At 45.8% G+C, this 55028-nt stretch carries 46 protein-coding genes and 1 rRNA gene; 20 read left to right on the top strand and 27 right to left on the bottom strand.

Translation table 11 applies throughout. From position 1 onward, the window contains the following. A 5S ribosomal RNA gene (gene rrf, locus NDI34_RS17380) occupies positions 1-112 on the top strand; the annotation flags it as partial. 190 nt (positions 113-302) lie between these two features. After that, positions 303-2150, top strand: a complete 1848-nt coding sequence (locus tag NDI34_RS17375) for a caspase family protein (RefSeq protein ID WP_348233289.1) — start codon at positions 303-305, stop codon at positions 2148-2150. A gap of 42 nt (positions 2151-2192) precedes the next feature. Here NDI34_RS17375 and NDI34_RS17370 read toward each other — a convergent pair whose 3' ends face one another. Genes NDI34_RS17370 through NDI34_RS17360 form a run of 3 tightly spaced genes read right to left on the bottom strand, consistent with a single transcriptional unit; the run spans position 2193 to position 4775 of the window. Beyond that, positions 2193-3278, bottom strand: a complete 1086-nt coding sequence (locus tag NDI34_RS17370; RefSeq protein ID WP_348233288.1) for a nucleotidyltransferase domain-containing protein — start codon at positions 3276-3278, stop codon at positions 2193-2195. 3 nt (positions 3279-3281) lie between these two features. Beyond that, complete coding sequence (locus tag NDI34_RS17365) at positions 3282-4430, bottom strand: acyl-CoA dehydrogenase family protein (RefSeq protein ID WP_348233287.1); 1149 nt, start codon at positions 4428-4430, stop codon at positions 3282-3284. Between the two features lie 24 nt (positions 4431-4454). Continuing rightward, positions 4455-4775 carry a nucleoside triphosphate pyrophosphohydrolase gene (locus NDI34_RS17360; protein ID WP_190433228.1) on the bottom strand — a complete coding sequence of 107 codons (321 nt, stop codon included), beginning with the start codon at positions 4773-4775 and terminating at the stop codon, positions 4455-4457. Positions 4776-4790: 15 nt separating this feature from the next. Between NDI34_RS17360 and NDI34_RS17355 the strand changes: the two genes are divergently transcribed. Beyond that, positions 4791-5363, top strand: a complete 573-nt coding sequence (locus tag NDI34_RS17355) for a hypothetical protein (protein WP_348233286.1) — start codon at positions 4791-4793, stop codon at positions 5361-5363. A 129-nt stretch (positions 5364-5492) separates the two neighbouring features. Here NDI34_RS17355 and NDI34_RS17350 read toward each other — a convergent pair whose 3' ends face one another. Then, the gene (locus NDI34_RS17350) at positions 5493-7784 is read right to left on the bottom strand and encodes a DNA phosphorothioation-associated putative methyltransferase (protein ID WP_348233285.1); all 2292 of its coding nucleotides are present in this window, start codon (positions 7782-7784) and stop codon (positions 5493-5495) included. 197 nt (positions 7785-7981) lie between these two features. Between NDI34_RS17350 and NDI34_RS17345 the strand changes: the two genes are divergently transcribed. Continuing rightward, on the top strand, positions 7982-8605 hold the full coding sequence (locus tag NDI34_RS17345; RefSeq protein WP_190684398.1) for a 2OG-Fe(II) oxygenase: 624 nt from the start codon (positions 7982-7984) through the stop codon (positions 8603-8605). Here the strand turns inward: NDI34_RS17345 and NDI34_RS17340 are convergent. After that, entirely contained in the window at positions 8602-9483 is an 882-nt protein-coding gene (locus tag NDI34_RS17340; RefSeq protein ID WP_348233284.1) for an alpha/beta hydrolase, read from the bottom strand. The two genes, NDI34_RS17345 and NDI34_RS17340, sit on opposite strands and share 4 nt — an antisense overlap. Positions 9484-9575: 92 nt before the next feature. Between NDI34_RS17340 and NDI34_RS17335 the strand changes: the two genes are divergently transcribed. Together NDI34_RS17335 and NDI34_RS17330 are read left to right on the top strand one after the other, a co-directional pair. Then, the gene (locus tag NDI34_RS17335; protein ID WP_190675075.1) at positions 9576-10433 is read left to right on the top strand and encodes a prohibitin family protein; all 858 of its coding nucleotides are present in this window, start codon (positions 9576-9578) and stop codon (positions 10431-10433) included. A gap of 255 nt (positions 10434-10688) precedes the next feature. Continuing rightward, positions 10689-12629 (top strand): ABC-F family ATP-binding cassette domain-containing protein, encoded by a 1941-nt coding sequence (locus NDI34_RS17330; RefSeq protein ID WP_190433239.1) that lies wholly within the window; start codon positions 10689-10691, stop codon positions 12627-12629. A gap of 52 nt (positions 12630-12681) precedes the next feature. Here NDI34_RS17330 and NDI34_RS17325 read toward each other — a convergent pair whose 3' ends face one another. Beyond that, a complete protein-coding gene (locus NDI34_RS17325; protein WP_190684410.1) occupies positions 12682-13806 on the bottom strand; it encodes a THUMP domain-containing protein in 1125 nt (374 codons plus the stop codon). Between the two features lie 42 nt (positions 13807-13848). Then, positions 13849-14406: a Uma2 family endonuclease gene (locus tag NDI34_RS17320; RefSeq protein WP_190411498.1), complete on the bottom strand. Its 558-nt coding sequence runs from the start codon at positions 14404-14406 to the stop codon at positions 13849-13851. A gap of 57 nt (positions 14407-14463) precedes the next feature. Here NDI34_RS17320 and NDI34_RS17315 point away from each other — a divergent pair, with 57 nt between their 5' ends. Both NDI34_RS17315 and NDI34_RS17310 read left to right on the top strand, forming a co-directional pair. Further along, the gene (locus NDI34_RS17315) at positions 14464-14589 is read left to right on the top strand and encodes a hypothetical protein (RefSeq protein ID WP_277878365.1); all 126 of its coding nucleotides are present in this window, start codon (positions 14464-14466) and stop codon (positions 14587-14589) included. A 30-nt stretch (positions 14590-14619) separates the two neighbouring features. Continuing rightward, positions 14620-14901 carry a hypothetical protein gene (locus tag NDI34_RS17310; protein WP_190429356.1) on the top strand — a complete coding sequence of 94 codons (282 nt, stop codon included), beginning with the start codon at positions 14620-14622 and terminating at the stop codon, positions 14899-14901. Between the two features lie 106 nt (positions 14902-15007). Here the strand turns inward: NDI34_RS17310 and NDI34_RS17305 are convergent, their stop codons facing one another. Further along, positions 15008-18154, bottom strand: coding sequence for an MFS transporter (locus NDI34_RS17305; RefSeq protein WP_348233283.1), 3147 nt, complete (start codon positions 18152-18154; stop codon positions 15008-15010). A 269-nt stretch (positions 18155-18423) separates the two neighbouring features. On the opposite strand from NDI34_RS17305, the gene NDI34_RS17300 reads away from it, so the two are divergent. Continuing rightward, positions 18424-19050 carry a TenA family transcriptional regulator gene (locus tag NDI34_RS17300; RefSeq protein WP_348233282.1) on the top strand — a complete coding sequence of 209 codons (627 nt, stop codon included), beginning with the start codon at positions 18424-18426 and terminating at the stop codon, positions 19048-19050. A 30-nt stretch (positions 19051-19080) separates the two neighbouring features. Here the strand turns inward: NDI34_RS17300 and NDI34_RS17295 are convergent, their stop codons facing one another. Continuing rightward, positions 19081-19533, bottom strand: a complete 453-nt coding sequence (locus tag NDI34_RS17295) for a hypothetical protein (RefSeq protein ID WP_348233281.1) — start codon at positions 19531-19533, stop codon at positions 19081-19083. 126 nt (positions 19534-19659) lie between these two features. On the opposite strand from NDI34_RS17295, the gene NDI34_RS17290 reads away from it, so the two are divergent. Further along, positions 19660-20619 carry a site-specific DNA-methyltransferase gene (locus tag NDI34_RS17290; RefSeq protein WP_190985706.1) on the top strand — a complete coding sequence of 320 codons (960 nt, stop codon included), beginning with the start codon at positions 19660-19662 and terminating at the stop codon, positions 20617-20619. A gap of 21 nt (positions 20620-20640) precedes the next feature. On the opposite strand, the gene NDI34_RS17285 is transcribed toward NDI34_RS17290, so the two are convergent. Then, the gene (locus NDI34_RS17285) at positions 20641-21198 is read right to left on the bottom strand and encodes a Uma2 family endonuclease (RefSeq protein WP_348233280.1); all 558 of its coding nucleotides are present in this window, start codon (positions 21196-21198) and stop codon (positions 20641-20643) included. A 267-nt stretch (positions 21199-21465) separates the two neighbouring features. On the opposite strand from NDI34_RS17285, the gene NDI34_RS17280 reads away from it, so the two are divergent. Next, positions 21466-21885, top strand: coding sequence for a peptidylprolyl isomerase (locus NDI34_RS17280; protein WP_190411505.1), 420 nt, complete (start codon positions 21466-21468; stop codon positions 21883-21885). A 52-nt stretch (positions 21886-21937) separates the two neighbouring features. Here NDI34_RS17280 and NDI34_RS17275 read toward each other — a convergent pair whose 3' ends face one another. Beyond that, positions 21938-22336: a DUF4112 domain-containing protein gene (locus tag NDI34_RS17275; protein WP_190411506.1), complete on the bottom strand. Its 399-nt coding sequence runs from the start codon at positions 22334-22336 to the stop codon at positions 21938-21940. 141 nt (positions 22337-22477) lie between these two features. Between NDI34_RS17275 and NDI34_RS17270 the strand changes: the two genes are divergently transcribed. Then, positions 22478-22960: a pentapeptide repeat-containing protein gene (locus NDI34_RS17270; protein WP_348233291.1), complete on the top strand. Its 483-nt coding sequence runs from the start codon at positions 22478-22480 to the stop codon at positions 22958-22960. A 116-nt stretch (positions 22961-23076) separates the two neighbouring features. On the opposite strand, the gene NDI34_RS17265 is transcribed toward NDI34_RS17270, so the two are convergent. From NDI34_RS17265 to NDI34_RS17255, 3 genes are all read right to left on the bottom strand, one after another. Beyond that, a complete protein-coding gene (locus tag NDI34_RS17265) occupies positions 23077-24891 on the bottom strand; it encodes an ABC transporter ATP-binding protein (RefSeq protein ID WP_348233279.1) in 1815 nt (604 codons plus the stop codon). A gap of 298 nt (positions 24892-25189) precedes the next feature. Then, positions 25190-25501: a hypothetical protein gene (locus NDI34_RS17260; RefSeq protein ID WP_348233278.1), complete on the bottom strand. Its 312-nt coding sequence runs from the start codon at positions 25499-25501 to the stop codon at positions 25190-25192. Positions 25502-25516: 15 nt separating this feature from the next. Continuing rightward, on the bottom strand, positions 25517-27214 hold the full coding sequence (locus NDI34_RS17255) for an RNase A-like domain-containing protein (RefSeq protein WP_348233277.1): 1698 nt from the start codon (positions 27212-27214) through the stop codon (positions 25517-25519). Between the two features lie 372 nt (positions 27215-27586). Between NDI34_RS17255 and NDI34_RS17250 the strand changes: the two genes are divergently transcribed. From NDI34_RS17250 to NDI34_RS17220, 7 genes are all read left to right on the top strand, one after another. Next, positions 27587-28324: a DVUA0089 family protein gene (locus tag NDI34_RS17250; RefSeq protein ID WP_348233276.1), complete on the top strand. Its 738-nt coding sequence runs from the start codon at positions 27587-27589 to the stop codon at positions 28322-28324. Positions 28325-28796: 472 nt separating this feature from the next. Further along, positions 28797-29966, top strand: a complete 1170-nt coding sequence (locus NDI34_RS17245) for a DUF4331 domain-containing protein (protein WP_348233290.1) — start codon at positions 28797-28799, stop codon at positions 29964-29966. Positions 29967-30158: 192 nt separating this feature from the next. Continuing rightward, positions 30159-31574, top strand: a complete 1416-nt coding sequence (locus tag NDI34_RS17240; RefSeq protein WP_348233275.1) for a tetratricopeptide repeat protein — start codon at positions 30159-30161, stop codon at positions 31572-31574. Continuing rightward, a complete protein-coding gene (locus NDI34_RS17235; protein ID WP_348233274.1) occupies positions 31571-33004 on the top strand; it encodes a sulfite exporter TauE/SafE family protein in 1434 nt (477 codons plus the stop codon). The genes NDI34_RS17240 and NDI34_RS17235 overlap by 4 nt, the downstream gene beginning before the upstream one ends. A 223-nt stretch (positions 33005-33227) precedes the next feature. Further along, on the top strand, positions 33228-33539 hold the full coding sequence (locus NDI34_RS17230; RefSeq protein ID WP_190985702.1) for a hypothetical protein: 312 nt from the start codon (positions 33228-33230) through the stop codon (positions 33537-33539). A 349-nt stretch (positions 33540-33888) separates the two neighbouring features. Then, complete coding sequence (locus NDI34_RS17225) at positions 33889-35223, top strand: hypothetical protein (protein ID WP_190985701.1); 1335 nt, start codon at positions 33889-33891, stop codon at positions 35221-35223. Positions 35224-35314: 91 nt separating this feature from the next. Next, entirely contained in the window at positions 35315-37093 is a 1779-nt protein-coding gene (locus NDI34_RS17220; protein ID WP_348233273.1) for a hypothetical protein, read from the top strand. A 111-nt stretch (positions 37094-37204) separates the two neighbouring features. On the opposite strand, the gene NDI34_RS17215 is transcribed toward NDI34_RS17220, so the two are convergent. Beyond that, complete coding sequence (locus tag NDI34_RS17215; RefSeq protein WP_190985700.1) at positions 37205-42130, bottom strand: CHAT domain-containing protein; 4926 nt, start codon at positions 42128-42130, stop codon at positions 37205-37207. A gap of 1006 nt (positions 42131-43136) precedes the next feature. Here NDI34_RS17215 and NDI34_RS17210 point away from each other — a divergent pair. Further along, the gene (locus NDI34_RS17210) at positions 43137-43841 is read left to right on the top strand and encodes a DUF547 domain-containing protein (RefSeq protein ID WP_190441448.1); all 705 of its coding nucleotides are present in this window, start codon (positions 43137-43139) and stop codon (positions 43839-43841) included. A gap of 178 nt (positions 43842-44019) precedes the next feature. Here the strand turns inward: NDI34_RS17210 and NDI34_RS17205 are convergent, their stop codons facing one another. The 12 genes from NDI34_RS17205 to NDI34_RS17150 all read right to left on the bottom strand — a co-directional run. Further along, a complete protein-coding gene (locus tag NDI34_RS17205; protein ID WP_190411518.1) occupies positions 44020-44775 on the bottom strand; it encodes a TIGR04283 family arsenosugar biosynthesis glycosyltransferase in 756 nt (251 codons plus the stop codon). 80 nt (positions 44776-44855) lie between these two features. After that, on the bottom strand, positions 44856-45746 hold the full coding sequence (locus NDI34_RS17200) for a M48 family metalloprotease (protein ID WP_190531990.1): 891 nt from the start codon (positions 45744-45746) through the stop codon (positions 44856-44858). Positions 45747-45968: 222 nt separating this feature from the next. Continuing rightward, positions 45969-47102 carry a nucleotidyltransferase family protein gene (locus tag NDI34_RS17195; RefSeq protein WP_348233272.1) on the bottom strand — a complete coding sequence of 378 codons (1134 nt, stop codon included), beginning with the start codon at positions 47100-47102 and terminating at the stop codon, positions 45969-45971. 36 nt (positions 47103-47138) lie between these two features. Continuing rightward, a complete protein-coding gene (locus NDI34_RS17190; protein ID WP_348233271.1) occupies positions 47139-47945 on the bottom strand; it encodes an SMP-30/gluconolactonase/LRE family protein in 807 nt (268 codons plus the stop codon). A 148-nt stretch (positions 47946-48093) separates the two neighbouring features. Next, entirely contained in the window at positions 48094-48972 is an 879-nt protein-coding gene (locus NDI34_RS17185; protein WP_190531997.1) for an SDR family oxidoreductase, read from the bottom strand. A 2-nt stretch (positions 48973-48974) separates the two neighbouring features. Beyond that, positions 48975-49694, bottom strand: a complete 720-nt coding sequence (locus tag NDI34_RS17180) for a glycosyltransferase family A protein (RefSeq protein ID WP_190688698.1) — start codon at positions 49692-49694, stop codon at positions 48975-48977. Positions 49695-49874: 180 nt separating this feature from the next. After that, positions 49875-50585, bottom strand: a complete 711-nt coding sequence (locus NDI34_RS17175; RefSeq protein WP_348233270.1) for a glycosyltransferase — start codon at positions 50583-50585, stop codon at positions 49875-49877. A gap of 20 nt (positions 50586-50605) precedes the next feature. After that, positions 50606-51376, bottom strand: a complete 771-nt coding sequence (locus NDI34_RS17170; RefSeq protein WP_348233269.1) for a glycosyltransferase family A protein — start codon at positions 51374-51376, stop codon at positions 50606-50608. Between the two features lie 3 nt (positions 51377-51379). Next, positions 51380-52462, bottom strand: coding sequence for a serine kinase (locus NDI34_RS17165; protein ID WP_348233268.1), 1083 nt, complete (start codon positions 52460-52462; stop codon positions 51380-51382). A 107-nt stretch (positions 52463-52569) separates the two neighbouring features. Beyond that, positions 52570-53031, bottom strand: a complete 462-nt coding sequence (locus tag NDI34_RS17160; RefSeq protein WP_190532007.1) for a PqqD family protein — start codon at positions 53029-53031, stop codon at positions 52570-52572. A gap of 309 nt (positions 53032-53340) precedes the next feature. Continuing rightward, positions 53341-54588, bottom strand: coding sequence for a nucleotidyltransferase family protein (locus NDI34_RS17155; RefSeq protein WP_190532009.1), 1248 nt, complete (start codon positions 54586-54588; stop codon positions 53341-53343). A 252-nt stretch (positions 54589-54840) separates the two neighbouring features. After that, on the bottom strand, positions 54841-55028 hold a 188-nt coding region (locus NDI34_RS17150), incomplete at its 5' end, for a transposase (RefSeq protein ID WP_348233267.1).

Genomic DNA, 55028 nt, shown 5'->3' with positions numbered 1-55028 from the left:
GCTACTAGCGTTGTGGAACCACACCGACTCCATCCCGAACTCGGAGGTGAAACGCAACTGCGGCGAAGATACTCGGTGGGTGACTGCCTGGGAAAATAGCTCAGTGCCAGGTTGATTTTTAGTTAGATTGACTATAATAAAGGGTCGCTCTTGAAGAGCGACCCTTTATTATAGGATTGAGCTAATGCAAACTGCTTTGTTTCCACTGTGCAATTGCCAAAAGAAGCCGTTTCCTGTAGTTTGCTTGTTAGTAAATGCTATTTTTGGGCTACCCTCTCTAATAGATATCTGGGGCATGGGTCATGGCAAATCACTGGGCGATCGCAATTGGCATCAATCAATATCAGTTTTTCCAGCCTCTTAGCTATGCCCAAGCGGATGCACAGACGCTGTGGCAGTTTCTGGTTGACGAAGCTGGATGGTCAGCAGACGAGTGTCTGCTGTTAACGGACACCTCACCGCCGATTAGCGAGCAGTCAACTTACCCTACTAAGGAAAACCTGCTGGATTGGTTTGATGAGTGGTGCCATGCGCCAGTAAACGTCGATGATTCTCTCTGGTTCTTTTTCAGTGGGTATGGAGTGACTCTCGACGGGGAGGATTACTTAATGCCCAGTCAAGGAAACCCAGATGAAATAGCGGAAACTGGAATATCAGTAAGATCGCTCTTTACCACTCTCAAAGAGTCGGCGGCTAAAAATATTTTGGTGCTGCTAGATATAAACCGCAGTCAGGGCGGTCAAGCAGGTGCAAAAGTAGGGGCACAAACTTTGGAATTAGCCCAAACAATGGGTATTGCCACAGTCCTGTCCTGCCAAGTTGATCAATTTTCTTACGAAGCGTCCTCACTGGGTCATGGATTATTTACAGCAGTATTGCTAGAAGGACTGCGATATAACCAAGGCAAGACTTTGGAGAGTCTGGAGCGTTATCTGCGATCGCACCTGCCTGAGTTGAGCGAACACCACTGGCGACCCGTTCAGATACCCTTGAGTGCAATACCCTCTTCGGCAAGTAACTACAAACTCCCAACGCTCCTCCCGAACGGAGTGATGAACTGGAATGCGACCTTAGCTTCAGATACACCTCCAGTAGCTTCCACTTCTGGTATGCACAACGTCGGAATGGATCGTCAGGAGGCTACTCCGGGTATGGTGGGGCATAATAACGTAGCTGGTGCAGCCGCCTTGACCCAGAAGCAGACTTCTAAAGGATCGGAGACAAACTATAACCCTTCCGGCATACGCTCAGGGATTGGTCAAGGTGCTATCGTCCCCCAGACAAGTGTGTCATCTACTACCCTTGTAGATGACACACCCTGGTGGCTGAATCTGCTTTTGTGGTGCGGTGGTATCGCACTGATAGTGGCATTGATCGGGGGGGTATTTCTCCGTAACCGAGCCGCATTTATCGGTCAGCAGGCAATAAATACTTCAACGGATGCGACTCCTGGTAGCACCACACCGACTGCTGTATCGTTACAGTCAGCTTCTTCAGGTTCTAAATCCCAGAATGCAGTGGGGGGCACCGAGACCCAAGCGGGGGCGAATCAAGCGGTGTTGGATAGAGCAAGAACTTTGATCGTCCCAAATCAAGCTTCTCAGTTTAGTCAGGCGATCGCAGAAGCCCAGAAAATAAAACCCGGCGAACCTCTCTACGAACAGGCACAGCAAGACATTGCACGCTGGAGCGGTGTGATTCTGGATTTAGCTAACGGGCGGGCAAAACAAGGGCAGTTTGATAAGGCGATCGCAGCGGCACGACTGGTTCCAGAGGATAATCAGTCCATTTATAAGGAAGCTCAAGGAGCGATCGCCAGATGGCGTGAAAAAGCACAGCAGCAGCGAACCAACAAAAGCCTTCTCCAATCTGCCCAAGGATTAATTCAACCCGGACAAGCTTCGTCTTACACTCGGGCGATCGCCGCTGTTCGCAAAGTACCCCCCGATCAGCCTGGATATACCGAGGCACAACAGTTAATTGCCCAGTGGAGCACAACGATTTATCAGACAGCGCAGACTCGCGCCTCTGATGGAAGGCTTAAAGAAGCCATTCAGACGGCGGCTTTAGTCCCGAAAGACACACCTACCTATACGACTGCCCAGAAGGCAATTGACCAGTGGCAAAAAAAGGTACAAGGTACAAAGTAAAAGCCAAATTTGCAAAAGACAAAACGTTGTCCGCTATTAGCCTTACCACCCTTGCATTGCCACTAAATCAATACAAAGTTGATTAATTGCTTCTCTATCTACACTTCTAGGCAGGGTAGATTTAGCGTAGGCTTCATCGAGTCCTTTGTACAAATTGTTAGCGATCGCCATGACTTCTTCATAGGGATACTCGCCGTTTTTAATGGCTAGCAATTCCCGTGCATCTCCGGTTTCCCGGCGATCGACTATTAAGGTTTGTGTCTCTAAAATTTCGATACCTGTTCTTAATAACCGGATAGCCTGCATCGCAAATTTAGAGTCATACCCCACTTTAGCTTCCATCACTGCCCGTGCGGGATTGCGATTTTTCTTCCATTGTTGGTAGTTATCGTATTCTCGTCGGGCATTTTGAAACTGCTGACTTTTTTGCAGCAGTTTAATAAATTCTTCCGAGCTGTTGGTAAGTTTCCGGGTGTACTCCAGCGGTTCTTCTGGTAAAGCGTATTGCTTCAATACTCCCTTAAAATCAATTTCGGCAGTTAGCAAATTATAAAGTTCCTGCGCTTCTTCCAAAAACTGAATTCGGTCTCTAATTAACAAGTAGAGATATTCTAGAAACGCATGGATTTCGCCCACCGTCAGCGCTTGGGCAGGCTCTAATCCAAAGTCTTCTGTCTCAGGTTGTCTGGTTGGAGGTTCGAGTAACCAGCGGCGGTGAGACTCTAATTTTTTAATTTGGGCATAACCGTATCCCGCATAAGTGTGCTTCACCTTTTTTGACAGAAACATTTGTTTATGGCGTCTCAAGGTATTACCGACTTCAGTTAAAAGAACATAATCTTTGAACCAGAGAAGCTCTAAAATATTTGGGTTGTTGTCGGCAGACAGTTCTAAAAATTTTTTCAGCTCATAAATACAAGTATCTTTAGTGAGATAAGAAATTTTCCCTGGCTCTTCTGTCCAACCTCTATCCTTTTGTTCAATTTGAGAAAATCCCAGGTAATAAGGCTTAGTTGCCACAAAAATACCGCGATAGTCATAGTCTGAGGTTTCAGTCGCTAAACCGTAGCCCCTGGAACCTGTCAAAGCAATCAGAATCGTTCTAGCTTCAACTTCTTGGCGATTCATAGATTAATCGGATGAGGAATAAGTTTCAAGTTGCTGTTTCTCATTCCCAGGCTGAGCCTCCTCAGTGCTGAGAAAAAGTGCGGATTCTGAACGCACCAACCTGTTGAGGGTCGCTTCCATTACAGCCGTAGTTTGACCGGAAACAGTAAACACCAGTGCCTCGCGGTAAACTCGCTGTGCTGCGTGGTGGCTGTAGTTGGCGGCACCACGGGAAACGGTAACGGCAGCATGGGCACACCGCACAGCTAAATCAATTGCCCAAGCTCGGATTTGCAGACGATCTGCAAAGGGTTTAGGGGGATGTCTGATGGCAGTGCTACAGGCGGTGAGTTCCCGGTCGAGTGACTTAAAAGCTTTGGAAATAAAGGCGTTTGGCTTGGTTAGAGCGGCAGCTTCCAGAATATCAAGTCCAGCTCTAGCGCATCCCAAAGCAAAAAAGCCTTGGTGAAGGACATTCTTCAAATCGTTTTCGTGAATCCAACCCGCAGGCTTGATAGAGACAACACGCTCTTGAGGCAAAAACCAACTGGTAAGATTTGCAGTGACAGTATTGGTTGAGGTCATTGCTGCCAGTTGCATTGGCTGGGTAAATGTAATTGCACCCCCCATCTCCTGATACTTGGTAACAAAGGGCACAATGCCAAAGACTGCGCCCCCATCGGGGAGTGTTGCGGCGACAATAAACTCTTGAAACAAGCCCCAGCCCGTAACCCAAGGCACTTGTCCCTCTAGATGATATCCCCCTTCTACCGGAAAGGCTTTCACAGTTGGGTCGCCCTGCCGCCGCAATTGAGAGAAGCCGACGCCGACTAAAATCTCCCCGTTGCTCATATGGGGAAGATACTGGCATTTAAGAGAAGAATTTTTGCTGGCAGCAAGCATCCCGCTAGCACTTTGATGTTGAGTCTGCAAGAATGCCAAAGCACCGGAATATCTTGCAATTAGCTCTTGAAAAGTCCGAAAAGTCTGTTCACTGACTTCGGAACCACCCCACTCTTGGGGAACTCGCAACGCCAGTAAAGAACGTTCGCCAAGTCCTTTAAGCGCCTCTCGTAGTGCTTCTGGGCTGCCATCTATCTCTGTAGCTAATGGTGCAACCGATTTTCTTAGATAAGACTCGGCGATGTCTAGCAGGTGTAGCGGGTTATCCATACCTCTACCGTATCGACTTCGCGGCTACTGAGTCCACAATAATCGAAAGCGCTGGTCAAAGCCACCTCGCTCTGAACGTCGTTTTTCTTGTTCTGCCAAAATTGAGGAACGCTCTATTTGACAAGCTGCACACAAGGCATCGATGACTTCGTATAGGTCAGCGAGTTCTTTCACTAAGTCTTGAGCAGTAGCTTCAGCGGCTTCTTGCGCTTCTTCGATGAGTTTATCTCGCAATGCTTGGTGATACTCTGCCTCTGACATTACCTGGACTTTGCACTCTCGTCCTGCTTGATGAATGATTTCGGGAATGCGATCGCGTACCAGCTTATTGTACTCTTGATGCACTATAGTTCCTCAACGATGAAAGAAGTTTCCCTAGGAAAATACCTTACTTTAGAGGATTTTTGCACCTGTACCCAGACTTATCAAAAGTACGCATCCAAAATTTATCCATTTCCCCAAAATCCAGAAGAAACGCTGCCTGCACTACAAAAGCTAAATCAACTTATCTTAGATCCAATAATTGACTATTTCGGCGTTAATGATTTTCACCTAACTTATGGCTTTTGTTCCAAGGACTTAAAAAGATACCTAGATAAAAAAGATTCGGCGACAGGTCATAAAAATGGTCGAGTTGCACCGGAACTAGACCAGCACATGGCGCATGAAATGAACAAGAATGGTAAATATTACTGTAAACGACTAGGCGCTGCCTGCGATTTTTTGATCGTTGGTTCAGATAGCGATCGCGTTATCGATTGGATATTAAGTCAAAAATTACCATTTGATTCTCTATACTTTTATGGAGTAGATAAATCAATTCATATCAGTTATGGTTTTCAACACAAGAGAGACATCAGAACCTTCACAGCATCGGGGCAACCAACACAAAAGGGAATTGAACATTGGATTCAGTTAGCAAAAGAATTGTGAAGCTACTTTGAATTGAATTTCATGAACTTTTTAGCTACAAAGTTATGCCTAGGAAACCGCAAAGGTACCCCCAGGAAAGAATACAAAAATCTTTGCGTACCTCAGAGTTAACCTTTGCGCTCTTTGCGTTTAAAAAGATATTACTTTTGTATTTTTCCTTTTTTCACGAACTGCTGTTAATTCTTGAACCCGAATCGGGTCAGAGTCTTTACGCCAGCAAAGACAGTAATCTTCTATTTCTAGGCAGTTTGCCTTTAAGCATCGTTGCCAATCTCTAAGGGTTTTAATAGTCCGTTCATCATTTAAAAGTCCCCAGTCTTCTTCCTGTTGAGTGAGCCGGGAAAACTTTTCATAATTCGGATAATCGGGGGTGATAACAGTTTCTTTTCGATGCAAGATTGGTGGATTAACATCATCTTCGTAATCCCGGTAGCTGACGCTCAAATCTCTCAGATCGATTTGCATACTGGTGTGCAGGACTGGATGAGGCTCAGTATCGAAATTGGGGTAGAACAAATATGAAATTTTTGGTTTATAGGTGTGAAATTTAATTAGCGTGGCTTCATCCATGCGTCCAATTGTACGGCTGGCACAGCCTTCGTAGAGGCGCAGCAACGGGTCGAGTTCGGAAAAAGCTGAGACATGAACCATGAAGGAGCTAGGATAGAGAGGCGCGTATTTAAAACCACTGGTACAGCCAACAAAGCTTTGTATACAGCACTGAGCAATCACACCAGGGTCGCCTAGACTAAATAGCATTTCCTCCGCTAATTCCCAGGCTTCTTCGTAGTTACCGAATAAAGATTTGATATCGTTACGGACTTCTGGGGATATTTGTTTGAGCTTCAAATGATTGAACTTGCCTAGCGCGAGATAAACTAAAAGGTCTAAGCGGCGTTTTTGAGCGATCGCATCCCACTCTTTTTGGTCAGTTGCTTGTAAAATGACCTGGAAGGCACGGCGAAACCCGCCAAATTCAGCCCTCAAATTCTCCAATTCTGGTTTTTCATTTTTGACAGGCAGACGACCGCGTTCGGTGACAAAAGCCATCAGCGGTGCCAGCATTTCCTGGTAATCTTCAAATCGCTTGATGTTGGCACGAATTCTGGGAGTTGTGGCGCGAGAACGAAAGCGAGAGGCGCGGTAAGCTTCGGCAAGGCTTTCATCTCGGAAAACAAAGTAAATGCCTAATGCAACTGGCACCGCATTAACATTAAGAACCTGGTCAATATAAATTTTCAGTTCTTCCTGTTCGTAGTATTTCTGAAAAGTATTGCGGCGAGTAATCACCCCATCGCCGTAGGCAACTTGACCCGTTCCTCGATCATCAATTAAAACCAGTGCAGCAACAATTAAGACTTTTTCTGTTAACTCCCAGGCGTTTAATAATGCTTCTCGACGCTCATCTGTGCGTTCAATAACATTGATGATATAACCGAGATTAACAATATCAGCGGTGGTGCGGGGGGTATCCGGAGAGTAATAAGGGTCCCATCCAGCGCTGGTGTAGCCCTTTTCCGCTATGTGCTGAATATCGCTTCCGTAGCCGCAACCATAGTCAAAGAAAGTGCTATCTTCACTAAATAAGCCAGCTTCTAAAGCGAGACGCACGGGGCGAGAAAGATTTTTACGAGCAATTGCAGCTTTGTGACGCTCTATTTTAGGCAGTGTCGAATGTAGAGAGGTTGGATGTAAGTTCTCTACAACTTGCCGCCGAATAACTTGATGACCCTGGATTTCGACACCATAATCTTGTAAGCATTCTAACCAACCCCGAAGCGTTCCAATGCCACGGGTTTTGTCTAAAAGCCGCAATTTCTCTTCTTGCCGAGTGAGGTTGGCGAATTTTTCGTAGTGGGGATAATCAGGGGTGACAAAAGTTTCTTTGCGGTGGAGAACCGGGGGATTGTCGCTGGTACTGTAGTCTCGATAAGTTGAACTCCCGTCCCGAACATCAATCTGGATGCTAGCTTGCAAGGCGGGATGCGGGTCGGGATCAAAGTCAGGATAGAACAAGTAAGAGATTTTAGGCTGCTCGATGTTGAATTTAATTAAGGTAGCGCCATCAATACGTCCTACCGTTCGTCTGGCATAGCCCTCGTATAGCCTCAAAAGAGGGTCGAGGTGAGAAAGTGCTGATACATGAACGTAGAGGGCACCCGGCAGCAATTTACCGATGGGGCTTTGTTGGCAGCAGTTGACAATGACACTCAGGTCATTCGTGCCCAATAAAATCGGCTTGTCTTTGTCAAACCAGCCGTGAAGATTATTTTGAACTTCGGCGGCTAAGTTTTCCAGGTGGGAACAATCATTGCTAACAGCAAGGTAGAGAAGAATGTCTTGACGGTGATGTGTTTTAGCGCAGCGGTTCAGAAACAGCTTGGCATCCCACTCTTCTACTTTGTATGTGTTCAGCATCATGGTCGCACCATTTCCCTGAAACAATGATGGATACAAAGTAGAGTAAACCTATTAATTCCTAAATTGCTGATTTGCTCATTTCTGTAAAAATAATTTACTTAATTTTGAAATAGTCGGGATGGGGCGGTGGAATATACACAACAAGGTGCAACAAGCGATACAACTAACAGAAGGACATTTCATTTTCTGAGAGTTTCTTGAGCTACTACCGCCTACAGCACCAAGTTTTTGAGCCTGACTACCTCAGCGAATTGCAGGGGCAGATTCTCGCGTGTCCCTATTTTGCGGTTAACAACTTGAACCGCGACTTTATCGGCACTAAGGGATTTTCGGTTGTATTCCAGCGTTCGGGCTTGAGCGAAGTTGAACGAAGTTTTCCCTTTTTCAAACCTTATCTCAACGTGGCTTTGCACCCGACGTGTAATGCTTTCTATCTCAATCCTTTGATGCTGAAGGAGGGTTCTCGCGTCGATCCCCACATTGACCGCAGTCTGCGCTCTTACTGCAAGAGTATCGAACCGCCAGCCTGGGTGAGTGTCCTCTATGTTCAAGTGCCACGGGATTTGATGGGAGGAGAGTTAGTGTTACGCTGCCAGAAGCGCAATGTAGGACAAATTCGCCCTCAAGCCAACACGCTGCTAGATTTTCAGGGCGATTTAACTCATTCAGTGAATCAAGTCACCAGTTCAGGGTTTCGCCTGAGTTTGGTTTGCGAGCAGTACAGCTTGTGTGAAGCCCAACTCCAAGAGATTCCAGAGTTTACGATTGAATCGAGGGCAATTAAGTCAAAGGGAAAGAAGAAGGAAAAGCTAAAAATTTAGCAAAATTCTAGAATATGCTGGGCGGTAATTTGGGACTGTTCCAAGTGAGGAACGTGACCGCAATTTTCGATCCAGATGAGTTGAGAAAGCGCGATCGCTCTTTTAAATTTCTCTGCGTCAGCCGTCCCTAAAATCCTGTCAAACTCTCCCCACAGAATCAGTGTCGGCTTGTCGATTTGAGCAATTTTATCGCTCAAAAAGTTGTACCCCCCGCTTTTAGTGAAGGCAATCAGGGCATCATGCCAATTGGGGAGATCGAGGTGCAACGCCGCACACCGTAAAGCATCGAGAGAGGCAAAGCTTTGATCGTGGTAAGCATTGCGTGAAATGCGATCGCGCACTTTCTGATTTCGCAAAAATGAAGTCGCCAGGTTACTGATGGGAGGAAACAACAACCTGCCGATGTTGGGGGGACTAACGAAACCAGCGCTATCAATCAACACCAACTTTTGCACCGCTTCCGGGTAGGTGAGGGTAAAATCAATTGCTGCTGCACCCCCCATTGAAGTTCCCACGAGAACGATTGGCTGGTTAATCAGCGTTTTCCAGAAGTAGTAGAGATGGGTTTTAATGGCTGTTGGGCTAAACGGGAGTCCAGCCGGTCGTTCGGTAAAGCCGAAACCCAACAAATCCACAACCCACGCTTCATTCTGGGTTGCCAGCAGTGGTAGGAGGCGACGGAACTCGAATATAGAGCTATCGAAGCCATGCAGCAACAGGATGGGCGTTCCGCCGCTACCCTGATGAACGTAGGTGGTAGCGATCGCCTGTGGCGACAGAGGAGTTGCGATCGCCGTCTGCTCGATACTCTCTGCAAGGGCAATCGAGGTGGATTCTGTCAGCGCTTGGGCTGCGGATGGTAGAAAACGGGTAAACATGAGTTTTAGTTTACCGTGGAGAAGGGTGATACAGAAGTAGAGGTAGCAGACCATAACCCCTGAGTCACACCAAAACAAAAGGAGATCGGCTCTTGAAAAATCAGTACGCGCAGAATTTACAATTATCAATTCTAGGGATTATCACTGCCTTAGTCCTCTTCATTAGTCTCAATTCTTTTGTAATTGTTAACCCAGGTCAGGCAGGAGTCATCAGCATCTTAGGGAAAGCGAGGGATGGAGCCGTGCTAGAGGGCATCCACCTCAAACCACCACTGATATCAGTCGTAGACATCTATGATTTGACCGTGCAAAAATTTGAAGTTCCGGCACAGAGTTCTACCAAGGATCTACAGGATCTCACTGCTAGATTTGCCATCAACTTTCGCCTCGATCCTACCCAAGTCGTTGAAGTGAGAAGGAAACAAGGAACCTTAGAAAATATCGTGTCAAAAATTATTGCACCGCAGACTCAGGAATCCTTTAAAGTAGCAGCGGCTAGACGAACTGTTGAAGAAGCAATTACTAAAAGAGAGGAACTGAAACAAGACTTTGATACTGCCTTGGGTCAACGGTTAGATAAGTACGGAATTATCGTGCTAGATACTAGTGTCGTTGACCTAACTTTCTCCCCAGAGTTTGCGAGAGCAGTTGAAGAAAAACAAATCGCCGAACAGCGGGCACAACGAGCAGTCTATGTGGCGCAAGAAGCTGAACAAGAAGCCCAAGCAGACATCAATCGTGCTAAAGGTAGAGCTGAGGCTCAACGACTCCTAGCTGAAACCTTAAAGCAACAAGGGGGTGGGCTAGTTCTTCAGAAAGAAGCGATCGAAGCGTGGAGACAAGGAGGTTCCCAAATGCCAAAAGTTCTCGTCACGGGTGGTGACTCTAATAGCAGTATCCCATTCCTCTTCAACCTGGGTAATCTTCAGGATGCAACTGCCCCTCAATAGTTTTAGGGGGTAGATTCGCCTCTTCAGAATTAAGAAGGCGAACCATGAGCGAATAAAATTAAGGGTTGCCAGCTAACACATCGTTACGCTCAGTTATGCTCATGCTTCGCCCCTACATAGATGGTTTTGTAGGGGCGAAGCATTCGGGGGATAAACCCAAACACACTCCAAGAAATTCCGCTCCCAAATGCTTCGCCCTCTATTTAGGCAACTCACGGGCAACACCTACTCCCTCCAAACAAAGTTGAGAATGATATGAGCATATTTACACTGCAATCAGTTAAAAAAGACTTTGGTATCAAAGAAATTTTAAAAGATGCCAACTTTAGCCTAGATCCCACAGATAAAGTCGGACTAATCGGCACCAACGGCTCTGGAAAATCAACGCTGTTGAAGATGATAGCCGGACTAGAACCGATTGATGGCGGTCAACTTTTAGTCAACTCAGGAGTACGGATTGTTTACTTACCTCAGCAACCCGACTTAGATGAAAATCTCACCGTTCTAGAGCAAGTCTTTGCCGATAGCGGGGAGCAAATGTCCCTTGTCCGCGAATATGAAGAACTGTCAGACAAACTGGCTCACAATCGAGAAGATAGCCAGCTCATGTCCCGCTTCTCTACGGTCATGCAACGCATGGATGCTACTGGTGCTTGGGAACTGGAGACAAATGCCAAAATCATCCTCACCAAGCTAGGAATTGAAGATTTTAACGCCAAAATTGCTACTCTATCCGGCGGCTATCGCAAGCGAATTGCTTTGGCAACCGCTTTGCTTTCAGAACCCGAAGTGTTGCTGATGGATGAACCAACTAACCATCTAGATGCCCTATCTGTTGAGTGGTTACAAAGCTATTTGAACCGCTATCGAGGAGCAATTCTGCTCATCACTCACGATCGCTATTTTCTCGATCGCGTCACCAACCGAATTCTTGAAATCGACCGAGGCGATCTCTACACTTACGCGGGTAACTATTCCTACTATTTAGAGAAAAAAGCCCTCGCTGAAGAGTCTGCTGTCAGCAGTCAGCGCAAACATCAGGGAGTACTTCGCCGAGAATTGGAATGGTTGAAGCGAGGGCCAAAAGCCCGGAGTACCAAGCAGAAAGCTCGGATCGATCGTGTCCACGAGATGCAAGCAACTGAGTTCAAACAGACTCAGGGCAAAGTCGATATTTCCACTCTGAGTCGTCGGATTGGCAAAAAAGTTATTGATTTAATGAATATCTCTAAAGCCTACGATGGACGCACCTTAATCAAAGATTTCACCTATGAATTTAGTCCCGAAGATCGTATCGGCATCATCGGTGGCAATGGTGCAGGCAAATCGACTTTGATGGATATTATCACTGGGCGCGTTCAACCGGATTCTGGAAGCGTTGAGATTGGCTCTACCATTCACATTGGCTATTTTAACCAACACTCTGAAGAATTACTCGTTGCATTGAATGAAAATTTGCGAGTGATTGACTACATTAAAGAAGTTGGAGAATATCTCAAAATTGCCGATGGCACTCAGATTACGGCTTCCCAAATGTTGGAGCGTTTTCTATTCCCTGGCAATCAACAATATGCCCCGATTCATAAACTTTCTGGTGGGGAAAAACGTCGCCTATTTCTGTTGCGCGTTTTGATGAGTGCGCCTAATGTTCTCATTCTTGATGAACCAACCAATGACTTAGATGTTCAAACCTTAGCGGTCTTAGAAGACTATCTAGAAGATTTCCCCGGCTGTATGATTTGTGTCTCCCACGATCGCTACTTCCTCGACCGCGCCGTAGACAAAATATTTTCCTTTGAAGAGGGTGGCAATCTGCGCCAATATCCAGGTAATTACTCAGTTTACTTAGACTACAAGAAAGCCGAAGAAGAAGCAGCATTGCGCGAAGCTGCCAATGCTAAGGATAGCTCAAAGTCAGTGCAGCCCCAAGTACGTCCAGCAGAGCCACAACCCTCTAGTAACAATAACAACAAACGGCGTAGGCTTTCAACTTGGGAAAAGCGCGAGTTTGAGAAACTTGAAAGCAAGATTGCTCAATTGGAAACCGAAAAAGCTGAGGCAGAGAAAGCGCTTTATAATGCGGCTCCTGGCAAAGTCGCCCAAGTTGGGGAACTCTATCAAAAGGTGGAAACTTTAACTCAGGCTATTGATGCTGCGACTGAACGCTGGATGGAACTCGCTGAGATTGAGTCTTAACAGAATCGGGGAGAAAGATGAATGCTTTCGATTCTTCCGCTGGCTTTAATTTCTAATACAATTCGTACTTGAGCAAGGTACACGCTAAAGAACCGTTATAAACAGGAATGCGACGAGATGTTTTGAGTCCTACTCTTTTTGATAACTCTTTGTTTCCGGTCAAAACAAAGGCAGTCCAACCTTTGAAGCGTTGTTTGAAAACATCACCGAGCATTTTGTAGAGTTCGCCCAATTCTCTCTCATCTCCCAGACGTTCTCCGTAGGGGGGATTACAGATGAGAACGCCGCTGTCTGCGGGTGCTTCCAATTGGGATAATTCGGTTTGCGTAAACGTTAGCTTATCTGCAATGCCGCACCGTTGGGCATTCGTGTGAGCTTGGCTTAGGATATCAGGGTCTTTGTCGCTCCCCCAAATTGGTGCTTTTAAGTCTGAGATTTCGCTGTTTTCGGCTTCCGCCCATATCTCGTCCCACAGCTGTTCGTCAAAGTCCAGCCAGCTGAAAAAGCCAAACTTTTCCCGAAACAATCCGGGGGCAATATTCAAAGCTTTTAAAGCCGCTTCTAAGGGGAGAGTTCCAGAGCCACAGAGCGGGTCTAAAAAGGGAAGATTCGCATCCCACTCTGCCATGTCGAGGATAGCAGCCGCTAGAGTCTCCTTAAGCGGAGCCAGCCCCATTGCGGGTCGATATCCCCGGCGGTGGAGACTGGTACCCGAACTGTCTAAACTTAAAATACAACGGTCTTGATGGATGTGGACATTAATCCGCACATCTGGATTTTCGGTATCAACGCTAGACCTGTGACCTGATTTGTCACGCTGTTGGTCTACGATGGCGTTTTTAACTTGTAAAGCCGTGAAGTGGGTGTGGTTAAGTTTTTGATTGCCTCCTGTACAGTCCACAGCTAGGGTGTTGTTGGGATGTAGATAGTCAAGCCAGGAGATTTTTTGCACCTCCCGGTAGAGCATCTGGGCGTCATAGCAGGCAAATTCATGGATGGGGACTAGGACTCGAAAAATTGTCCTTGCCCAGAGATTCACCCGGTATAGCATTGCTTTATCGCCAACAAAATGCACTCCAGTGAAATCAGGACGGACTTCCTTTGCCCCTAAACGTTCCAGTTCAGCAGCAGCAATAGGTTCTAGACCACGGGCAACTGTGGCAAAGTAGTGATTCATCATGAGAGCGATCGCATCTATACATCTGTAACAGTGGAACCATTAAATCAGTTCTGCTTGTTCAAAAATCTGTCTGGGTGTTAGTTCCAAACCTAGAAGCAGGGTATCCACAATGGGCATCGTATCTGTGTAGACTTGACTCGATCCATCTGGGAAAAATACCCGGATATTCATCGCTTCAGGATCTACAACCCAGACTCTTAAAATACCAGCGTCAAAGTAGTCTTTCGCTTTATTTTCAAATTCTTTCAGGGTTTGGTCTGGGGAAATAATCTCGATTACCAGTTCGGGAGGGACAGGACAGGCTTCGTTACGCTTCCAACTCGCGGGTAGGAGTTGGTAAGAAATGTAAGTCAAATCGGGTATAGGTGCCCAGTCTTGACCATGACGTTTCAACAGCACTGCCCATTCTTGAACAACTCGTCCTCGTCCTTTACACCAGGCACCAATGAGAACCCACAAAGCTGACTGTAGTACAGAATGAAAAAGCTTAGGAGACACTTTAGGCACTGCCTGACCATCTACAAACTCATAGGTTACATCTCCTTCAGGTAAAGCTAGAAATTCCTGTAATGTGAGTTTGGTTCCGGTGCCTACCATGACTATAAGTTATCCAAGTGGATGGGCTAATAAATCTATGGTACAAAAGCGCTCCCCTTGAGTTTAAATCTGGAAGTTGCCGGTTGGCTGGAGTCGGAGCAAGCCATGAATGAGATTTTAGAGAGCGATCGCTCTGAATTCACAACTTTCCTGAAAAAGCACCGAGTTGTGCGAACCTATTAGCAGTTCCATCACTCCTGTACTGGAGGAACAATGACGCCGATCGAGTTTCTGGTATTGTTGGTCATTGCTGCATTCTGCGGCGGCACTGGGCAAGCGTTAGTGGGTTACTCGGCAGGGGGCTGTCTACTCTCGATAATTGTCGGGATTATCGGTGCATACATTGGATTGTGGGTAGCCAAAGAGTTTAATCTTCCGGTGATATTTGCCCTCAATATTGGAGGGAAATCCTTCCCGATTATCTGGTCAATTATCGGCTCAGCTCTCTTGGCAGCCGCTCTCGGTTTGATCAATCGAACAAACCGGCGGCGATGACTTGGGAAATCTCAAGCTTTTCCAGAGAAAGTATTGAGCCGGATGCAAAATATAAGAAAAAGCCTCCTGAAAAGGAGGCTTAATTTGCTTGGAAATCGTTAAAGCTTTAGCTAAAGAAAGCGAAACCGGATACAGCGACGACTCCAGCGATCGCTGCGGTGGCGACAGAAGTTAGCGCGGTTCCAAAGAGCCACCAGGCAGCGGTTGCAGCAGATTTTCGGGTTTCCTCCGCTTGCTGCTTCGCTTTGCGCTTGAGGTCTTTGATGCGTCGTTTCGTTTCCTGCTGGAAGCGTTCAGCGCGTTGGATCGTACTCTCGCGCACCCCTTCAATCTGGTCGATGAGTCGGTTGGCATCCGCTTGGGAAATATCCTCGCGAGAACTCAACAGAGCCACCAAAGTGTCCCGGTCAAATTGCGAGAGGCGATCGCGCATCGCGTCAAATCCAGCTTGCGGATCGTCAAAGAGTTTCCGGAAGTCGCGCTTAATACCCTCGTAATTGAGTTCTGGACGCTCCAGGGAGTTGAAGTAATTGCGAATCTTGCCAAAAACTCCGTCAAGCACCGATTGCACTTTATGCTGGGCATTCTGCGCTTGTTCGACAAACTGATGGCGAACCGATTCAATTTGATCGACAATCCGGTTAGCTTCCTCCTCTGAGATATCCTCCCGTTGCGATAGGAGTGAAACAAAGGTGGAACGGTCGAAATGAGAGAAGCGATCGCGAATATTCTTCCACCCGGCTTGTGGATCGTTGAGCATTAATTGCAACTCGCGTTTGATGCCTTCCGGGTTGAGTTCTTCTTTGTCAGTGTTCCGCAGGTAATCTTCCAAATCGGTTTGGAAATTCCGAACCGTGTCTCTGGCACGGGTTGCCAAGCGGCGCGGGGCTTTGACAATGCTGTGAATCGCCTCTTGCACCCGATCGATTGCCCGATTGACTTGCTCTTCGCTCAAGTCTTCTCGTTGACTCAACAGCTTCACCAAGGTTTCCCGATCGACGTGAGACAGCCGTTCTCTCAGGGCCAAACTTCCCTCTTTCGGGTCATTCAGGAGTTTTGCCAAATCCTGCTGGATGCCTTGCGGATTGAGTTCTTCCAGGTTGGTGTTTCGCAGATACTCAGCAATCTGGTTCGTCACTTGGTCGTAGCGATCCTTCGCTTGACCGGCTAATTGTTGCGGTGCGTGCAGAATAGTCTCTCGCACTGATTCGATCTGATGGATTGTTCCATCGATCTGTTCTTCGCTCAAATCGCCCCGTCCCTTGAGCAATTGCACCAGCGTATCGCGGTCAAAGTGAGAAAGTCGCGTCCGGAGTGCGGCAAGTCCTGCCTGAGGGTCATTGAGAAGCGTTTGCAACTCTCGCTTGATGTCTTCAGGATTCAGTTCTTCTTTGTGAGTCTCGCGCAGATAGGATTCTACCCTTTGCCACAGCCCTTCCGCTTCAGATTTGGCGCGGTCTTGCAATTCTTGCGCTTGAGACAAGACGCGATCGCGCGTACTTTCCAACTGACCGATGAGTTGATCGGCTTCCTCTTGACTCAAGTCTTCCCGTTGAGAGAGGAGTTGTACTAAAGTATCGCGGTCAAATTGCGATAAGCGATCGCTTAAAGCATCAATTCCAGCATCCGGATCTTCTAGAAGTGCTTTGAAATCGCGCTCAATGCCTTCTGGGTTTAGTTCTTCCTTCCCCGTCGAGTGCAGATAATGTTCGACGCGATCGCGAAGGTCTTGCGACTGTTCTTGAGATTCCGCACCCTGGACGGTTTCAAAAACTTCCTGCCGAATACTATCCATCTGCTCGGCAATATCCGCGACTTGCTCCGAGGTGAAAGTACCCCGTGCTTCCAGCACCCTCACAAAATAGTCCCGATTCAATTGCTCGATCTGCTGCCGAACTTTTCCAGGAGCTGCGTCCGAATCGTAAATAACTTCTCTAAATTCCTGCTTAATCGTTTCTCGGTTCAAGTGCCAAGGTTTGGAATTTAGCAGGTAGTTTTCTACATCTGCCTTAATCGTGCTAAAAGATGGCGCAGGCACCTTATCGGCAACTTTTGTCCCAACCGTTTTAGCTTGTTCAGTTGCTTGCTCTTTCAAATGTTGCAACTGGCTGGAAATTTTTTCCACATCTAAATCGGAGAGATCCGTTCGCTTCATGACTTCTCCCAGTAACGCAGTTACACCCAACTGCATGGAGTGTTCCATCAAGCCATTGCCATGACTGCGCTCTGATTTGCCTTGTCCAACTCCAACAAGTTGAGAAAGCTTGGCAGAAAGCTCATTAGATTTCAACTCCTCTGGAGCGGCTTGTTTCAGAAAGTTGAGTAATTCAACCTGCGGATCTGTTTGTGTTGGCTGTTGTTGACCTAATACCTTCTGCCAAACAACTTCCAATTGCTCCGCAATCCGATTAACATCCTGCTTAGAGAAATCACTACGGCTACTCACTAAATCCACAAAAGTCTGGCGATTGACATTGTGTAAAACGTCATTCCCCGCAATAGATTTCACATCAACATCGCTAAGTAACTTTTCTACGTCGCTGCGAACCTTATTGATGTCTAGCTTTGGCAGTTGCAAATCTGTAAAGTAATCCTTAATTGTTTCTCGCAAGCTATCCGGATCGAGAGACGAACTCAATTCCCGGCGAACGGCGGCGGCGGATGCTTCAGCAGTAGAAACAATCTGCCTATTTATCGCACTCCCACCAAGCGCAGTGCTGGCTGTAGCCATCACCCCTTGCATCCCTGAACCCGCAGTGTTCACGACCGAACCAACTAAGGAACCCACCGCCGTAGAACTCACCCAAAGGAGCAGCAAAAAATAAGCTGACCAAATCACGACGCCAGTGATTGCACCCAAAATGACGCTGCTAATCAGAGTCAGCTTCACCGCCAGAAAACAAGCAATGAATATGGCAATATTGACCGTCAATAATGTCCAAATTCCTACCTTAGATTCAATGCTACGAACTTTTTCGCCCCAAGTCTCTGTATCATCATCATCCGCATCTAAGGGATTCTCTGCGGATGAAATCCCAGCAGCAATTGAGAAATTGGTTAACAAAAATTGGAAAGCAAACGCCATTAATACTCCGGCAATCAAGGCAACAAAAAACTGTGGGCTTGAAAAAACAAGTGTTGCCTCTTTTATGGGGGTATTCGCGGCTTGAATCCCACTCGGAGCCACTGGAACTTTGGCAAGACAAAATTGTGTGCTGGACAAATCCAGCATCATTTTTACACTTTGAAACATGGTATTTACGCCTTCAAAGTCGAAAGATTACCTCTATGAGAGGTTGCGTTGTAAGTACACTTTTGCTTATAGTTTTGTAACGTTGTATCGTTAACGCTCTATACTCAATGTGGATAAAAAACCGTGGAGAATAACTCTCTCTAAAGTCTGAAAATTAGCTCGGTCTAAAGTTAAGAAATTAAACAAAAAGGCGATCGCTAAAACCTACTAAAATTAAGTATTAATACTCAATATCTCAATAAACTGCGAATCCACAATCTAAAATAGAGATGACCTTAAGCTGTCAACAACTTCTTCAAAAACATACTCAAGTTTGGCACCAAGCAACGGTGCATCCTTTCCTAGTGCAGTGCAAATTAGGAACCATTCAGCCGCAGCAATTTAACACCTGGCTGGTACAAGATTATCTTTTTGTAGTAGAGTTCACACGGATGGTGGCACAAATTTTGGCAGTTGCGCCGCCCGCTCATTTTGATGTCATTCTGAGTGGATTAGTCGCACTGAAAGAGGAACTCAACTGGTTCAAAGCAAAAGCCTCTCAACGACAATTGAATCTCAATACCCAAAAACAACCAACTTGCACAAAATACTGTGATTATATGCACAGTCTTTCGGCAATGCCACACCCAGTTCAAGCGACAGCACTATGGGCAATTGAGCTTGCTTACAATCAAGGTTGGCAATTACCAGGAGTCATGCCAGATCCCTATGCTGAGTTTGCCGACCGCTGGGGAAATCCAGGTTTTACGGAATATGTAAAACTCTTGGAACAGCAAGCAGATGAAGTGCTGCAAACTGCGTCAGAAACCGTTCAGCATCAAGCCGAAGAAGCCTTTTTAAAGGTGGCTGAATTAGAGCAGGATTTCTGGCAGATGGCTTTTAATGCAGCACGGTAGATGAAAAGGGTAAAAAGAAGCCTATAAAGGCTAATCCATGTAATCGTTTGTAATATCAAGATCGTCCGGATTATTTGAAGCAACTGGGCGGTTTCCAGCTATATGCATTGTCTCATCAATCCGAAGATTGCTAGAGCCAATTGGACGGTGCCCATCTACGTCAACAGTGCCCTGAACTTGAAAATCATTTGAAGTAATTGGGCGCTTTCCATCAATGTCCACGGTTTCACGAACCTGAATATCGCTTGGATCAATCGGTCGGTGTCCATCTACGTCAAGGGTGTCCTCAAACTGAAGATTACTAGAGGTAATCGGTCGGTGTCCATCTACGTCAAGAGTGTCTTCAATCTGAATATTATCTGGCGCGATTGGACGCTTCCCATCTATATCAATCGTGTGAGGAACCTGTTTTGGTTCGCTAGGTGAAGGAGAGGCAATATTTTTCTCCTGATTATTTCCCTTTTTTGGATTATCTCTGTTCATATTGTGACCTCTTACTTTACGCCTATGTTATTTATAACGTAATACAAGCTATAAAGAGCTTGTATTTGCTGATAATTGATTTAATTATACAATTTGTTTTGAAAGTATTCGTGAAAAATGGCAGCGATGAATCTAAAGAAACCTTTGTACGCTACAAATTACGGCGCTGCCTATATTGGTGATTCGCTTGAATTGCTAGACTGCCTTGAATCTGACTCAATCGATCTAGTAATGACCTCTCCTCCATTTGCTTTGCTACGCGAAAAAAGTTATGGAAATGTTGAGCAAGAAGCCTATATCGATTGGCTATTTGCCTTCTGTCGAAAAGTGCATCGCGTATTATCACCGCAGGGAAGTTTTGTCATCGATCTGGGTGGTGCTTATCAAAGTAAACGTCCAGTGCGATCGCTCTACAATTACCGGATTTTAATTAAACTCTGCGATCAGCTAGATTTTCGCTTAGCTGAGGAGTTTTTTTGGCACAACCCTTCTAAGTTACCTTCGCCGATTGAATGGGTGAATAAACGTAAGATCCGCGCGAAGGATTCTGTCAATACTGTCTGGTGGTTGTCAAAAACTGACTATCCTAAAGCGAATGTGAGTAACGTACTTGTTCCTTATTCGGAACGAATGAAAAAGCTACACGAGAATCCTGAAAAATACTATAAACCCAAAGCACGTCCTTCAGGTCACGATATTGGATCGGGTTTTGCTACTAATAACGGCGGTGCCATTCCCTCCAACTTGTTGCAAATTCCTAATAGTGAAAGCAATTCTCGATACATTCAACTTTGCAAAGCCGTTGGAATTGCTGCACATCCGGCGCGGTTTCCGCAAAAACTGCCGAGGTTTTTTATTAACTTCCTCACCGATCCAGGAGATACAGTCCTCGATATTTTTGCTGGATCGAATACGACTGGCGCGGCGGCTGAGGCTTTGCGACGGCGTTGGATTGCTTTTGAGCAAAATCCGTCTTATTTAGCTGCTTCTGCTTTCAGATTTTTAGAGGATAACCAAAGTATTGAGGCAGCTTCAGCGCTATTTAAAAAACTGGTGGCAAAGCCCGAAATAAGCAATATTTCTTAGTTTAGCGATCGCTACTTAAAATTAAAGTACTTCTGCTTCTTCAAAAACCTGTTTTGGTGTGATTTCCAATCCAGGAAATAATGAATCTATAATTGGTGCGCTATCAGTGTAGAGTTGACTTGTTTTATCTGGAGAAAAGACTCTAATACTTATGGCTTCAGGATCTACAATCCAAACTCGTAACACACCAGTATCAAAGTAGTCCTTAGCCTTGTCTTCAAATTCTTTTAAAGTTTGGTCTGGGGAAATAATCTCAATTGCCAGTTCAGGAGCCACAGGACAGGCTTCGTTACGCTTCCCACTAGCGGGTAGCCGTTCATAAGAGATGTACGTTACATCAGGTACAGGTGCCCAATCCTGACCATTCCGTTTCAACAGCACCGCCCACTCTTGAACAACTCGTCCACGCCCTTTGCACCAGGCACGAATCAGAACCATCAAAGCAAACTGTACAGTTGAATGAAAGTATTTTGGAGACACTTTAGGCACTACCTGACCATCTATAAATTCATAGATTACATCCCCTTCTGGCAAAGCCAGAAAGTCTTGTAGTGTGAGCTTGGTTCCAGTGCCTACCATGACCCTAAGCTACCTAAGCAGGTGATAAATAAACTTATTATACAAAAGCTTTTGATGGCTAGGTGACGCTCGCATAGAGCGTACCACTTGTGCTATATGCTTCGAGCTAGATGCGTCAGAACAGTAAATCTGTAGCAGCGTCAAAGGATTACAGTTTTAAAATTAGATAAAGTAAAGATAGAGTGTTTTTGTTCTACTATAGTTTGTTTGTGGCATATTCCTAGCCACATCAATCAATCATCCGAAGGGATTAGAAAAGGAGAAACTATGACTCGCGCGATTATGGAAACCGACAAAGGCACAATCAATTTGGAGCTGTTTGACAAAGATGCACCGAACACGGTGAAAAATTTTGTTGACTTATCTGAAAAAGGGTTTTACGACGGTCTTAATTTCCACCGAGTCATCCCTAACTTTATGATTCAGGGCGGCTGTCCGCAGGGAACGGGAACAGGTGGTCCAGGTTACAAAATCAACTGTGAAATTAACCCCAATAAGCATCAGGCAGGAAGTTTATCAATGGCTCATGCGGGGCGCAATACGGGTGGAAGTCAATTCTTTATCTGTCACGCTCCTCAACCCCATTTAGACGGACAACACACAGTTTTTGGTAAAACTGAAGACATGAATGTAGTCAATGCGATTCGTCAGGGAGACAAAATTCTTTCTGTCAAGATTGAACGATAGTCTAAATGGCTTTTTAGCCGGAAGGAAGCGCTTCCTTCCGGCTTCGTTACTATCAATTGATGCTCGTTACAGTCTGAAGAGGGGTAACTTCATTCAGTTCGGGTTCAGCTACCTGAAGATGTTGCTCTAAAAGCGCCAAGTTACGGATATTTGACTTGTAGTATGCATCGAACAAGTCTCCCACCAAAGGCACCGAGCCGACTGTGGCTTCTAAGGCAATATTAAATATCATCTTTTGTAGGATTTCACGCGGTAAGCCGAAGCGGGCGGCTAAATAGATGATGTAAGCCGAAAACCCGGTGCTGATGATATCTCCGGCACCTGGAATCAGACCAATAATTGGGTCTAAACCAATACGAAAGCCGATGCCTGGGATTCGGATTGCATTATCCATCAGGCGGCTAAGTCTGCGGATGTGGTTGAGATTTTCGAGACGTTCAAGTGTGTTCATATTTCTAATTTTTGCACGAGGAATCCGCTGCATCTTATACCGTGAGAAGGAAAATTTCTTTTCTGGAATCATCCTAAAGTTAGTGGAACTGTCTGCCTAAAGTCAGAGATGTTTAATTTTAAGATTCCTTTATCTGAAGCCATGCTGAACTCCCCAACGCAAGACCTTCTTTTTATTTGCACTCAATTTCTGGCACAAAATCCCCAAAAACGTTTGCAGAGTCTCAAAGACTTGGGGATAGCGCGTTATGCTGATTTTTTAACTAAAATGCCATTAACAGAAGCAAATGTAGCTTGCGTAATGCATTTTTTTAGAGATACAAGTCGCGTGAAGTTCCCGAATCTTAGGGGAGCGGATTTATCTAACTTGAAGTTAGATGGCGTTAACTTTATCCGGGGTAATTTATTGGGGGCAAATTTGAGGGGAAGCAGTTTATTAGAAGCCGACCTTTTATTTGCCAATTTCACTGGAGCAGATTTGAGAAATGCGGATTTGAGGGGTGCAACTCTTAATGAGACAATATGGTCAGGTGCGGTGGTAGAAGATTGCAATTTTGGAAAAGGAATTGGGTTAACGGAGCAGCAGCGCAGAAACCTAAAAAGTCTCGGTGCTAGGTTTAATTAGCACCGGCGGCTCATCCGAGTTTTGGATGTTTAGCAACCGCTGTAGAGCGTTGGGTTGAACGATAGTGAAACCCAGCAGACAGCTTAATTTAGTGCCATTTATTTTAAATCTAATTGCTAATTTTTGCCGTTTTTGATCCCTGTCTGCACTTTCCAAAGGCTGGCATAAATTCCTTGGTCTTCTAATAGTTGTTCGTGTCGTCCTTGCTCTACTAAGAAGCCTTGTTCCATCACATAGATACAATCAGCATTCCGGACGGTGGAGAGGCGATGAGCGATCGCTATCGTGGTGCGATTGACGGTAATTCGTTCTAGCGATCGCTGAATGGCTGCTTCTGTCTCATTGTCTACGGCGGAGGTGGCTTCATCCAGAATCAGAATCGGCGGATCTTTCAAAACGGCACGCGCGATCGCAATCCGCTGTCTTTGCCCACCTGACAACTTTTGTCCCCGCTCACCCACAATCGTGTCGTAGCCTTGGGGAAGTTGCATGATAAAGTCTTGAGCCTCAGCAATTTTAGCTGCTTCTATTACCTCAGCTTCAGTCGCATCAGGACTGCCGTAGGCGATATTTTCTTTCACCGTGCCGTGAAATAAGAAGACATCCTGACTGACTAAACCAATACAGGAACGCAAATCTCTTAACTTCAAATCGCGTAAATCAATCCCATCGAGTGTAATGGTTCCAGACTGAATTTCATACAACCTCAGCAACAGTTTCACTAAGGTACTCTTGCCCGATCCAGTAGAACCGACAATGGCGATTGTTTTACCTGCGGGAATGTGTAAAGAGAGATTTTGAATGACTGGATTTCGCCCATTGTAGGCAAAAGTGACATCTTTTAATTCCATTTCACCCCGCACTGAAGCGACGGGTAAGGAAATGTGTCCCGAATGAATCGCAATCGGTGTATCCAGCAGATTCATCACCCGATTTGTAGAAGCCATTGCCCGTTGATATTGATCGAGCGTTTCTCCCAATCTCGTCAAAGGCCAGAGCAACCGCTGGGTTAGAAATACCAATACACTGTAAGTGCCCACAGACAATCTACCAGCAGCGGCGTCCATCCCGCCGATTAACAGTGTTGCCGTGAATCCGACTAAAATAATGATGCGAATCAAAGGGACAAAAGCAGACGAGAGGGCGATCGCTCTCCGGTTACTTTGTCGATAAGCCTCACTTTCGACTGCCATCCTGCTCGCTTCATAGTCTTCCGTGACAAAGCTTTTAATCGTCGTCATTCCGCTCAAATTATTCGAGAGGCGACTGTTGAGCAGACTGACTTTTTCCCGAATCTCAGCATAGCGGGGGGCAAGGCGATGCTGAAAGACAATCGAACCCCACAGCACAAACGGCATTGGCAGCATCGCCATCCAAGCCACGCTGGGAGCCAGAATAAAGAAGGCACCACCAATAATTACAACCGTTGTCGCTACTTGGAGGATTTCATTCGCGCCTCGATCCAAAAAGCGTTCCAGCTGATTGATATCGTCATTTAGGATAGACATCAAACCGCCAGTGCTGCGCTCTTCAAAATAAGCCAGTTCCAGTTCTTGGATATGGCTGTAGGCATTGAGGCGCAAGTCGTGTTCAATATCCTGGGCTAGATTGCGCCAAAGCAGGGCATAGGCGTACTCAAAGATAGACTCCAGCCCCCAGATGATGAAGCTGAGGAAGCTGAGGATCAGGAGTTGCCAAAAAATATCTTTGACGCCAAATTGAGCGATCGCTGAGTCTTGTTGCTTCACCACCACATCCACCGCTGCACCGATCAAGGCGGGTGGGGCTAAGTCAAAGATTTTATTGAGAATTGAGCAAACTGTCGCCTGCCAAATTTGGGCACGATAGTTGCGTCCATAGTCAATCAGACGCTTGAGGGGATGCGCCTTTTGGCTGCTTTGGATTTGATTGCGGGATTTTTTACGGGACAAAATGAGAGTACGCGACGATAGTTACACCAGATTTTAACCACTGTAACAATTATCCATCTGACATCCCACGACTCTCTGATAGCAGGGGCGATCGCTATAGTGAAGTCTTTGACCGTGCTGCCCTTGCCATCCTGCTATCAGATGGCTGAGATAGCTCTCTCGATCTCGCGGATGGTTTGCAGCGGAACCTTTACGTCAGAACTAAAGCGTCTGGCTGTTCTTGAGTGTGAAGAAAAGTACGATGACAAAGCTTATCAATGCGAGCGTTTTTACATTCTAACTACCAATATATTCATTGTCAGTTTGTAGGTTCAGAGACATTGTCGCTAGTTGCCGCTTCATACTGAGCCATATACTCACTACAGAGTTTTTCTAGAAATTTCTGCACATCCGCAATATCTTTTACATAGCATTCAGAACTGACAATATCAAACACCTCAGTTTCTCCCCGCGATGCTGCTTCCATTCCTACTTTTATCGCTGAAAAATATGACTGATGATAGTCAGGATTGTGGGCAGTTACAAAAATCATCTCTGTGACACCCTCTTCAACTGACTGATCTGAAAAATATCCACTAAGAATGTCTTTTAAAGTTATTTGCCAACTCATGTCTGCTGCACTTTTTTACTGAGGAAACGCTGTCTGAATAACATAACCACCCTTACCATCTGACTTGAGAACAACCCTGACATTATGTAACTCAGTTGGTATTGCTTCTACTGTACCTGTAGGAGAGCGATAATACCCCTGACCTAAATTTCCCAATCCGGGAGAGTGGTCAAATGACTTATTGACTCCCGCAGGTGGATTTGTTTTCAGCCAAGCTTCGATTTCGGCTTTCTTAGCATCGATAGTTTTGCCAATTGCCGTTTCCATCGTGGCGCGGTCTGTAAACTTTGTTGCCTGCTTCATGTTTGGGTTATCATGAAGCCTTTTTTCCACTTCAGCCAGATCCTTCCCCGGACCATGTTCTTTCAGAGGGTGAGCTTTAGGTCCGAGTGCCTCAGGACCATACTGACCGTTCTTCATAGGTACAGGAATTTGTTTTCCTTCAGTTGCCATTAGTCCGCCTGGTTGCGAAAGCTGGGTATGCGCTCCTTCTTCAAATATGGGAGCCTCAACTACCTTCGCCGCATCGCCAACTTCCGTTGATACCCTCGCTGCATCATCGACCTTATCGCCGACCTTGCCTAAATCTTCCACTTTGTCCGTAACTTTACCGACATCGCCAACCTTGTCTGCCACATTTGCAGCTTTTGCAGCCTTGCTTCCCTTGGCAAGCTTATCTACACCTTTAGTTCCAACCAACATGGAGATGGCTTCAAAAGTTCCCCGACCAATAGCCTCTCCTGGACGACCATTTTCCCAAGCTTCGACATAGGGAGCTTTAATCCCCTCCCAGACGAGCGACGGATTATTGACCACTGCTTGAGTTGTTGACTTGAGATGATTCCACGTGCCTTGAGAGGCTGCCGGGTTAGTTAGCCAACCGCCAGTCAAATTCCATGCTCCTTTTGCCATTGAGCCGATACCAGTTACAGTGTCCTTTCCGCCCTCGTATAGTCCACTAAAGAAGTCACCTGCGTGTCCAAAGAAGGATTTAGAGTCATCCTTGTTCTGAGGCTGGCGTTGGATCACCGGAATGACTGAAGAAGCTGCCAGAGGCTTCATCTGTTGTAGCGGCTTCTCTTTTGCCTCAGAAGCTTTCCGTTGGAGGCTCGACGTAATTGAGGTAGCCGCTGGCTTTATTTGCTCTAGCACTTCCTCTTCTGCTGACGCTTCCTGTTGGATGACCGAGGCCATTCTGGCGAGTAAGGGGTTGGGTCTCACCCACCCTGCTTCCTTGGTTTGGCATTGCACAATTGGGGTAATTCTTTTGGTGAAGAGGTTGGATTCAGGAAACACCGCTGCTGTGTGAGAAGAACGCTGAATGTTTTGGGCGATCGCATTCCCAAAAAGTTTCCTTTGTAACTGAGGATTGGCAGTTTCCGGCATTGCCATCACCTGTTCTGCCATTGGATTGGCTTCTTGCTCGTATTCATTGCTGGGAGTGCCGATGACGAGTTTCCGCTGCACAAAGGGCGGTGGAGCGCCAGATATCTTCACCTGATTGAAGTCAAAGCCATACCGAGAAGCTCTTTCTAGCTGGGTTTGCCAGTCCGGGGGCGGTTCGGATGTCGCTTGGGCTGCTGTGGCGTTGGATGGTGCGGCTGCGCTATTGTCCGCGAAAGGACGCGATCGCAAAAACTCAGGCTGTGCGGACGTGGAAGTGGGAACTGGTGTTGATGAAGCTTTAGTCTGGGTCGGCGCTATTTCACTCATTGACTCAGCCCTCTTGTAATTTTTGCACTTGCGATCGCTTTCTCTTCAATTTGGCAGATTGCTTCCCAGGATTCCACCAATCTTGCTGCCCAATCTTTTTTTTCATCTTTCCCAAGATAGATTTTTAAAACGATTTTATGGATGAGTCAAGTAGACAGGCTCAACAGGAATTCCAAGGCGTTTTTCGGAACCAAGAGCGAGAAGTGCCTGCTGGATTTTGCTTTTCTTTGACTTGCGCTTCTAGTTTTCTTCTCTATCTCAAGACATACATAGAGCTGCAAAACAATCCATAACCAATTCACCGCCGTATTTCTTTTAGTCAAAAAAATCAAAAAGGGAATCCTTCCGATTCCACTGAGGTAGAAGTCGCCAATGAAAAAACTAGCGCAGATAGCAGCAATATCGGTACTGGTTACAGGGTTATCATCAGCTCATGCCCAAGCTGCCACCTTCACAGAGAAAAGTGATGCTGGGAAGACTCTAAATACAGCCAAAATTATCCCATCAGGGTCGCAAATACTAGAGTTTATTACTGGGGCACTTTCTAATAATGATGCTGACTTATTCCAAGTTTTTCTGACAGGAGGACAGACATTCTCGGCGACAACACTTAGCCTGGATACGATAGTAGGACTACCAGTTGATAATGTTTTAGGTGCCCCGACAGAGCTGCTTGAAGATCCGCAGTTATTCTTGTTTGATGCGGCTGGTAAGGGCATGTATGGAAATGACGATATCCCCGGCTTAAATTCACAATCAGTTCTATCATCAGGTGGTTTTTCTCCTACTGAATCTGGTATTTACTATTTAGCCATTGCCAGCTCTGGTTACGATCCTGTAAGTGCATCTGGGAAAATTTTCTCGGCTGGAGCAGATGGAGTTTTAGAACCGACGGGTTCGGGTGGAAATCTTTCCTTGAGCGGCTTTACAGGTACAAGCGCTACCAGTGGACGCTACGCGATCGCGCTAACCGGAGTTACAACTAGCGCTGAAAGTAGCACTGCAAGCATTCCCGAACCGTCTGCAACATTAGGCATTTTAGCTTTGGGTACTTTAGGCGCAGTTTCTCAGCTAAAAAACAACAGAAAGAAGCAAAAATTCACTAACTGAGTTTCCAGCATTCTCTAGTTGGTTATTGAGGAAAGGTGCAATCGCGCCTTTATTCGTGGGACGCCAATAAAACAACAGTAATTTGTTTTATCCCTGTATTTTTGATAATTGCGATTTCCTCAATGCAGAGGTTAGGGAAAAAGCGAATATCTAGTGGAAATGAAATCGCCAAACAAGTTAAAAATCAATTTTTAACTTTCGGAAGAATCCATAAACAGCTCTGAGTCGTACTTCTTTTAATCCAAGCGATTCAAAAGAACCTCAACATTCCCATTCCGCACCAAGCAGTGACTGAATGGATACATCTTTAGGAAAAACTGAAATGAAGCAAAAAACTTGTGTTCCTGTGAAAGAAACTGCGGCTCCTCTCAACAAAATTGCGACTTCCCGTAAAAAACCTTCGCGTCGCTTTGGTTTAAGAAACCCAATCGGATTGGGCGTACTTGTTATAGGATTAGCTTTGTTCGCTGGGATGACACCTCTCTATCTCAAAGCTTCTGACCATGATGATGGTGAGGTAGATGCTAAGGGACGTAATCTTAATTTAACTGACCTGTTTGTATTCCGGGAAAAAGATCAGAACCCGAATGCGTCTCAAAACGACCTGGTCTTGATTATGAATACGAACCCGCGATCGCTAGCGCGTCAGCAGTATTACTTTAGTACCAGAGCGAAGTACGAGTTCAAAGTGTCGCGGGTGGGGAATAATGACGCCACTCCCACGGGTAAGGAAGACGTGGTTCTGCAATTCACCTTTAGCCCACCGGATGCAAATCGCCAACAAACCATTACGATGACCGCCATCCGGGACGGTGCAATTGTTCTCCAAACCAAGAACCTCCGCACCACGCCGCTAAATCCTAACCCCAGTGCGCCGCCAATTGTTAATCAGGTATCCGGCGGTGGCGCTAACTTAGCCGTATTTGCTGGACTGCGGGAAGATCCATTCTTCTTCGACGTTGAGCAATATTTCCGGGTTCGCGCTGCTTTTCTTGGCATCGGTCCCGCAGTTTCTGGGTTCCGTCCACCCGAACAAGCTATTGATTTTACCAAAGGATACAACGTCAACGCGATCGCAGTCCGAGTACCGATTAAATTCTTACAAGGCTCGACCTCCGCAACCACTTTTGATGTCTGGGAAACAATTTCAGTGCCCGGAGCAAACGGCAAATTTACTCAGTTTGAGCGACTAGCTCGACCGGCGATCAACGAGGGTCTAGTCGTCACAAACGACTTCCTGAACGCCCTAAACACCGTCAGTCCTGGTTTTGAAGCTGCTGCTTTGGCGGGTCAACAACCGGCTGCGAATATCGCAGGGCCAATCGTCGGAGAAGCGAAAAAGACGCTGCTAGCTTTTGGGAATACCGAGCAACGAGCGAACGCCTTGTTGGGTGCCTTTCTACCAGACGTGATGCGAATCGACACTAGGGGACCCAGCGGATACGCCAACGCCCTGAATGCCAAAGGTAGCCCGATTCGGGGTCGCTTGATAAAAGATGATGTCATCGACATTACCTTAAGCGTCGTCACCGAGGGGAAAGTTACGAGTGATAACGTGTCCTACGACGGCGCACCGGGTAATCCAGCACAAGGACACAAGCCGTTACAACCCGCATTCCCCTATTTGGCTCTCCCCAACTAGGTCAGGAGTGATGAACTGCGTACATTATCAGTGATGAAAATCTAACCTCCTTCTCACCTCTCCCTAACCCTCTCCCAAGAGGAGAGGGAAGCCCAATCAATCTTTTTTACGGGGGAGGGGGAATCACTGAAAACCCGTCCCCTACTAAGGGATGGGTTGGGGGAGAGGTTAACCGAGCTTAGAGACAGAAGCATGAAACGTGCTGAGTATTACAAATCCGAAAACTTGAAAGGTGGGTTGAGTGGGCGTCTTGTGCTGAAGCGTTGGTGGATACCGTTCTTAGTGGCGCTACCGATTGCCGGAGTTTTGGGAGGCTGGCGTTTGTGGAATCCCAGTGCTGAACTCGACGCTCCTTATCGTTATCCCTTTTCCCAATCACCCTCAGACAATATCACCACTGCTTTGGGACGGGAAATTGCTTTTTATCAAGAACGGATTCGGCGAAATCCAGGGGACGGACTGGATCGAACCTCCTTAGCCAAAGCCTATTTAAAGATGGCTCGTGCGACGGGAGATGCAAATTGGTATCTCATGGCAGAGCAGTCGGCAAAGCGATCGCTCGCTAATTTATCCTTTGATAATCAAGGTGCCATTCTGGTGCTGGCTCGGATTGCGGAAGCGAAACATGACTTCACAGAAGCGATTCGCTTGGCAAAACAGGTACTGCAAGCCGAGTCTGGAAATGAAGATGCACTCTCGCTGCTGGTTACGTCAAACTTGGCAATGGGCAAGGTGGATGAAGCCAACCGCGTCGCCAATGCTTTAGTAGATAAAATCCCCACGTTAGGCTCCTTGACACTTAGGGCTTTGGTAAAAGTTGCACAAGGTCAAGATGCAGCAGCTATTCAAGATTTCCAGCATGCTCTAGCAGCTGAAGAACCAGGCGAGACAGGTAGTTCTGCTTGGACGCGGACGTTGCTGGGTCGGTTTTACTTCCAGCGAGGCAACCATCAACTTGCCAAAGAACTTTACCAGGAAGTTTTACGCATCCTGCCGCGATATCCCTTGGCATTAGTCAATCTGGCAGAATTAGAGACTCGACTCGGAGAGTATCGAGCCGCGGAGCGTTATTACTCCCAGGTCTTCGTTTCCCCAACCTACCAGAATGTGTTCGATCACGTTGCCTTGCAGGGCATGGCACGGGTGAAGCATTTGCAGGGCGACCAGTCAGGCGCTCAGGAGTTATGGGACAAAGCCGAAGCGTTAATCCGCCAGCATCAAAATATCACTTCCTTTGGACATAGGCGCGAACTGGCACGCCTGTTACTGGAACGAGGGCGTTCCGAGGACTTAGCTGAAGCGTTTTCCCTAATGCAGGCAGAAGTCGCTATCCGCCGCGATGCAGAGACACTGGATACTCTAGCTTGGGCGCTTTGCCGTTCGGAACGCTGGCGGGAAGCTCAGCAAGTTGTTAGTGAGGCTTTAGGGCGAGGCACTCGTGACGCGGCAATTTTTGCTCGCGCGGGCACGATTGAGCAAGCACTGGGGAATCGCTCTGAGGCGATCGCTTATTTCCAAAAAGCTCAAGAAATTGACCCGACTTTTGACGAACAGACACAGCGATCGCAAAGACTTAACTCAAATTCTGCAACCGAGGTGAATCAATGAACGCAAAGTGGCGTCGATACGGCACGCTGAGCCTGCTGTCGTTTTTGGGAGCGATATTACTTTGGTTCGCTGCTGCTACCCCCAGTTACTCTCACTGGGCTGATTTATCAGTAGCTGAGATTATGGTGGGCGAGACTGAAACTCAAATGACACTTACCTTCCCTACAGGGTTGATGGCATTTGCAGACGACAACCAGGATAGTCAGCTGTCACCCGATGAAGTCCGCACTCATCAAACTCAGTTGCAGACATTCTTAAGCGATCGCATCCGCCTCAGCGATAACCAGAAGCAAAAAGCTACCCTAACCATTAACGCATCAGAGACCAGCGCCCTACCGCCAAACTTGAAAGTTACCACGGGCACCCACAGCAGCTTACAGCTCACCTACAACTGGTCTCAGCCGGTTCAAGGACTCCAGATCCACTACAATCTATTTCTGCCTGGAGTGCCAACCGCCACTTGCCTTGCAACGATTCTGCATTCCGGACAGGTGCAAAACTTTATCTTCAGCCCCAAAAACCAGACATTTTCATTAATGCCGCCTGGGTTGGCGTGGCTTAACGGGGGAAGCTTGCTGATTGCGATCGCTGGCTCGTTTGCGTGGGGTGCCATGCACGCCCTCTCTCCCGGTCACGGCAAGACGATTGTGGGAGCCTACTTGGTGGGTTCTCATGCTACCCCGAAACACGCCCTATTTTTAGGGTTAGCAACGACAATCGCCCATACTACCGGAGTGTTTGCCTTGGGTGCGATCGCGCAGTTCGCCTCACAGTACATCCTGCCCGATCAGTTATATCCCTGGCTCAGTGTCCTCTCCGGTTTGATGGTGGTGGCGATCGGTCTCAACTTGTTCATCAACCGCCTGCGGAGTCATCAAAGCGACAAATCAGCGACTGCACATCAGCATCTTAGCTTTTCAGCTTCCCAGCGCCATTCCCACAGTCATCACACCCACGACGATTCTCATCACCACCAACCTCATCACCACGACGATTCTCATCACCACCAACCTCATCACCACCATCACCCTCACGAACCTCATCACCACGGCGAACATTCTCACCACAACCACTCGCACTTACCCCCAGGTGCGGATGGAGCGCCCGTTACCTGGCGTAACCTGCTTGCCCTAGGTATTTCAGGCGGTTTGGTGCCGTGTCCTTCAGCCTTGGTTTTGCTGCTAAGCGCGATCGCACTTGGACGGATCGGCTTTGGACTGATGTTGGTGTTGACATTTAGTTTAGGACTCGCAGGCGTGCTAACTGGGTTGGGATTGCTACTCGTTTACAGCAAGCGCTGCTTCGATCGGCTACCGATTCAGATGCGGATTGTGAGGATTTTGCCTGCCGTAAGTGCATTAGTCATTGCCCTCCTGGGTGTAGGCATCACCACCCAAGCCTTGATGCAAACTGGGTTGGTTCGGCTATAAAGCGTGGCGTGTTAGCGATCGCTCCTATTGCATCGCTTGCCGAACCCGTTCTCTAAAAAATTGACATTTATCCCGCTAAGTAGGTATGGCGATCTAAATTGAATTATGAAATATTGGCAACAGTAATGAGTGATTTCCAATTTTCCATTGACCAAAGTTTTTTAGCCGTTTTTAATCTAATATTTCACCCATCAACTCAACCATTAAAACTTAAGAAAACCCAATGTTCAGATGCTTCCATTTAACAGCTACCGTATCTACTGCTCTCATTTCATTGTTTCCTGGTATAGCTTTTAGCCTCCCTTTACAGGCAGATTCTCCCTATCCAGTCGTGCCAGCTTCAAATATAGATATTCCGGTTTGCTATCTACAAACTGAAGATGGGAGAACTGTGGATCTCGGTAAATTATGCATTCAAGCTCCTGAAAATTCTCAGGCTCCTTTAAGTAGTAATTTTGGGGCTGGAAATTGCTACTTTGTTGACTCGGCTGGCAAACCCTGTAGAGCTTCTTCAGCCAGTAATCCTCAGCAATAACCGTCAAGAACTTGAATTGTTGAATAATACCAATTCACTGCTTTGATGCCACATTTACGAGTCCCCAATCCGGTTAAAAAGGGGGCAATATATGGATATGTGTCAGACATAAACTAACGACATAGGTTAGCGATACGACGTTCTTGCTGAGTCACCTGCCCTGAGCGGAGGTGGTTTGGGGCAAGCTGCACTATCAGTCAGTTGAAAAACCACTTTCCCAGTGAACTGACCCTAACTGAAATAGGTACTACCTGAGCAAGGCTTTGCAAAGTTTTTTTACAAGCGGTGTTCGTTCTTGGCTATTGACATCAAGCTTTGGATAGAAATATTTGATGAATGGAATTTATAGATGCCAATCGAAACAGTAGCCGGAACTTCTTTAAAGTATTACCTGCTATCCTTTGATGCCACAGGCAAAGAACGCAATGAATCTGGCGGGTTAATGAGCCAAAAAATCTTGGAAGCGCTGGCTAGCGAACCAATCACAGATGTATTCATCATGAGCCACGGGTGGTTGGGTGACGTTCCCGCAGCGCGATCTCAGTACAACGACTGGATTGGCGCAATGGCAGGGCAAACGGCTGATATTGAAAAAATCAAACAGGCGCGACCGGAATTTCGTCCCTTACTCATCGGACTGCACTGGCCCAGCAAGCCTTGGGGTGATGAAGAATTGACAAGTTCTTCGGTGTCCTTTGACGTGAACGACGAAGATCCAGTTGATCGGTTAGTCGATGAGTATGCCGATCGCATTGCCAACACTGAGGAAGCGCGGCAAGCCCTACAAATAATTCTCAGGTCGGCGATGGAAGACAGCGCACCCGATACCTTACCGCCAGAGGTACTGAGCGCCTACCAAGTGTTGAACCAAGAGGCTGGTTTGGGTAGCGAAGGTGAGGGTGGGGCACCAGGTTCGGATTGGGAAGGTTTCGATCCAGAAGCCATCTATGAAGCGAGTAAAGATGAACCAGTAAGTTTCAGCATCGACAGTAGTTCGGTCTTGGATAAGGTTTTAAACCCCCTGAGGTTACTGTCTTATTGGAAAATGAAAGATCGCGCTCGCCAAATCGGTGAAAGCGCCGGGTTCAACTTGTTAAAAGCACTTCAAGAGAAGGCTGCTCCAACTGTGAGGTTCCACCTGATGGGTCACAGCTTTGGATGCGTTGTTGTCTCTGCCATCCTGAACGGTTCGCAAGGGAAGGGCACGTTAGTCCGCCCAGTGGATTCTTTGGTGTTGGTACAAGGGGCTGTATCGCTCTGGTCTTACTGTTCAAAGATTTCATACGAACGCAATCATCCTGGTTACTTTCACTCAATCATCGCTCAAGGTAAAGTCGCAGGTCCGATCGTTACGACCCAATCTGAGTTCGACTATGCAGTCGGCAAGATATACCCCCTGGCTGGAAAGATTGTCTTTAGTAGTGTGGACTTTGCCCCCGGTCAATTGCCTAAATATGGCGGAATTGGCAGCTTTGGTCTAGGCGGAGATGACCTGGGAGCGGAAAACACGAATATGCTCCCCTGCGATGCCTCTTATGATTTTAAACCGGGCAAAATCTACAACCTAGAAAGCGGCAAGTTTATTTGTAACGTAGAGCTGGGAGGACCAACCAGTGGTGCCCATTGCGACATTGCCAAGCCGGAAGTCGCTCATGCCGTATGGTCGGCAGCTTATCCCATGTAACCGCTAGGGTTAGACCAAATTTATTTGCCTGCGATAACGGATAGAAACTCAGAAAGTCCCTGTTTTAAAGGTTTTTGGGGTTTTTATCTGTTTGGCTCAAAAATTAAATTCTTATTATTCGCCCAACCAACCAGGAACCAAAGAGATGTCTGAAGACCTGCTATTCTTCAATGGAATTGATGGAGCAAGCGGCGATTATTTGCTACCTCCTTTGAGCGCAGAGCAAGTATCTAAGATTGCCCAAGGTGAAGAATTCGATCCAGAACAATTAGAAGATATCCAGTTCAAAAAGCGACAAAAAGAAGAGCCTGACTTTGCTCCTATAGAGGGAGTAGACCCCAAAAACCTCGCAGAAACAGGTTGGGGAGTAATCTTCGCTTACGATGCCGATCCGGCAATCCGAGAGGCACTTAGCGAGCTGCTAGATCATCGCAAAAACCAAGCAACTCAGCAGCACGAGCATTACTACCAGGAATATAGCGGTGCTAAAGGTTATCGTTACGACAAAGCAAAAAATCAGTACGAGTCAAAAAATAAGTTTCTGTCGCGTCAGGGAGTAGGGCCAGGTCCTGCCGATCCAGATAAAATGCCTTACTACCTGATGATTGTCGGAGATCCAGTAACAATTCCCTATCGGTTTCAGTCTCAGCTTAGCGTTCAGTACGCTGTAGGTCGCATTTATTTTGATACGCCACAGGAGTACGCGCAGTACGCTCGCAGCGTAGTAGAAGCAGAAACTAGCAATCTATCCCTATCCCCTAGTGCTGCCTTTTTCGGTGTGTGCAACCCAGGAGATGCTGCCACTAATCTCAGCACTCAAGACCTAATTCAGCCGTTATCTGAATGGGTTGTTGAGGAACATTCCAACTGGGATGTGAAAACGATTATAAAAGAAGAAGCAACCAAAGCGCGTCTGGGACATCTGCTAGGAGGCAGCGAAACGCCTAGTTTGCTGTTCACTGCCAGTCACGGTATGGGTTTTCCCAACGGCGATCCGCGACAGATACCCCACCAAGGCGCATTGCTGTGCCAAGACTGGCCGGGTCGTGAATGGGGACGAAAACCGATTCCGGAAGATTTTTACTTTTCTGGGGATGATATTAGCGAACAAGCACGGCTGTTAGGGATGATTGCTTTTCACTTTGCCTGCTATGGTGCTGGTTGCCCCCAAAAGGATGAATTCGACGGTCACTCTAAATTTCTTTCCGAACGACCAGACATTGCGCCGTACCCGTTTCTTGCCCGCTTGCCGCAGAAACTCCTAAGCCATCCCAAGGGAGGTGCCCTGGCTGTCATCGGTCATGTCGATCGAGCGTGGGGTTGTTCTTTCTCTAGTTCAGATATTCGCGGTTCTAGTGCAGATCGCAGGCAGATAGCAGTTTTTCAAAGTAGCGTGAAGCGCCTGTTGGAAGGTCATCCAGTCGGATCGGCAGTGGAGTATTTTGATGAGCGCTATGCGGAAATCTCCTCCGACCTCAGCTCTGAGCTAGAAGAGATTAAGTTTGGTGCGGTTCCCAATAATCAGAGTTTAGCTGGGATGTGGACGGCTAACAATGACGCCCGCAACTATGCGATTATTGGCGACCCCGCAGTCCGCCTCGTGGTCAGTAGTAGTAAAGATGCGATCGCCGAGCGCCCTACGATTGAAACTGTGCATTTGCCTTCTAATCTGGCACAGGGTTCGGCTCAGGAAACTCCAGAGCAAGTGCCTGATGAAGCTGCCCTGAAGCAAGTTCAGACGCAACTCATCTCATCATTAGAGCAATTTGTCAATACCGTACAAAAAGCTCCGGCTGACAGTGCAGAAAGCTTGCAAACAGCAACATCAATCGCCACCAATCTCTTGAATGTTTTGAAGGGATTGAGTTAATAGCGATCGCACCTAAGTAAACTGCGGCGCGGTCAAAGTCCGCGCCGCTTTCAGGTTGTTAGGGGGCGATCGCAACAGCGGAGTTGCGTCCTCGTTTTGCTCTAACGCTCCCTACTTTTTTGGTGAACTACTAGCAGTGCTAATACCATCACAAAGCTGGGGATCTCTCTCACTGATATCTGCTCTGGAGTCCTTCAGATAGCCGCGCACCCGATCGCAGTTCATTGCTAGAAGTTCATCCAGTTCTTGTCTAATTTTATACAGGCGAACAGTGCCGTCCCCTCCACTGCTAGCTAGTTTCTCGCCATCTGGACTGAACGCTACACTATAAACAACGCCGGAATGTCCCTGGAATTTGGCTAACTCCTGACCTGTGATGCTCCACAGGCGGACAGTGCTGTCAAATCCTCCAGTGGCTATAAGCTGACCATCCCGGCTAATTGCCACACTTGATATTCTGCCTTTATTGGGAAAGTTGTGCTTTAATTGCCGACCTTTAGTGTCCCACACCTGGATGATGCCGTCGCCTTCATTTACAACAGCAACTAGAAATTGACCATCCCCACTGAACGCCATACGATACACCTTATCCGAGGCTTTGACCAACTGCTGGCCTTTGGTATCCGCAGACCAGACGATGGGGGGGCTATTATCGTTAGTGTTAGTGCTACGAACAGTCAACTGCTGACCATCTGGGCTGATGGCTTCAATTGTTTTTATTTTAGATATTTCCTCTCGATCCCCTTGGAGTTTGACCAACTGCTTGTCTTGAGTGTCCCCAAGCCAGACGCTGATAGTACGGTCTTCGTCATTAGTATCAGTGCTACGAACAGCTAAGTACCGACCATTCGGACTGAATACCACCTGTTGGACGGTGCCTTGATCCCCTTGGAGTTTGAGCGAATGCTTCTTGCCTTTGTTGTTCCACAAGCTGATGATGCCATCATTTGTATTTGTAGTAGTGGCGATTAATATCTGATCATCTGGGGGATTATCTGGGCTGAATGCTACTCCCTTAACCTTGCCTTGAAGCCCTTCGGGTAAAGGTAAATCTTTACCTTGAGCATCATCCCACAAGCGGGCGGCGGACTGCTCATCCGTAAAAGTTTGACCGGCTAGACGCTGACTATCTGGGCTGAATTCTAGCTCACCAATAAGTGAACCCTCAGTCCGGATTACCTTCAACGGCTGCCCAGAGATGTCCCACATACGGACGGTTCTATCATCACTGGTGACCAAAAGCTGACGATCCCGGCTGAACGCCATGCCGCTGAGGCTGTCTTGTCCTTGGAGTTTATCCAACGTCTGGCCTTTGGTGTCCCGCAACCAGATGGTGCCGTTTACTTCCCTGAAGACCAGGATCTGGCTATCTGGACTGAATTTCACGCTATCAAACTCGGTGTTCCCTGATGAATTGATTTCTGCGCTCCATTCCCTATTTTCGGTGTTCCATAGGAGGAAGGTGTTGCTGTTTTCCCCTTTGACGGCCAATATCTGGCTATCCGGGCTGATCTGCACGCTGGAAGCCTTTTGGGGGAGTGTGTACAGCTCCTTGGTTTTGGAATCCAGCACATCGACAGTGTTGTCATTTCGAGTGATGACCCAGAACCGGCCATTTGGGCTGAACTGTGCGTTCTGGTACCCGGATTTATTAGATTCATCATTAGGCGGGAATTTGAATTTGTTCGGCAACCTCTTGGTTTTGGTATTCCACAGGTAGGCAAAGCCTTCTTCCGCGTTAGAGGCGCTCAGGAGCTGGCTATCTGCACTGAACCTCGGTTCCGAGAAGCCCTTAGCCTCGCTCCCTGGGAGTTCCTCCTGCTTCTTGGTTTTGGTATCCGACAGGTAAATTTTGCCTGCCGGATAACCAATGAGGGCGAGCTTCTGTCCATCGGGACTAAGCTGTACGTGAGGATAATACAGTGAATCGGATTTCTCCTCAGTCTTTTTTAGAGAATTGTCCATCGGGATATTTTCCCACTTCTGGGTTTTGGCATCTTCCAAGCTGATTGTGCCTTGATTATCAGCAATAACCAGCCGACCTTCTGAGGTAAACGCCATAGTCTCGACCGAAGATAGATTAGTTTGTAAGCGGTTAACTTCCTGTCCTGCATAAACTGTGCTGGTCAACTTACCTAACACTTGATCCTTTAACTGAGCATCCGGCCACAGTTTTTGCCAGAATGACTGCTTGAGTTGTGTCCCAGCTCGTAAACTGCCTATCCTTGCATCTATTGCTTGATGAGTGACCAAGCCAGTCTCAGCGGATTGTAGAAGAGCCTGAATTCGCTCCATTTCTGCTTCCCTCCACTTACTTCCAGCAAAGATGGCAAATCCACCCAAGACAAAAGCGGCGCTTGCAGTCGCCATGAGCAGACGCTGTTTGCGTTGTTCCTCTTGCTTGCGGATGCGATCGCGCAACTGGACACAAGCTAAAACATATTCCTCCTCAAGTTGATTGAGATGCACAAATTTGGGGTGCTTCCACAACACCTCCGCATCTTCTAATCGTCCCCCCTGATGGATCAGATAAGTGTGTTGACCTGGTTGCTTTTGGTGCGGCTGCCACTCCTCTGCTGCCTGACGTATGTTTTCTCGCAGTTGCAAGTCAGTGCGGTTCTGACTCAACCACTCCTGCAACCTTGGCCAATAGCGGATTAAAGCTTCATGGGCGACTTCTACTTCTTCCTTCCCGGTAGTTTGGTTCCAACTGGTGACGACTAGCCGTACCCCTTCACCAGCTAGCTGCTGCACCAACATCCTAGTCTCTGCCATGTTGCTTCCGCTGGGCACCAGATCCTCTAACTCTACTCGCTGGCGGGTGTCGCGCCGTTTCTCTACCTGGATGGCATTCTTATCCAAGCGAGTTAAGCGCAAGAAAATATTCTGGATTTGCTCTTGTTGCTTAGCTGGTAGGCTAGTGTAAAAAGCATCAGCAGTTTTAGCGATCGCCTTCTGGACTTTACCAATCGCTTCGTACTCCTTATTGCACAGCCAGCGTCCGCACCGTCGCTTCCACAGCTCCTGCAACGCATATTGCAGCAGTGGCATTGCGCCTGGCTCCCCCTGCACGTCATTGAGAACTAAGAGGCTTAAACCCGTTTCAAAGCGCAATCCTCCCCTATCTGCCTGCATCTTCATCGCTGTAATTAGTTCGGCAGGTTCCATTGGTCCCACCAATTTTTGTCGGGTTTCAATCCGCTTTCGCAGTTCGGGGTAGAAGGTACACTCTCCTAAAAAGTCGGCCCGCATTGTTATGACAACTTTCCGCCGCTCGGCAAGGTGTAACAACTTGCCAATAAATTTTTGCCGATTGTCTTTATCCTCGCAGAGGGTGAACAGTTCCTCAAATTGGTCTACCACCAGTACCGAATGCTGTTCCGAGACCTTTAACAGGATTTCTAATTGTTTCAGCGGCTCGTTGCTCGGTGTGATACGAACCGACTGTAGGCTTGGCTCCTGCTCTTTAAGCTTAGGAATCAGCCCAGCTAGCACTACGGATGATTTGCCGCTGCCCGAAGCACCGATAACCGCTAAGAAATTATCCTTCGCCAGTTCCTTTTGTAAGTCTCTAATCAGCTCATCGCGCCCAAAAAAGAACTTATGGTATTGTTCCTCAGCAAAGGAAGAGAGACCCGGAAAAGGACACTCAGCCTTGTATTGTGGTGGTTCCTTGCCCAAAGCTGCCAGAGCATCAAAGCTAATTTCCAGAACTTGATCGCACAGGTTATCGATCTCTAGTATTGCCTTCTGGCGCTGTTCACGCGCTATGCGTGACTCGGCTCCTTGGGTATCATTGAGGATCTCTACCTGCGTTTTAAAGCTCTCATTGAGTACAGAGGCATTAGGGGCGCGTTCTGCCAGGAGTTTGCTTAGCTTTTCAATGCCATACTCGATTTCCTCGTCAGTTAAATCCCGATCGTCAAGGCGATCGCTAAATAAGGGACGCCCACCCAAGCGGCTAAACAGGGCCGGAACAGCAATATCGTGGCGCTTTCCCAGTCCGGCTGTTGCCTCTTGTAGCGCCGTATCTACCTCTCCAGACTCTCTCAGCCGTCGATAAAAGCTCTGTCCTAGAGCTAAGCCTGTCTCTACGCTCACTTTGCGAGTCATCGCTACTACAGCAGGCATCCCCAAATGTCTAACCAATCTTTGCCCTAATCCACCTAATCCTGCTTCTGCTCTGGGGTCGGCACTTTCGCAAGTGCAGAGAAAGGCAAAGTGAGGTAAACTCCTCTGATGATTACCGATGTTCTTCAGCTCTTTGACTAATTGTTCTCCCGTAACTGACTCAACTTGGTTATCGGCTTCTGCCCAGTACAGAACAGTATCTCCGTCATCCAGCAGCTTGCCGTGGGCGACAAAGTGCAGCAAGGTGTATGGCTTCTTAGAGTTAGTCAGTTGCTTAGACAGTTCTTTTAGCGTTGGCGGTCCGATAGCACCTGCAACATCATTTGCCAAAATTTCGTAAGGAATATCACCAAGCGCTTCCTTGACTCCAGATAAGACATCTTCAACATCAAAAGGTGCTAATTGAAACTTACCGATATTAGAGGGACTCGCTACCAGCACCAGTGCCCGCAAGTCCCGCCGCCCAATCGGGGGAAAGCAGCGATCGATAATAGTGGGAATGTACAGGGAAAAGGGAACGCGCTGGTCGCGGGCTAAAAGATCCCAATCCTCGTCGGCATCAATCGGAGCACACAGCCTTTCCCAATGCAAGGTCTTCACTTCGTCGTTGTCAGCCGCTTCAATCGATAGCAAAATTCGCAGGCGACAGTCCTGACTGCTCTTGGATAGGGCACGAACAAAGGTGTCATAGACAGCCCCTCGAAACAGGGCTTTGCCTAGTAGGGTGCCGTATTTCCTCTCGTTTTCTTGCTGTTGAGTGAGTTCGTTAAAGTCATCCTGACTTAGCTCAAGAGTCTCTTTTGAATGGATGGTTAGTCCATCCGGTTGCTTACACCTGACAACAATAGGCCAGCTACTATCGCCGGATTTGCTCTGGATGGTAATCTCGAACTCAAAGACATTCATGCATTTTTTCCTTTGATTATTTCTCGCTCTCCAGATGCCGGATAACGAATTATTTGTCGTTATTATGAGACGTTATTACGAGGCTATAAGTACAGTGAGTAGTTCTTTTGGTTCACTCTAGGTAGAAGAAAAATAATATAGCCGTTCTCACGTATATACGGTAGAATTTTGCTCTTTCTTTAAAATCAGAGAGAGGCTTTGAAATTAGCCCGTTTCTCGATTCCAGGAACTCTGTTGGAAGTTAGGGCTTGAGTGTGCTTCACTCAAGCGAGAAGCACTATAAGGTTTTTTTGTCCCTTGCAGCAGAGCAAATTTTGAACCCCTTACAAGGAGGTACTTTTACTGTTCGATAGCTTAACCCATGTTTTTATCAGTTTTTTATCGCTTAAATAATTGTTAATAATAAAACTTATTGTTTAACTATGATTTCTATTTTTATAGATTAATTACCAAAAATAAAGGGTTTAACACTTAAACTATTGTTAAATATCAAACCAAAAAAGGCTTTTTTAAAACTTAAATAAGTCAAAAAATGTTTATTATGCGGCTATAATACGAGTAATAGCTATATAGATAAAAGCCTCCGATGTTTCGAGTAGTTCTTTGATGATCGCCAGATAAACACACGTTAGATTGCGCTTAATATGCGTTATTTATTCACGTGTGCGTGGTGTTAATGTTTGCAATTTCAGCTTCCGCTTTGGGAAATTTTTTCCGACTAAACATACCTTTCAAAACATCCTCTAAAAGAAGAGGAAAGGTTAGTTGTTCTTCCTTCACTTATAGGGAACCACACATCTTGCATCAGTTGCAATACCGCCAGAGATTAAAATCTCTGGCTAATAGCCAAATTCCTTTTGCATAGGAATCTCATACTGACTAGATAAAGATTTCAGTCCATTAAAAAAAACTTTGGATATAAGCTGTAGAAATTTATTTCTTGGCGGGTTTTGGGAGTAACTCTAATATGGGGTTAGATTTGTCCGCTCGGAGAAAGTATTGAGCCATGATCGACTTTACAGTTTGGGATGAGCTACTGCGCCGATACGTGGATCTAGAAGGTCGCGTCGATTATCATGCTTGGTCTTCAGAGCGATCGCAAGCGCTTTCACAATGGCTGAATTCCTTGCAGGAAGTAGATTTGGGGGATTATCCCAACCTAGATGAACGGTTAGCGCTGTGGCTGAATTTATATAATGCGATCGCGCTCAATCAAGTTCTAGAACGCTATCCCATCCCCTCCATCCGACCGAAGATTTTAGGAATTCCCAACTGGCTTGCCTTCCTGTTGTTCTTCATCCGTCCCGTCTATTCCTTTGCAGGTAAACGCTACAGCCTCAACCAAATCGAACATGGCATCCTCCGCCGCGAATTTGACGAACCCCTCATCCACTTCGCCCTTGTTTGTGCATCCATCGGTTGTCCGTTGTTGCGAAACGGTGCATACTTTCCGGAATCGGTGCGGACTCAGTTAGAGGATGACGCCAGCCGTTTTATCAATAATCCCGATAAAGTTCGCTACGATTTCCAAACGGGAACGCTTTACTGTAGCAAAATTTTCAAGTGGTACAAGAGCGATTTACTGAAAGTCGCACCTTCAATTCCTGAATACATCCGCTTGTATTTAAAAACCGACGTGCCTCTTGACGCTTCAACGCCGATTTCCTATCTCTATTACGACTGGAATCTGAATGAAAAAAAGAGTTATTAGTTGTTAGTTGAGCGACAGCAGATGCACTTTGATATCAAATTCAGTAATTACCCACTCCCCGGAACCCCACCCCGCCAACGCCTGCGGCTCTGGCTCCCCTCCCCGCAAGCGGGGAGGGGTTGGGGGGTGGGGTTCTTTTATTATGGGAAATTAAACAGATTCTATAACTAATAACGAATTAGCGAATTTCCTCATAAAACTTTTTCAGGTAAGTTGCTTCAACTCCGATACCCCAAAGAAAGCCGATGTAGAGATATATCGCGGTAGCCTTCAGCGAACCCCATTTTGCCACACGGCGATCGCTACTTTGCACAACTCGATTCACTTGACGAATCCGACCTCGTTGCACCAACTTCAGGCACAAATCCGCTTCCTCCATAATTGGCAATGCCGGATCAAATCCGCCACATTTCCAGAAATCGGCGCGACGACAAAACATCACCTGATCGCCAAATAACAATCGCAACCCCTGAAAAAACAAACGAGGTCGGAAAAGCAGCGGCGCGTAGTAAGTTTTGAGGTAATTATGCAGCGAAACTCCCCAGCGCGTCGTCTGGGAACCTGTCATCAAAGAAATAAACCCGCCGCCAGCAACAGATGGATCGGCTAAAGTTTGCTCAACCACTGCCACAAAATCATCTGGAACCGAAGTATCTGCGTGTAAGAAGCACAGGATATCTCCCGTCGCCGCCTCTGCGCCTCGGTTCATCTGCACTGAACGTCCGCGAACATCACAACAGAGGACACGCGCTTGAGATGACGGGGCGATCGCTTGTAAGATCCGCTGGGCGATCGCAACTGTCTCATCGTCACTTCCCCCATCTACCACCAGCACTTCCCAAGCTGGAGGATCTAGCAAATTCAACTGGCGCAGCGTGCGTTCCAAGCACGTCGCCTCATTCAGCGTGGGAATAATAATCGAAACGCGAGACATCTCCGGTTTAGCATCCTCATTCAATAAAAAACCGGCGTTACCACCGGCTAAAATCAAGCATCACCAGCACTGCTTGCACATTATGCGATCGCTGGAGTCATTTGCTTTTGTTGCTTTTGTTGCTGAGCCAATTCTACGAGACGACGAATCCGATCCTCAGTCGGGGGATGGGTACGGAAAAGAGATTGCAACCCTTTTGTCGAGATAGGATTGACAATCAGTAGCGGCGACATCGTGGGATTGCCGTTCATCGGAATCTGATGACCCATTGCCTCCAGCTTCTCCAACGCACTGGCAAGCGCCAAAGGATTCCCCGTGATTTCAGCCGAACCCAAGTCAGCAGAATACTCCCTGGTGCGGGAAATCGCAAACTGGATTAGCGCCGCAGTAATAGGAGCCAAAACGATTAGAAACAAGGCACCCAAAGCGTTTCCACCTCGGCGGTCATCGCGGGTGACAGGGCCGTAGAGCGCTCCCAAAGTGAGAATCCGTCCGACAAAAGTAATCGCTCCAGCGATGGTGCCTACAACTGCCTGAGTTAAAGTGTCGCGGTTTTTGACGTGGGTAAGTTCGTGAGCCAAAACACCTTCAAGTTCTTCGCGGGAGAGTAATTCTATAATCCCTTGAGTCACTGCCACAGAAGCATGATCCGGATCTCGTCCGGTTGCAAAAGCATTGGGGGATTTGGTTGGCACTAAAAACAGTTTCGGCATGGGAATCCCCGCCTTTTGGCTCAAAGAAGCTACCATATCGTAGAGTTCTGGAGCCTCCTGACGCTCTAGCGGTTGGGCGCGATACGCCATCAAAGCGGCTTGGTCAGAATAGTACCAGGAGCTAAAACTACTGAATGCAGCAAAAGCCAGACCTAAATATAGCCCCTGCTCGTTGCCGACCAGATAATAGCCACCCAGAACCAGAAGACCGCTGAGGAGTCCCAGCAATGCTGCTGTCTTGATTTGATTTCCAATCATGATTATTAGAAAGCAGTTGTTGAAGATTTTCTTTATTTGTTCTTAAGTTCTCAGATTCTGGAGTGTCTAGGCTCTATCTCATGTATGAGACTTGCCTCTTCCGGCTGGTAGGGAAATGTGTAAAGGGCTTTAGGAGACGCTTATAGTTATCTGCTAGTGCATTGATGGCGATCGCTTCTACCCTGGTTGTCTTCATCTCTTTTCAGGTGAAAGCGATCGCGATTACCAAACGAGCCTTTTTATACCCCGCATCATTGCTTGCAATGGAACTTCCCATAAATGTTCTAAACCCCAGATATATTGTAGATATCTGGGAAAACCTAAAAATTCTAATTTAGAATTATCCGTATTTACTGCTCTTGAATATTGTATATATCTCATTATCAAACCCTCGGAAAATGATTTTCTTTTTCTACTCGTGAGCTGATATTCGCTGCACTCAAATTTAGAAACGGGTATACTCTGTACTTCTTGTAAAATCGACAGAGGGATTGGGGAATATAGGATTTTATGTAATTTTGTCAGTATATTTTGTATGGGCAAAATTAAGCGATATTTTTGTGCCAGAGTTACCAGTCGGTTCCAATCAATTTCTGCTTGGTATGAGTTGAGAAGTATTGCGGCATCAGCTAGCCGACTAATTGGAAAAACAAAATTACTCATTCCTCCATATACACAAACGTACAATAGCTGATCGGTAGGATTTAAAACATAAGTTGATAAGTCATCCAGCTTGGTTAATATCGCACTATCCCAAAAATATTTTTCAGCATCTTCTTGAAAACCATCTGCGAACAGATGCCAGCGAAGATTAAACTGTTGTTTTAATTCATTGTCAAATCCTAGAGTATGAGAGAAGGGCGTAATTGTAACTGGTATTTTTCCTTTGGCTCTCCAGCCAATTTTTTGTAACAGACTTACGGCTGCTAAAGCATCTGCTGGATGAACTAAAAAATCAAAATTATGTATCATTCGTGAGCCATAATCTTTGTAATAATGTAGATTCAAAGCTGCATCCTTGAGCAGCATTGTTGTGATACCATCATTCTGAAAACAACTGATAATAGCTGCGACTTGTTGAAACAAAACTTGGGTTTCACACCATGTGCGTCGGTAAACTCCCTTTAGTCTTGCCATATGCAGATCCGTCACGCCATGTGCGGATAAGTTGCGATAAAGTAAAGGCAGCAATCGATAGGATTCTACATCGAGATTCTCAATATCGGCAGATGCTTTCCATTGATTCCAAGAATCAATTGCCTCTTCTCCCTGCAACAGTGCTGCCCGCAAAAGCAATTTTTGCTCGGAATTAAGCCAGTCACAGCTATCCTTATTATATAGATTCATTTTACGCATCTTTTGTAATTGAAAATTTTAAACGATGGTAATCAATTAAGGCACTTTGATGCCTGGAACATTTACTCGAATTTTGTAAACAGAAGTGCCAGCAGTAATATAAAGACTTTGCAAATCATCATCTCCCCAAGCACAATTCGCTGGCACCTCCGGAGTCACAATTGTTCCCAAATGATTCCCTTCTGGATCAAAAACCCACACGCCTCCTGCACCTGTGCAGTAGAGATGTCCTTGCACGTCTACTTTCATCCCATCGGGTAAACCAGGTTTCTTACCATTCATCTTGTAAAAGATGCGACTGTTGGCAAGTTTACCGTCAGCTTGAACATCGAACACGCGAATATGACGGCGTTCAGAATCGTCGATATAAAGCTTTTTTTCATCCGGTGAAAATGCTAGTCCATTGGGTTTATCAAAATCGTCGGCTACGACAATAATTTCTTTGCCATCAGGCGAGAGGCGGTAAACCCCCTGGATTGGTTGTTCCTGCTGTTCGGGTTTGATGCCATAAGGCGGATCTGTGAAGTAGATAGAACCGTCACTTTTCACGACAATATCATTAGGACTATTCAGTTTATTACCTTGAAATTTATCAGCTAAGACGGTAATCGAACCATCTTTTTCGGTGCGGGTGGCGCGGCGCGTTCCGTGTTCACAAGCAATGAGTCGTCCTTGCTTATCTCTAGTCAAACCATTGGAATTATGGCTAGTCTTTCTAAAGACTGTTACGTCACTACTGGGAGTCAGTTTAAAGATTTTGTTAGCTGGAATATCACTAAAGAGGAGATACTTTTCTTCAGCAAACCAAATAGGGCCTTCTGTAAATTCAAATCCCGTAGCCACACGCTCAACAGTTGCATTTTTAGGGAAAAGACTTTTAACTGCTTGACATTTCGCCTCCAAGTGCCCTGAAAATAAGTGTTTTTCTACTTTTCTTTTTACCCAATTTATGATATAAAACATTTGGTTTTCTTTAAAATAACAAGCTTTTTTATTGATTCAGATATTCGGCATAACGATGATTATATAATGACAACCCAGCATCGATTTTGAGAACGGTTCCAGTCGTAAATTTTGAAAAATAGTCGGAGGCTAGGTAAACAGCAGCCCGACCAATATAACAAGGATTGATTGAACTGTTATGCAGCGGAGTATAGCTGTGACGGAGGGAGTTTCCTTGCTCATCTTCCGCTACCCAGCCGGGAGCGATTCCGTTAACTTTTACCCCAGAAGTTGCCAATTCTAGAGCCAATTCTTTGATAATCATTCCTAATGCAGCTTTTGAGGAGCTGTAACTAGGCCAACGTACAAGTTCCCATTGGTGAATAGACGTGATATATATAATCGAGCCATGAATGCGATGATTAACCATCATTTGAGAAATAAGCTTTGTGAGATACATTGGCCCGAAAACATTGGTATTAAAGGTTTTATGCCATTCTCCTAAATCAAGGTTTTTTATCTGGCTCGTCTCAAATTGGATTCCCACATTGTTGACAAGAACATCAATATTTATTTTGTTTTCTAATAAATAATTACATAAATAATCGTTATCTTCAGTCTTAGAAATATCTGACACAAAGGCTCTTGACTTAACTGGATAGCAACTTAATTCTTTTTCTAAATTTTCACATCCTTCCCGAACTAGGTCAGTGAAGAAAATGTTTGCGCCTTGTTTTGCCATTTCAAGAGCAATACTTCTGCCAATATTTCTGGCTGCTCCAGTTATCAGAACATTTTTTCCAGCTAAAAGCTGATTATCGATAACTACCGAAGGCTCTGTTGCTGGTTTTGTAACTACCAACTTTGGAGCTGTGGGCGGATTCACGAAGGCTGTTAAGGCAGCTTTAAGGCGAGTTTTCAAACTCATATTTATTGAGAAAATGAAGAATTATTTTCTGGCAAAGTTGCGGCGCGGCGTCGGTCGAGTGAAGCTTTAATCAGCCGGACATAATCAGTCCGCGCTTCACGCTGGCGAATGCTCAGATTGGTTTCGTGCAACCGCCTTGACATCAAGAGGTCTGGTAACATCTTTTCACGCAATCCCAGCTCTGTTGCACGCGCATACCAACTGATAAATTCTCCCATTTGTAAGTTGGTTTCAAATTTTCCTACCCGAAGAAAAGCTTCCCGTTTAAGCAGCATGGTTCCAGGGTGATATCCCGCCATTAATTCAGGAGGACAGTATATTTTATTCTTGATGCTTTCATCTAATTCGGGACTGTGAAACTGTTGAACGTATCCGAAGACTATATCAATATCGGGTTCGCTCTCAAAAACCTGCATTTGACAAGTCAATTTATCTTTGACCCAAAAATCATCTGCATCGAGAAAAGCAAAGAAATTTCCTTGCGCTAATTCTGTGCCATAATTTCGGGCAGCACCCGCACCGCTTTGGGCTTGGGAATAGTACCGCACTGATGACGCAAAGTGCTTTGCTACTTCTGCACTGTTATCCGTTGAACCATCATCTACTACAATGATTTCCAGTGGCTGATAAGTTTGAGCTAGTACGCTTTCAATCGCTTCAGCCAGATAGCGATCGCAATTATAGACAGGGATAATAACGCTAACTAAAAAAGAATTATTCATTCTTAATCAAAGTCTTTCTTTCTAATTTAAGTTGCAATATCTTTAAATAAATCTATTGAAGTAAATCCTTTTGATGTTTTTCATTTGCAAAAGTTTAAGCAGATTCTAGTAAATCTACACTTTTGAAAAAAAGTATTTGGGTTTTATAAAACTCTGTTTGCTCTAAATAATGCGATCGCTTCATTGTTGAATTGCATCTTTTTTAATTTTGGCACGACGTTGACGATTAACAGATTGCTTAAGTATCTGCAATAATTCTTGATTGTTTATCTCAGCATTGGATGAGAGATTTTGGGTGTGAACTCGTTTATATAGAAAAACTTCGGGGATAACAGCCATAGGTATATTTTCATCTTTGGCTCTAGCAAACCAATCGACATCGCTAGCAATCACCAGGTTAGTGTTAAATTTACCAACTGAATTTAATAGGGATTTCCGCACTATTAAAGTTCCAGGAATAGGCCCAACAATATCTTTGTCCAATAGATCTTTCTTGAAACCTAAGGGGATAGGACATTCTGGCTCTAAAATAAACCTAAATTTAGCGATCGCATATTGAAGTGTTGGATCCTTGATAAGGTAATCAACCTGAAGACTTAATTTATTGGGTGTCCACACATCATCGTGGTCAAGAAAAGCAATAAATTCTCCTTTCGCAGCCTCAATCCCAAGATTCCAAGCGTCAGCAAGGCCCTGACCAGCTTGCCAAATATAGCGAACTCGTTCATAAGACTTGGCAATTTTTTCAGTATTATCTGTTGATTTACCATCAACAACAATAATTTCATAGTCTTCATAAGTTTGCGATAGAACGCTTTCGATAGCATCTGCTAATCGATGTTCTCCATTCTTGACAGCAATAATTACACTGACTAGCGGTAAATATTCCATTATATTATTCTTTGAGGATTTTACATTATTTTAGGAATTTCAGGAGAAGTGCCAAGGTACTCATTAATTGGCATATCTAATAAAGAAGCCATTTGAGAATTCCCTCGTTTTCGACACCGATCTAAATGTTTTTTGAAAATCCTTACAAATCCAAGCTCGACTAAGTTTTTTCCAACGGTCATGTTATCTTCGTGCTTGCGATAAAACAAACTAACCCGGTCTAATACAACTTTTGAAATCCCATTTTCCCACGCTCGGATAAACCAATCGACATCTTCAGCATAGTTAAGTGTTTCATCAAATAAGCCAATTTTATCAAAAACTAACCTCCGATAAATTGCGCTTCCTAAATTTATATAGCTATAAGGATTGTAAGCAGGTTCAAAAAGGGGCTGATTGTTCGTTGTAATTTGACATAGCTTCATTTGTTGAATTAATCCCTGGACAATCTCTACTGAGGGGTTATCTACTAAATAACCTACTTGCAGTTTCAGTTTATCTTCTGACCATAAATCGTCAACATCTAAAAAAGCGATCGCATCCCCTTCCGCTATACTTAAACCACGGTTACGAGCCGCTGCTGGACCGCTGTTATCTTGATAAACATAGCGGATACTATTTTTGAATTGTGCTGCTACTTCCGCTGTTCCATCAGTTGAGCCATCATCAACAATGATAATTTCTAAAGGCTGATATTCTTGATTTTTGACATTAAAGATTACTTCTGATAAAAAATTTTCTCCGTTGTAAACAGGGATAATAACGCTAACGAACAATTGGCGATTTTCCATTGGCTATCGATTGGAAATAAGGTTTAAAATTACTTCAGGAATTTGCCCTAAATCGGTGCCAAGTTCTAAGTAATAACAAGGAAGCTGGCTAACGATTTTCATCATCATCTGGCAAGCTTCCTTGCCAGCACCCGGTAGTTGTAGGATGGTACTTGGTACAAGTGATGCTAAGGCTGCTGCCGATGAGGTGGCTGTTAACTTAGTATCTGTTTCCCCAGTAATGCGTGGAATTAAAATTCCTCGAAGGGGAAAACTGGGCAAGATTTTTTCGGGAAAATGGTCGTTGATGAAATAAAGCGCTTTTTCTGAATCTAAGCGATCGCTATTGCTAATTGCCTTAGCGAGAAACGGCAATCTTTGAACATCATCGGCATTTTTTTTGCCAGTGCTGTAAATGCTAAAAACAGTTGGAGTGGGGTCGGAAGTAATCAAACTATAGTCGTCGCTGGCATAGAAAAGCTCAGAGTTAAGGCAGGTTAAAGCTGTAGTTGATTTACCAGACCCCCCTTTTCCCACTAGCAACACGCCGCCACTTGGCATTCCAACTGCACCCGCATGAACCAGTTGCAGTCCCCGCTTACTCATCCAGACGTTAAAAATTGTCCGTAGGGGAGAACCTGCTTCCCAGTAAGGAAGTTGTTCAGTTGTCTCAACCCAATAGATTCCCAGGTTGCGATCGCTATCTAAAATACTTAACGCAAACGCTCCCCATTGGAAACTGGTATGAATGCGCTCATTAGTAAACCCGATAATTTCCCCACGCTTTGGATGATGATGATTTATTTGCCAAGGTGGAGGTGGCATTACGGTGTTTGTCGAGGCGCTATCCCACAAACAAACTGTCAGCGCTGGATCTGAAACGGGTTCTGTAGCTAAATGTCCTAAAGCAGGTGTCATGTAGGAAATTAAAGCTGAACCAGCAAAACGCAACCGAATTTTAAACCCGCCTAAGCAATAAAAACGGTCAATAGAACCAGATGCAGCCTCAGCTTTTTCGTATAATTCATAAACCGTATTAAAAAAGGCTAAAGGGTCTTTCGCTTCTGTTTTAGTGGCAATCTCAGATGCCAACTCGTTAGTCATCATGTTGAAAAAACTTAAGGAATTAGCTGAAACCTAGGGGCAAATCCTGACGGCTGCCCCTTCCCAATACACCTTGAAGCTGCTGATAATGATGCCAAATGCTGATTTAATCAGGCTTCAACTTTAACATTAGGCCAGCCCACCACCTCATTCACTTCGTGAATGGGGTCTAAAGCTAGCAATTCTTCCATATCTGTATATTTTTCTAAAGTTGGGGGTGAAAAGCTGAGCTTTTCAGGATTGTCGTTTGTGGTGCTTGGTGCGCTGTCTATATTTAAATTTTTAGGATCTTCTGTGCTATCGAGAGTAATGAGTTCTTCTTGCTGCAATCTGGCAATAAAATCATTGACAGTATTTTCAATAATTTGGCGATCGCCATCGTAGCACTGGATTATTTTTTGGATAATATTGCTTTTGGAAGTACCTTTAATAAGTTCTTCCCAAATATCAGCTCCAACTTTTACTAAGCTATAATAATCTCCCTTATCTAAGTTGACGATTACAACTTCACCATCAATCGTTTCGTGGACAACTTTAGGAGCATTCGCCTTAAATATCTCTGAATGATTCATGATTTTTTTGCTATACTACCAAGCTTTGTTTCGCTTTTCTTAACCCTAAGCTAACCTTGAGATATTCTAATGTCAAGGTATAACTAATTAGGTTTATTACTAAACTTATAGACTTTATAATGATTCCGCTTATATTATAAATTAACGATTTTAAATAATATTAGTTATTACAAAATACATATTATGAGCTTTTGATTTAGTTTAAATTTAAAGCTCATAATATGTATCCGGTTTAAAATTGAAAAAGATTTATTCCTTACTTACTACCATTTTGATTAAGGAATAAATTTTATAGTTTAAGCATGAAAATTATAATTTTTTTTTACTCACCTTGAATCTTTTTAATATTTGCTCTCCTATTAGCCTGAGTGGTCGCAGCAAATAGTAAAGGAAAGCTGGAAATTCCGCCAAGGGTAGTAGCAACCAGTCGGTAGTAGTCGGCGTGATTGCTAATTTCAGAGAATACCGCACCCTGTCAATTAGGCGTTCTCTGGCTTTTAAATGGAAGCGGGTGGTTGTCCCGTCTTTAACAGATCCGTCCGACGAACGGAAAAGCTGTTCGCATACTTCAGCCGCCAGCAATTCTACCGTTGGGTCAGCCTGAATCTTTTGCCAAACATCATCTGGCAGGGCAGTTCCTAGAAGACGATGTGCCAGCCTTAAACCTATAAACAACATTCGCTGACCGCCCTTGGCGCTAGCTTGCTGCATCAGTTTGACCCAATCTAGCTGCGGATGGCTGCGGATAAGTTCGGCTACGTCGCAGATTCTTGCCAGTTGCGTCCAACAGTCTTTGGTTCCGTGTCCGCAAATCGTTAGCAACGAATTCTCTGGCGAGAGGTTGGGAACTGTCGTTCCAGCAATGGAGACTGGCTCTAGGTCATCCCACAATTCTTTAGAATCGATGGGAAAAGAAAAATACTTTGGCATTACTCCCCAGTGCAGTTCCACCAACACTCCTTTCTGGTGGTTCCTAAATGGATAGGCGGCTTCGCGTACAAATTGATGAATATGAGGCGAAGTCACAAAAGCCGCTTCCTGTTCTTGAGTCACTTCGATGCGCTCGATTTTCATCTGGTATCCTTGAGACAAAAACAGCGCCTTTGCCCTTTCGATGTCTCTTTCTTGCACCAGAATGTCTAAATCCCAGAACTGTCTTCTCAACAAATTACCGTAGGCAGAAGCGGCTAATACTGGCCCTTTGAAAGGTAGAACCGGAATTCCTTGTGCTTCAAATAGATTTACGAGTCTAACCAGTTCGCCGCTCAAAAATAGGCTGCGTCGCGTGAGGGTTTGAAAATCAGCCCGCAACTTAGCCAGAATATTCTTCGGAACCGCTTCCGGACAGGTGCTGTTTAGGTTCCAATACAAAAGTGGCATCACCCTATGCTCAGTCGCCATTTGCATCAGTTCTGCCCAATCTATATGATTTTCCTGGAGTAAAGTGACTAGCCGCTCAACTCTTTCCAATTCCATCCGAGTACTGGCACAGATTAGCAGCACTTCGATTTCAGGGCGAGTACCTACCGATGAAGCTTTAGCAAGTAATGTTTGCAATATCTGGCTCCACTAATTTAGCTAAGTCTGGTAGTAATATTCACAATTCATCAATTTTTATATACAACTACGGCATTATTTGTATAGTTCTGATAAAAATATAGGGAATTTTAGTAAAGATTTAGTAATTTCTAGTTTTTGTCAGTATTTGTACGATGCTAGCGTCACGAAATTTTCACGAGACGAGAAACTCCAAATTTTAGAACCCTGACGAATCAAGGGTTTAAGAAATTATAGCAATCGCCAAGGTAATTAGGACGACAAGCATAAGACATGCTCGATTGCATCTCGCAAACAATTAAACTGGTCGAGTTGTTTGCGGATGCAGCTCTTGAGCCAAGACCAGCAGTTCTCAATTTTGTTGAGGTCGGGGGAGTAAGGTGGTAAATACCAAAGTTGAGCACCAGCCGCTCGAATCAACTGCTCAATCCGCCCGCCCT

Origin of the sequence: Trichocoleus sp. DQ-U1 (genome assembly GCF_039961925.1) — a bacterium.
In the GTDB taxonomy this organism is placed as follows: domain Bacteria; phylum Cyanobacteriota; class Cyanobacteriia; order Cyanobacteriales; family FACHB-T130; genus FACHB-T130.
Note: the sequence above shows the minus strand (reverse complement) of the source record. Positions and strands in the feature narration are given on the sequence as shown.

Excerpts from the sequence above, each read along its gene's own strand:
- NDI34_RS17375 (WP_348233289.1), top strand. The coding sequence starts at position 303 with ATGGCAAATCACTGGGCGATCGCAATTGGCATCAATCAATATCAGTTT.
- NDI34_RS17370 (WP_348233288.1), bottom strand. The coding sequence starts at position 3,278 with ATGAATCGCCAAGAAGTTGAAGCTAGAACGATTCTGATTGCTTTGACA.
- NDI34_RS17365 (WP_348233287.1), bottom strand. The coding sequence starts at position 4,430 with ATGGATAACCCGCTACACCTGCTAGACATCGCCGAGTCTTATCTAAGA.
- NDI34_RS17355 (WP_348233286.1), top strand. The coding sequence starts at position 4,791 with ATGAAAGAAGTTTCCCTAGGAAAATACCTTACTTTAGAGGATTTTTGC.
- NDI34_RS17350 (WP_348233285.1), bottom strand. The coding sequence starts at position 7,784 with ATGATGCTGAACACATACAAAGTAGAAGAGTGGGATGCCAAGCTGTTT.
- NDI34_RS17340 (WP_348233284.1), bottom strand. The coding sequence starts at position 9,483 with ATGTTTACCCGTTTTCTACCATCCGCAGCCCAAGCGCTGACAGAATCC.
- NDI34_RS17330 (WP_190433239.1), top strand. The coding sequence starts at position 10,689 with ATGAGCATATTTACACTGCAATCAGTTAAAAAAGACTTTGGTATCAAA.
- NDI34_RS17325 (WP_190684410.1), bottom strand. The coding sequence starts at position 13,806 with ATGAATCACTACTTTGCCACAGTTGCCCGTGGTCTAGAACCTATTGCT.
- NDI34_RS17320 (WP_190411498.1), bottom strand. The coding sequence starts at position 14,406 with ATGGTAGGCACCGGAACCAAACTCACATTACAGGAATTTCTAGCTTTA.
- NDI34_RS17310 (WP_190429356.1), top strand. The coding sequence starts at position 14,620 with ATGACGCCGATCGAGTTTCTGGTATTGTTGGTCATTGCTGCATTCTGC.
- NDI34_RS17305 (WP_348233283.1), bottom strand. The coding sequence starts at position 18,154 with ATGTTTCAAAGTGTAAAAATGATGCTGGATTTGTCCAGCACACAATTT.
- NDI34_RS17300 (WP_348233282.1), top strand. The coding sequence starts at position 18,424 with ATGACCTTAAGCTGTCAACAACTTCTTCAAAAACATACTCAAGTTTGG.
- NDI34_RS17295 (WP_348233281.1), bottom strand. The coding sequence starts at position 19,533 with ATGAACAGAGATAATCCAAAAAAGGGAAATAATCAGGAGAAAAATATT.
- NDI34_RS17290 (WP_190985706.1), top strand. The coding sequence starts at position 19,660 with ATGAATCTAAAGAAACCTTTGTACGCTACAAATTACGGCGCTGCCTAT.
- NDI34_RS17285 (WP_348233280.1), bottom strand. The coding sequence starts at position 21,198 with ATGGTAGGCACTGGAACCAAGCTCACACTACAAGACTTTCTGGCTTTG.
- NDI34_RS17280 (WP_190411505.1), top strand. The coding sequence starts at position 21,466 with ATGACTCGCGCGATTATGGAAACCGACAAAGGCACAATCAATTTGGAG.
- NDI34_RS17275 (WP_190411506.1), bottom strand. The coding sequence starts at position 22,336 with ATGAACACACTTGAACGTCTCGAAAATCTCAACCACATCCGCAGACTT.
- NDI34_RS17270 (WP_348233291.1), top strand. The coding sequence starts at position 22,478 with ATGCTGAACTCCCCAACGCAAGACCTTCTTTTTATTTGCACTCAATTT.
- NDI34_RS17260 (WP_348233278.1), bottom strand. The coding sequence starts at position 25,501 with ATGAGTTGGCAAATAACTTTAAAAGACATTCTTAGTGGATATTTTTCA.
- NDI34_RS17255 (WP_348233277.1), bottom strand. The coding sequence starts at position 27,214 with ATGAGTGAAATAGCGCCGACCCAGACTAAAGCTTCATCAACACCAGTT.
- NDI34_RS17250 (WP_348233276.1), top strand. The coding sequence starts at position 27,587 with ATGAAAAAACTAGCGCAGATAGCAGCAATATCGGTACTGGTTACAGGG.
- NDI34_RS17245 (WP_348233290.1), top strand. The coding sequence starts at position 28,797 with ATGACACCTCTCTATCTCAAAGCTTCTGACCATGATGATGGTGAGGTA.
- NDI34_RS17240 (WP_348233275.1), top strand. The coding sequence starts at position 30,159 with ATGAAACGTGCTGAGTATTACAAATCCGAAAACTTGAAAGGTGGGTTG.
- NDI34_RS17235 (WP_348233274.1), top strand. The coding sequence starts at position 31,571 with ATGAACGCAAAGTGGCGTCGATACGGCACGCTGAGCCTGCTGTCGTTT.
- NDI34_RS17230 (WP_190985702.1), top strand. The coding sequence starts at position 33,228 with ATGTTCAGATGCTTCCATTTAACAGCTACCGTATCTACTGCTCTCATT.
- NDI34_RS17225 (WP_190985701.1), top strand. The coding sequence starts at position 33,889 with ATGCCAATCGAAACAGTAGCCGGAACTTCTTTAAAGTATTACCTGCTA.
- NDI34_RS17215 (WP_190985700.1), bottom strand. The coding sequence starts at position 42,130 with ATGAATGTCTTTGAGTTCGAGATTACCATCCAGAGCAAATCCGGCGAT.
- NDI34_RS17210 (WP_190441448.1), top strand. The coding sequence starts at position 43,137 with ATGATCGACTTTACAGTTTGGGATGAGCTACTGCGCCGATACGTGGAT.
- NDI34_RS17205 (WP_190411518.1), bottom strand. The coding sequence starts at position 44,775 with ATGTCTCGCGTTTCGATTATTATTCCCACGCTGAATGAGGCGACGTGC.
- NDI34_RS17200 (WP_190531990.1), bottom strand. The coding sequence starts at position 45,746 with ATGATTGGAAATCAAATCAAGACAGCAGCATTGCTGGGACTCCTCAGC.
- NDI34_RS17195 (WP_348233272.1), bottom strand. The coding sequence starts at position 47,102 with ATGCGTAAAATGAATCTATATAATAAGGATAGCTGTGACTGGCTTAAT.
- NDI34_RS17185 (WP_190531997.1), bottom strand. The coding sequence starts at position 48,972 with ATGAGTTTGAAAACTCGCCTTAAAGCTGCCTTAACAGCCTTCGTGAAT.
- NDI34_RS17180 (WP_190688698.1), bottom strand. The coding sequence starts at position 49,694 with ATGAATAATTCTTTTTTAGTTAGCGTTATTATCCCTGTCTATAATTGC.
- NDI34_RS17175 (WP_348233270.1), bottom strand. The coding sequence starts at position 50,585 with ATGGAATATTTACCGCTAGTCAGTGTAATTATTGCTGTCAAGAATGGA.
- NDI34_RS17170 (WP_348233269.1), bottom strand. The coding sequence starts at position 51,376 with ATGGAAAATCGCCAATTGTTCGTTAGCGTTATTATCCCTGTTTACAAC.
- NDI34_RS17165 (WP_348233268.1), bottom strand. The coding sequence starts at position 52,462 with ATGATGACTAACGAGTTGGCATCTGAGATTGCCACTAAAACAGAAGCG.
- NDI34_RS17160 (WP_190532007.1), bottom strand. The coding sequence starts at position 53,031 with ATGAATCATTCAGAGATATTTAAGGCGAATGCTCCTAAAGTTGTCCAC.